This window comes from Micromonospora sp. CPM1 (assembly GCF_023896895.1).
GTDB lineage: Bacteria > Actinomycetota > Actinomycetes > Mycobacteriales > Micromonosporaceae > Micromonospora > Micromonospora tulbaghiae.
This window is the reverse complement of record NZ_JAMHIU010000022.1, coordinates 54,571-108,590: the sequence shown is the minus strand read 5'-3', so window position 1 is coordinate 108,590 and position 54,020 is coordinate 54,571. Positions and strand designations below refer to the sequence as shown.

Genomic DNA, 54,020 nt, shown 5'->3' with positions numbered 1-54,020 from the left:
GTGCCCGGCGCAGGGATCAAGCCTGACCGCCCGGAGCCGGGCACGGTCGCCCCCGGCCCTCAACAGCGACCACAGGCTAGGCAGAACGCCACGAGTGGGAGGAAAGAGCAGAAGCCTGCGGACCCATCAACAGCATCCCCCCGTCCACCGCCCACGACGCGCCCGTCACGTACGCCGCAGCCGGTGAGGCGAGCATCGCCACCACCGCCGCCACCTCGCGGGCGTCACCGGGCCGTCCCACCGGCACACCGGGACGCTCCTGCGTGAACGGGTCGACGTCCTCCTGCCCGGTCATCGGCGTGGCGATCTCACCCGGGGCGACCGCGTTGACGGTGATCCCGTCGGCGGCCAGTTCCTGCGCCATCACCTTGGTGAGCAGGCCGAGCCCGCCCTTGGCCGCGCAGTACGCCGACGAGCCGACCCGGGGCGCGTGCTCGTGCACGCTGGTGATGCTGATGATCCGGCCGCCCCGCCCGGCCGCGCGCATCCGCCGGGCGGCCCGCTGCGAGCACAGGAACGGCCCGTCCAGGTCCACCGCCAGCACCTCCCGCCACTTCTCCCAGCTCACGTCCACGAAGGGCTCGGACAGGCCGGTGCCGGCGTTGTTGACGAGCACGCCCAGGCCGCCGAGCCGGTCGGCCAGCGCGTCGACCACCGCCGCCGCTTCGGGGAGCCGGGTCAGGTCCAGCCCGGCGGTCTCGCAGCGGCGGCCGGTGGCACGTACCTCGGTGGCGGTGCGGTCGGCGCCCGCCGCGTCGCCGTACCAGGTGATGCCGATGTCGTAACCGGCTTCGGCGAGCGCCACCGCGCACGCCCTGCCGATGCCGGAGTCGGCGCCGGTGACGATCGCGACGCGGTCGTAGTCCTCGTATCGTTCGGGCATGTCCGCGCACTACCCGCGGGCGGTGACCTCAACCGGCCGGACGACCCCGGCTCGCCCGGCGGTGTCGTCGGACCCGCTCGCTAGGGTACGGGCGTGATCGCCGATGACTCCGATGCCGTGACATTCCGCTTCCTGCGCATGATGCGTGCCGAGATAGGCGCCGAACGGGTGGGGGAGGATTCGCTCGGCCGCACCGTCGACCTGGCCCGGCGCTGGTGGGGCACCGGCGACGCCGCCGACGCGCGACTCGCCGACGCCCTGCGGGAGCTGCACGGCGAGCCGGTCGACCTGGCCGATCCGCACGACGTGGCGGGTGCCGCGAGTGCTCTGACCGCCGACGCCGGCCTGCTCACCGAGCCGGACCCGCGCGGCGCGGCGATCGCCCGGTTCGCCGCCAACGCCCGCCGGCTGCGCATCGGCGAGATCACCCCGGCCGAGTTCGACGAGCTGATGGCGCGCGACCGCACCGACCCCGACGCCTGACCACGAGGCGGTCGGCTACCAGCGCCGTCGCCGTGCGCCCGAAACCTGCGCGTCGGCGACCACGCCGCGCGACCGGCAGCCACCACGCCGCCCGACCGGTCGTCATCACGCCGGCGGGGTCAGCCCGTCCGGACCGGCACGGCGAACTCCGGCGCCTCCGCGGTGAGCAGCGCCGTCCGGGACGGCACGCGCCACAGTTCGTCCAGCGCCGCCGCCAGTTCGTCCAGCATCCGGTGTACGGCCGGCGTCGCGCCCTCGTGCATCGCCTCGATCACCACGAGCACGTCGGAGGTGTCGTCTCGTACCGCCGACGCGCCGCTCTGCCGGTGGCACCAGCGCCGGGCGTGCGCGTGTCCACCCTGGTCGGCGAAGATCACCTCGCCGGGCGCGGGGTGTTCGCTCTCCCCGCCGAGCCCCAGGTAGTGCTCCGTGCCGTCGGCCGGGCGCACGGTCAGGTCGCCGTCGATCCGGGCCAGGTCGAGCACGGCGACCGGCACCGCGTACCGGGTGGACAGCGCGTTGCCGAGGTCCACGAGCGGATGTAGCCGGGGCAGGTCCGCGTCCCGCCGCAACCGGCGCAGCAGCGACTCGGCCGCGCAGCGGTAGCGGGTCGGCGGGCAGCCCATCCGGGTGAACGCGCGACGCCACGCCTGGATCTCCGGGAAGCCACCCTCCGGCCCGGCGGCGAGCCGGTCCCGGGCGGTACCCAGATACCCGGCCGGCCGCGGCGTCACGTCGACGTCGGGCGTGACGCCCGTGGCGTGCAGGACGCCGCAGGTCAGTTCGGGGAAGGCCGACCAGATCTCGGGGGAGTGACGGAAACGCACGGGAGGACTCCTTCTGAGCGGTGAGGGCGGGTCAGGCGGTGAACGCGAGGCCGAGGCCCAGGACGAGGAAGCTGCCGGCGAAGGCGTGCCGCAGCAGCTCGGTCAGCCGGGGCCGGGACAGCACGCGGCGGCGCAACGCGCCGGCCAGGAGCGCGTACCCGGCGAACACCAGCAGCGTGACGGCCATGAACACCAGGCCGCAGGCGAGCATGCGCGCTGTGGCGGCGGGCGCGTCCGGGGGCACGAACTGCGGCAGGAACGCCACGAAGAACACCGTCACCTTCGGGTTCAGCAGGTTCAGCAGGACCCCGTCCCGGAACACGGCCGCCGCCGGACGGGGAGGCCGGTCACCGTCGAGGGCGAACGTGCCCCGGTCGCGCAGCGCCGACCAGGCCATCCAGAGCAGGTACGCCACACCCAGCCAGGTCACCACGCGGAACGCCGGGGTGCCGGCACGCAGCAGGGCGGCCAGGCCGGTCACCGCGGCGATCACGTGCGGGACGAGGCTGAGCGTGCCGCCGGCGGCAGCGGCCAGGCCGGCCCGGCGTCCGCCGGTCACGGCGGTGGCGAGCGTGTGCATCACCCCGGTGCCCGGAGTGATCGCGAGGACGAGCGAGGTCAGCAGGAAGGCGACTGTCATGCGGTCCAGCCTGTGACCATAATGGTCCGATGGACAGGGCCAAAGTCGTTGTTCCCGAGGAGTCCAAAGCGGCGGGTGCGGACTTCCTCCAGCTCGACGTCGGCGAGGCGCCACCCGGTGGCCGCGCGGACTGGCTGGCCGCCCGGCTGCGGTCCGCGATCGCCGACGGCCGGGCGCCGGTGGGCACCCGCCTGCCGGCCAGCCGGGTGCTCGCCGCCGAGCTGGGCGTCTCCCGTGGCGTGGTGACCGAGGCGTACCAGCGGCTGGCCGAGGACGGGCAGGTGGCGGGACGCGGCCGGGCCGGAACGGTGGTGGTCGCCACGCCGGCCGCCGTGGTCACCCGGCCGCCCGAGCCGAGGCGGGCACCGGACGTGTTCGCCACCCGGCCCGGCTTCGACGCCTTCGACGAGTTGCGTGCCGTACCCGCGCAGGTGGACCTGACTCCCGGCGTACCCGATCTGGCGGCCTTTCCCCGCGCGGCCTGGTTGCGGGCCGAGCGGGCCGTGCTGCACCGGATGACGCCCGCCGCGCTCGGCTACGGCGACCCGACCGGCACGCCCGCGCTGCGACTGGCGGTCGCGAGCTGGCTGGCCCGCAACCGGGGCGTCCGCGCGGACCCGGCCGAGGTGGTGATCGTGGCCGGGGTGTCCCAGGCGCTCGGCCTGCTCGCGCGGGTGCTGCACGACCGGGGTACGCACACCGTGGCGGTGGAGGATCCCGGCTCCCTCGGCGTGCGGCAGCACCTGGTCTACTCCGGGCTGGCGACACCGCCGGTGCCGGTGGACGACCGGGGACTGTGCGTCGACGAGCTGGAGCGCTGCGGCGCGCCGGCCGTGCTGCTCACCCCGGCGCACCAGTTCCCGACCGGTGTGGTGCTCGACGGCGACCGGCGCCGGCGGCTGCTGCGGTGGGCACGCGACGGCGGCTTGGTGGTGGAGGACGACTACGACGCCGAGCACCGCTACGACCGTCCGCCGGTGCCGGCGCTGCGTGCCATGGCGCCGGATCGGGTCTGCTACGTCGGCAGCATCTCCAAGCTGCTCGCGCCGGCGCTGCGGATCGGGTGGATGCTGGTGCCGCCCGCGCTGCACGCCGACGTGGTGGCCGCGAAGCGGGCGGCCGACCTCGGCAACGCGGCGTTGCCGCAGCTCGTGCTGGCCGAGCTGATGGAGTCCGGCGCGCTGGAACGGCACCTGCGGCTGCTGCGCCACCGGCACGTACGCCGCCGGGACGCGATGATCCGGGGGGTCCGCGCGTACCTGCCGGGGGCTGTGGTGCACGGTGCGGCGGCCGGGCTGCACCTGATGGTCACGCTCCCCGGCGACGTCGACGACCGGGTGCTGGTGGCGGCGGCGCTGCGCCGGGGCGTCAAGGTCCATCCGCTGTCCTGGCACGGTCAGCGCCCGCAGCCATCCGGCCTGGTCCTCGGGTACGCGGCCACCCCACCGTCCGAGATCGACCGAGCCCTCGCGACGGTGGCCGACGCACACCGAGCCCTGCCCGGCTGATCAAGGAGTTCGTGTCCGAGTCGATCTCCGGCAAGGGCACAAACTCCTTGATCAACCGGGGAGAGGCGGGGTGGGCAGGGGCGGGAGCGGGGGTGGGGGGTAGAGGGCGGCCAGGGCGGTGGCGGTCTCGGCCAGGCGGGCGCGCAGCGGGGCGGGGGAGAGGACCTCCACCTCGGCGCCGAGCCGGAGCAGGTCGCCGTGGGCGTGGGTGAGCGACTCGATCGGGATGACCGCGTGCACCCAGCCGCCGGCGTCGGGCGGGCCGGCGCTCGCCTCGGCGGCGGCCACCACCACGTCGCTGCCGACCTCGCGCAGCCGGGCGAACCCGCGCGGCGACAGCCGGATGCGCGCCTCGTCGCGGTGCAGACCGGCCCGGAACTCCACCACGTGTGCGCGCCACCAGGCCGGCAGGTCGAACTCCGGCCGCTCGAACGGCTCGTCCAGCGGGGTCAGATCGAGGATCTGGTTGACCCGGTAGGTGGCCGGGTCGGCGCGGTCCGGCCGGGCGGCGACCAGGTACCAGCGTCCGCCCTTGAGCACCAGCCCGTACGGTTCGAGGACCCGGGTCGTCTCGCCCCGCCAGCCCCGGTAGCGCACCCGGACCCGGTGCTGCCGCCACACCGCCTCGGCGGCCTCGGCCAGGTGCGGCGACGGGTCGCCGTCGGAGTACCAGCCCGGCGTGTCCAGGTGGAACCGCTGCTCCAGCCGGGCCGCCCGGTCGGCCAGCGGCGCGGGCAGCGCGGCCCGCAGCTTGAGCTGTACGGCGGTGACGACCGACTGGTAGCCCAGCTCGGCGGCCGGTCCGGGGAGCCCGGCGAAGAGCAGCCGGTCGGCCTCCTCGGCGGTCAGCCCGGTCAGCCGGGTCCGCCAGCCCTCCACGAGCCGGTAGCCGCCGTCGTGTCCGGCCTCGCCGTACAGCGGGATGCCGGCGGCGTGCAGCGCTTCCACGTCCCGGTAGACGGTGCGCGCCGACACCTGGAGGCGGTCGGCCAGGTCGGCGGCGGTGAGCCGGCCGTGCGCCTGAAGGAGCAGCAGGATGGACAGGAGTCGACTGGCCCGCATTCCACTGACACTAGCTGTCAGGGAAGCGGTCCTAGCGTGCCCGCATGGCTTTTCACGACAAGGAGCTGACCGTGCCGGGGACCGTCGAGGCCGGCGGCCGGCACGTCAAGCGCTACCACATCGACCAGCCGGACCGCCGCCTCGAACCGCGGGTGGTCGACGCCGCGTACGCGTACCTTCCGAGGCTGCTGCCCGGCCCGGACGGCGCCACCCCGTCGGCGAGTTGGGTGGTGCTGCACCGGGGCGCGGACACCGGGGCGTACCTGCTGGCGTACAGCTGGTTCTTCGACAACGTGGTCGAGTGCCGTATCGCGATCGCCGGGCAGCCCGCGCTGGACTGCCCGGACGACGACCCGGCGCACTTCGTCGACCTGACCCGGCCCGGCGTCGGGTGCGTCTGGGAACTGGGCGTGCTGGAACACGAGCGCGCCGCCTGGATCCGGCACGTGCTCGCGCCGGACCGGCCGGACCTGGCCGGCTACCTGGCCGACACCCGGGCCGAAGGGCCGGTGGGGTTCTGATGGGCGACTTCGACTTCCTCGTCGGCACCTGGGACGTGACCAACCGGCGCCTGCGGCAGCGCCACGTCGGCGGCGACGACTGGGACGAGTTCGCCGGTGTCAGCGAGGCGCGCTCGTTCTTCGACGGCGCGGGCAGCTTCGACGAGATGCGCTGCCCGAGCCGGGGTTTCTCCGGCTCCTCGGTGCGCGTCCTGAACCCGGCGACCGGGCTGTGGTCGATCTACTGGATGCACAGCGCGCGGGGCGTGCTGGAGCAGCCGCCGGTGGTGGGCCGGTTCACCGACGGTGTCGGTGCGTTCTACGCCGACGACACCGACGAGGGGCGGCCGGTGCGCTGCCGGTTCCTCTGGTCGGCGATCACCCCGGTCTCCTGCCGGTGGGAACAGGCGTTCTCCACCGACGGCGAGCGCACCTGGGAGACCAACTGGGTCATGGAGTTCCGCCGGACGGCGTGACCGGCGGCGTGGTGGTCCGGTAGATCGCGGTCAGCCACACGTCGAGCAGCACGTCGACCACGTCCCGCTCGGCCACCGCCGGGCCGTCCCCGGCGAACGTGGCGTACCAGACGCGTTCGTTCATCGAGTTCAGCGCGATGGCGAGGTCCCGGGCGGGCAGCCCGTCCGGGGCCGCGCCGCGGGCGCGTTCGGCCTCGATCGCGGCCTGCACCGCGCGGACCCAGCGTTCCAGCACCTCGGCCCAGAGCCGCCGCACCTCGGCGTTGGTGCCGCGCACCTGGGCGCAGGCCAGCACCACGTCGCGGTGCCCGCCGAACGTGGCGTGGAACCGGGCGATCAGCTCCCGCCAGTGGGCGCGCGGATCCTCGGCGAGCCGCTCGAACACGCCCCCGGCGGCGGCGTCGGCCTCCTCGGTGACGCGGTCGAGCAGCGTGAGCAGCACCGCGTTCTTGGACGGGAAGTAGAAGTAGAACGTGGGCCGGGAGATCCCGGCGCCGCGGGCCAGGTCGTCGATGGAGATGTCGGCGAACGGGCGCTGGGTCAGCAACCGCTCGGCCGTGGCCAGGATCGCGGTCTCCCGCTCGTCGCCGGTGGACCGGCCGGCCCGCCGCCCGCGCGTCGGCGCGGCGCCGGTCGGCGTACGGGCGGTCGTCATGTCGGCTGATGCTACACCCGCTCGACACCGTGTCGGTTCGACTCGACACGGTGTTGACTGCGGTCGACGGCGATGGATAGTGTCCGGTCCACCGCCGGTGCGAACGGGAGAAGCGATGGCCGCAGACCACGTCGACGTCCTCATCGTCGGGGCCGGCCTGTCCGGCATCGGCGCCGCTGTCCACCTCGGACGCGAGTGCCCCGGCAAGACCTACGCGGTGCTGGAGGCCCGGGGCGCCATCGGCGGCACCTGGGACCTGTTCCGCTACCCGGGCATCCGCTCCGACTCCGACATGTACACCCTCGGCTACTCGTTCAAGCCGTGGACCGACCCGAAGGCGATCGCCGACGGCGACTCCATCCGGGCGTACGTGCGTCAGACCGCCCGCGAGTACGACGTGGAGCGGCACATCCGCTTCCACCACCGGGCGGTACGCGCCGAGTGGGACAGCGCCACCGCGCGGTGGACGGTGCACGCCCACCGCGACGACACCGGCGAGGACGTCACCCTCACCTGCGGGTTCCTGTTCACCAACTCCGGCTACTACCGCTACGACGAGGGCTACACGCCGCGGTTCCCCGGCGTCGAGAAGTACGCCGGCACGCTCGTGCACCCGCAGCACTGGCCCGAGCACCTGGACTACACCGGCAAGCGGGTCGTGGTGATCGGCAGCGGCGCGACAGCCGTAACCCTGGTCCCGGCCATGGCCGAGCGGGCCGCCCACGTCACCATGCTCCAGCGCTCACCCACGTACGTCATCGCGCTGCCCTCGCGCGACCCGTTCGCCGACGCCGCGCGGCGGTGGCTGCCCCCGAAGGCCGCGTACGCGGTGGCCCGGTGGAAGAACGTCACACTCGGCGTGGCCAACTTCCAGCTCAGCCGCCGCGCCCCCGGCGTGGTGAAGCGGTTCCTGCGCCGGGCCGCGAAGGGCCGGCTCCCGTCCGGGTACGACGTCGACAGGCACTTCTCGCCCCGCTACAACCCCTGGGACCAGCGGCTGTGCGTGGTGCCGGACGGGGACCTGTTCGCCGCGCTGAGCGCCGGCCGCGCGTCGGTGGTGACCGACACCATCGACACGTTCACCGAGCGGGGCATCCGGCTCGCCTCCGGCGAGGAGCTGCCCGCCGACGTCGTGGTCACCGCCACCGGCCTCAACCTGCTCGCGCTCGGCGGCATGACCCTGAGTGTCGACGGCGCCGAGGTCGACCTCGCCTCGACTGTGGCCTACAAGGGCACGATGCTCTCCGGCGTGCCGAACTTCGCCATGACCATCGGCTACACCAACGCCTCCTGGACGCTCAAGGCCGACCTCGTCGCCACGTACGTCTGCCGGCTGCTGCGCCACCTCGACGACACCGGCCGGCAGATCGTCACGCCGCTCGCCCCGGACACCGACGACCTGGTGCCGATCATCGACCTCCAGTCCGGGTACGTGCTGCGCGCCGTCGACCAGCTCCCCAAGCAGGGGCCGCAGGCGCCGTGGCGGCTGCACCAGAACTATCCCCGCGACGTACGCCTGATGCGGCACGGCCCGCTCACCGACGGCGTCCGGTTCACCCGCGCCGGCGCGCCCGCCACCGCCCCGGCCGCCACGACCAGCTCCGGAGGAACCGATGCGTGACCTCGTCTTCCCCGGCGGCACGGCGGTGCTCACCGGCGCCGCGAGCGGCATCGGCGCGGCGCTGGCCCACGGGCTGGCCCGGCGCGGCGCCGACCTGGTGCTGCTCGACCGGGACGCCGACGGCCTGGCCGCCACCGTCGCCGCGATCCGGGCCGCGTACCCGGACCGGCGGGTGGAGACCCACGTGGTGGACCTGGCCGACGCCGACGCCACCGACCGGGTCGCCGCCGAGATCCACCGCGCGCACCCCCGGATCCGGCTGCTGATCAACAACGCCGGCGTGGCGCTGGGCGGGCGCTTCGACCAGGTCACCCTGGAGGAGTTCCTCTGGGTCATCGAGATCAACTTCCGGGCGGTGGTCCGCCTGACCCACGCGCTGCTGCCCGCGCTCAAGGCCGAGCCCGGCGCCCACCTGGTGAACGTGTCCAGCCTGTTCGGGCTGATCGCGCCCGCCGGGCAGGCCGCGTACTCGGCGAGCAAGTTCGCCGTGCGCGGCTTCACCGAGGCGCTGCGCCACGAACTCGTCGACGACGGCATCGGCGTCACCTCGGTGCACCCGGGCGGCATCCGCACCCGGATCGCCGCCAGCGCCCGCGTCGGCAGCGGCGTGGCCCTCGACGAGTACGAGGCCGGGCTCAAGCAGTTCGAGAAGCTGCTCACCATCGACCCGGCGACCGCCGCCGAGATGATCCTGCGCGGCGTGCAGCGACGCCGCGGCCGGGTGCTGATCGGCTGGTCGGCGAAACTGCCCGACCTGCTCGCCCGCGTCGCCCCGGCCGGTTACGGCAGGGTGCTGGCCCTGGGCATGCGCCAGCCCCCGGCCCGGCCCGGCGCCGCGCCCACAGCTCCGCCCGCCGAGGCGCCCACCGTCGCGACCGACGCCACCGTGCCGGTTCCGTCTCCCCGGTCCGGCGAGGAGGCCGCGGCGGAACCCGGACGCCAGGCGTGACGCTCGCCCTGCCCCCGGCCGACGAGCGCACCGTCGACGGACGGCGTACCCGCTGCCGGATCAGCGGCGACGGGCCGCCCGTGGTGCTGCTGCACGGCATCGGCCGTACCCTCGACGACTTCACCGCCCTGCACACCGCGCTGGCCCGCGACCACCTGGTGCTCGCGGTGGACCTGCCCGGGCACGGCGGCTCCGCGCCGCTGGACGGGCCGCACACGCTCCCGGCCCTGGCCGCCGCGGTGGCCCGCTTCCTGGACGTGGCCGGGGTGACCGGCCCGGCGCACCTGGTCGGCAACTCCCTCGGCGGGGCGGTGGCCATGCGCCTGGCCGCCGACGCGCCGCGGCGCGTCGCCAGCCTGGCGCTGCTCAACAGCGCCGGCTTCGGCCGCGAGGTGACAGTGGCGCTGCGGCTGCTGGCGGTACGCCCGCTGGCCCGGCTGCTGCTGCGCCCGCACCCGAGGATCGCCCGGCGCACCGAGCGGGCGATCTTCTACGACCCGGCGTACGTCACCGACGAGCGGATCGCCACCGCGCTGGCCGCGGCCGGTCAGCCGCACGCCGCCCGGGTGATGCTGGAGCTGGTCCGCGACCTGGGCACCTGGCGCGGCGTACGCCCGCAGTGGCGCGCCGACCTGCTCGACGCCGTGGCCGCGCTCGACCTGCCCACGCTGCTCGTCTGGGGCGAGCGCGACCTGGTCCTGCCCGCCGCGCACCTGGCGTACGCCCGCACGCGGCTGCCGAACGCGCGCAGCCACCTGTTCCGCGACACAGGGCACATGCCGCAGATCGAGCGGACCGCCGAGGTGGAGGCGCTGCTGCGCAAGCTGTGGGCCTGACCGTGGCCTTCGCCACTGTCCCGGCCCGCGCCGGACCGTCCGGACGGCCCGGGGAGCAAGCTTAGATACATGACGCATCCCAGCCGGGTCGCGCCGTCCGCCGCCGAGCGGGCGTACCGGCACCTCAAGCAGGCCATCCTGGAACAGGTCTACCCGGGCGGCCAGCTCGTCAGCGAGGGCGAGATCGCCGAGGCGACGGGCATGTCCCGCACCCCGGTCCGGGAGGCGCTGCTGCGGCTGGAGACCGAAGGGCTGGTCAGGCTCTACCCGAAGCGCGGCGCGCTGATCCGGCCGGTGTCGGCCCGGGAGATCGCCGACGTCATCGAGGCCCGCCGCCTGGTCGAGCTGCACGCCGCCGACCGGGTCTGGCCGCGCCGCGCCGAGCTGCGCGCCGACCTGGCCCGCCGGCTGGACGAGATGCGCCGCGCGCACGCCGCCGGTGACCTCACCGCCTTGATGGCGGCCGACCGCTCGTTCCACGCCGCCGTGGTCGAGGCGGCCGGCAACGAGATCCTGGCCGAGCTGTACCACCGGCTGCGCGACCGGCAGCTGCGCATGGGCGAGGCGAGCTTCCGGCTCTCGCCCGGCTGGGCCGAGGTCGCCCTCACCGAGCACGCCGGGCAGCTCGCCGCGCTCGACGGCGACGACCCGCAGGCGTGGCACGACGCGGTCGCCGCGCACATCGACACCGCCGCGCGGATGCTCGGAACGCTGCGGTGAGCGCGGCTCGCCGGCCCGCCGCCCTGGTGTACGCGGTGGCGCTGACCGCGTACCTGACCGCCGTGTTCCACCGCAGCTCGCTCGGCGTCACTGGGGTCGACGCGGCGGACCGCTTCCACATCAACGCCGCCGCGCTCGCCACGTTCTCCGTCGCCCAGCTCGCCGTCTACGCCGTCATGCAGGTCCCGGTCGGGGTGCTGCTGGACCGCTACGGCTCGCGCCGGCTGCTGCTGGCCGGCGGCGCGCTGATGGTGGCCGGGCAGGTCATGTTCGCCGTCGCCGGGGACGTGCCGCTCGCGGTCGCCGCCCGGGTGCTCGTCGGCCTCGGTGACGCGATGACGTTCATCAGCGTGCTGCGCATCGTCGCGTTCTGGTTCCCCGGCCGGCGCAATCCGCTGCTGGTGCAGCTCACCGGCACCGTCGGCCAGCTCGGCGCGGTGCTCGGCGCCGTACCCCTGGTGCTGCTGCTGCACCGCGCGGGCTGGACTCCGGCGTTCCTGACCGCCGCGGCGCTCGGCGCGACAGTGGTGCTGCTGGTGCTCGTCGCGGTCCGTGACACCCCGCACGCCGAGCACGCCACCGCGCTCGCGCCCGACCTGGCCACCGTGCGCCGCCGGCTCGCCGAGGCGTGGGCCCAGCCGGGCACCCGGCTGGGCCTGTGGACGCACTTCGTCACCCAGTTCTCCGGCTCCGTGTTCGCGCTGCTGTGGGGCTACCCGTTCCTGGTGCAGGGACAGGGCTTCTCGCCCACCGCGGCGGCCGGGCTGCTCACCGTGATGACGATGGTGACGCTCGTGTGCGGGCCGGTGCTCGCGCACCTGTGCGCCCGCTACCCGTTCCACCGCTCGGTGCTGGTCTTCGCGATCACCGCCGCCACCGCCGGGATGTGGGCGGTGGTGCTCGCCTGGCCCGGCCGGGCTCCGCACGCGCTGCTGGTGGCGCTCGTGGTGGTGCTCGCGGTGAACGGTCCCGGGTCGATGATCGGGTTCGACTACGCCCGCTCGTTCAACCCGGTGCACCGCATCGGCAGCGCCACCGGCATCGTCAACGTCGGCGGCTTCGCCGCCTCGATCGTGCTGATCCTGGCCGTCGGCGTGGTGCTCGACCTGGCCACCCCCGCCGGGCACGACGCGCCGCCGCTGTCCGCGTTCCGGTGGGCGTTCGCCGTCCAGTTCCTGCTCTGGGCGCTCGGCGCGGCGCAGGTGCTGCGCTACCGCAACGCCGCGCGTCGCCGGCTCGCCGACGAGCGGGCCGCCGCGACGGTTGCGGCACCCGCCTGAGTACGCGGGCGGCCCGGCGATGTGCGGGCGGCCCGGCCCGGCTTCGGCTCGGGCGGCTCAGCGCCCGTGCCGGACCAGCGAGTCGAGCACCAGGGTCAGCCCCGCGCCGACCAGCCACACGTCCTTGGCCAGGCCGATGCCGGCCTGGCTCGGCCGCAGGCTGGTGCCCTCGCGCATGCCCGGCGTCTTCAGGTAGAGCTGCACCAGGCCCGCGCCGAACGCGGTGAGTGCGGCGCCGGCCAGCAGCGACGGGACGAACGGGGCGAGCAGCGCCGCGCCGAGCGCGACCTCGCCGCGCGACAGCAGCACGGCGAACCGGTCCGGCGGGATCTGCCGCAGCTGCGGCATCGCGCCGGCCGCCATGCCGTGCATGCCCGCGGCGGCCTCACCCTCCAGGCCCCGCTTGCCCAGCCCCGAGTTCAGGATGTACGCGCCGATGGCGACCCGCAGCGGCGCATGCGACAGCCTCATGATCACTCCCGTCCCACCTGGTAGAACCGGCACACCGGGTACCCGGTCATGACCAGGACAATCCGACGGGCTTCATTGGTTCGCGGGTCATGATCAGCGGTAGGTTCTGGGTGCAGACGCACGTAACGAAGGAGGCACCGTGAGCCAGGAAGTCCGGGGAGTCGTGTCGCGGCGCAAGGGCGCGCCCGTGGAGGTCACCACCATCGTGGTGCCGGACCCGGGGCCGGGCGAGGCGGTGGTCCGCATCCAGTCGTGCGGCGTCTGCCACACCGACCTGCACTACCGCGAGGGCGGCATCAACGACGACTACCCGTTCCTGCTCGGCCACGAGGCCGCCGGCATCGTGGAGCAGGTCGGCGACGGCGTCACCGACGTGGCGCCCGGCGACTTCGTGGTGCTCAACTGGCGCGCGGTCTGCGGGCAGTGCCGGGCCTGCCGGCGCGGCCGCCCCTGGTACTGCTTCGCCACCCACAACGCGACGCAGAAGATGACGCTCACCGACGGCACCGAGCTGACCCCGGCGCTCGGCATCGGCGCGTTCGCCGAGAAGACGCTCGTGCACGCCGGACAGTGCACGAAGGTGGACCCGTCGGCCCGGCCGGCAGCGGTCGGCCTCCTCGGCTGTGGCGTGATGGCCGGTCTCGGCGCGGCCATGAACACCGGCAACGTGACCCGGGGCGACTCGGTCGCGGTGATCGGCTGCGGCGGCGTCGGCGACGCGGCGGTGGCCGGCGCGGCCCTGGCCGGCGCGACCACGATCATCGCGGTGGACACCGACTCCCGCAAGCTCGACTGGGCGCGCAAGTTCGGCGCCACCCACACCGTCAACGCCTCCGAGGACGACGCGGTGGAGGCCATCCGCGCGGCCACCGGCGGCTTCGGCGCCGACGTGGTGATCGACGCGGTCGGGCGTCCGGAGACGTGGAAGCAGGCGTTCTACGCGCGCGACCTGGCCGGCACCGTCGTGCTGGTCGGCGTGCCGACCCCGGAGATGACCGTCGACCTGCCGCTGCTGGACGTCTTCGGCCGCGGCGGCGCGCTCAAGTCCAGCTGGTACGGCGACTGCCTGCCCAGCCGCGACTTCCCGATGCTGACCGAGCTGTACCGGCAGGGCCGGCTGGACCTGGACGCGTTCGTCACCGAGGAGATCGCCCTCGACCAGGTCGAGGAGGCGTTCGCCCGGATGCACCACGGCGACGTGCTGCGCTCGGTGGTGGTCTTCCCGTGACCGCCCGCGTCGACCACGCCGTCACCTCCGGCACGTTCTCGCTCGACGGCCAGACGTTCGACGTGGACAACAACGTCTGGGTGATCGGCGACGACGCCGAGTGCGTCGTCCTCGACGCGCCGCACGACGCGGCGGCCGTCCGCGAGGTGATCGGTGACCGGCGGGTGCTGGCGATCATCGCCACCCACGCCCACGACGACCACGTCCGGGTCGCGCCCGAACTGGCCCGGGCCACCGGCGCGCCGGTGCTGCTGCACCCGGCCGACCGGGTGCTGTGGGACATGGTGCACCCGGACACGCCGCCGGGCGGCGAGCTGACCGACGGGCAGACGTTCACCGTCGGCGGGACCACGCTGCGGGTGCTGCACACGCCCGGTCACAGCCCCGGCGCGTGCAGCCTCTACGCCCCCGACCTGGGCGCGGTCTTCACCGGCGACACGCTGTTCGCCGGTGGACCGGGCGCGACCGGGCGGTCGTACAGCGACTTCGGCACCATCGTCGAGTCGATCCGTACCCGGCTGCTCACGCTGCCGCCGGAGACGGTGGTGCACACCGGGCACGGCGACGACACCACCATCGGGGCCGAGGCGCCGCACCTGGACGAGTGGATCGCCCGGGGCCACTGAGGACGACACACCCGCGCGGGCCCGGCCGGAGCACCCCGGTCCGGGCCTGCGCGCGTCGGGGCCGGACTCGTCACCGGCGCGGAAACCGCGTGGCCGCGCGACGTCCGGTCCGGTGATACTCGGGCCCGTGCCCGTCGCCATCCTCACCGACGCCCAGTCCGCCGCGCTGCGCCACGTCCGCGACGTCGCGCTGCGCGACCGCTCCGCGGCGCTCGCCGTCATCGCCCGCCACCTCGCCGCCTCCGGCACGACCTACCGGTACGAGGAGGTCGTCGCCGCGATCACCGGGAACGGCCGGTTGACGCTCAACTTCCACCCCGACCGGGTGCTGCGCGACGGCCGCACCGTGGTCGAGGCGCTGGACGAGGAGGGCGTCTACCGCAGCCAGTTCGAGACCGGCGTCTCCAACGGCGGCCTGACCGCGTACCCGGGCGGCGACCGGGACGTCTGGGAGCAGGCGATGTTCGGCGGCGCGTACCAGCGTCCCGGCGTGCTCCCCGCGGAGCGCCCGAAGTACGGCGGCCTGAACCTGCTCGACCACGCCGACGGCGCGTGCCCCCGGTTCGGGTCCTGCCACATGCGGCTGCGCCCGGAGGCGCTGGCCCGGGCCACGTTCAGCTTCGGTGACAGCCACGTCGAGCCCACCGAGTTCGGCACCGTCGACGTCTTCGAGCCGGTGTTCGCGGCGCTGCTGACCGCCACCGCCGGGACCGGCGTGGCCCTGGGCGTGGCCGGCACGGACACCGGCACGCTGCTGCGGACGCTGCTGCGGCGGCGGGAACGGGAGTCCGGGCGGGTCGGCCGGGCGCTGGACGACTACATCGAGGCGCAGGTGCACGGCGAGATCAGCCTCGCCCGCGACGTGGAGGCGCTCGTGGTCGACCCGTCGTTCCGCGGCACCGACGTGGGGCGGCGCCTGGAGGGGATCGCCGGGCGGCACGGCCTGGCGCTGCGCTTCCATCCGGGCTTCGTGCTGCCGGTCGACGGCGTGGACGCCGAGTTCCGCGGCCCGGACATCCCGCCGCTCGCCGCGCGCGTGCACGCCGAGTTCGCCCGCCCGGGGGAGCCGCTGCACGCGGCGCTCGTCGGCCGCGCCGCCGCCTCGGTGGTACGCGAACCGCAGCGCTGGGCCGACCGGGGACCGGCCGAGGTGACGCTCCAGCACCTCAAGCAGCTCTGGCACGTGCTGGTCCGGTTCGGCGTTCCGGCCTGATCGTCCCGGTCTGCGGTGGCCGCGGCCCCGCTGCCCGGAATTCCGGGTGACCTGGACCGCAGCCTCCGCCCTGCCCGGCATTTCCGGAATGACCGACAGGGCGGCATCGTTGTGTCCCCCGTACCGCCGGAACCCAAACACCTACCCGGCGGTAGTCCCTCGAGGGGCGCTCACCCCGGAGCGCGTCGTAACGATCGAAAGGGCAACCATCGTGAAGCAGCACTTCACTCGATGGCTCCCCGCCATCGCGAAGACCGCCGTCGCGAAGACCGCCGCCGTCTCCCGTAACCGCCGTGCCGCGCTGAGCGTGGCGGGGGTGGCCGTACTGGGCGGACTGGCCGTCGGCCCCGTCGCCGTGGCCGCGCCGGTCACCAGCGGGCCGCACGCCGGCGCCAAGGCCGCCATCGACCTGGCCACCGGCAAGAAGACCTCCACCGAGTCGGTGAAGCCCGGCCAGACCACCGGCCTGGACAAGGTGCCGACCAGGGCCGACCGGCCGGCCAAGGAGAAGCTCGTGCCGCACGGCGTCGAGGGCGCGCAGTCGCGCATCCCGCTCGACGACGCGCAGCTCGACAACGCCAAGGCCATCGTCGAGGCGGCCAAGGAGACCGGCGTGGGGGAGCGGGGCGCCGTGATCGGCGTCGCGACCTCGCTCCAGGAGTCGAAGCTGTACAACCTGGGTCACCTCGGCGCGTACAACGACCACGACTCGGAGGGCCTGTTCCAGCAGCGCCCGTCGTCCGGTTGGGGCACGTCCGAGCAGATCACCGACCCGGAGTACTCCAGCAAGGCGTTCTTCAACGCGCTGAAGAACGTCGGCGGCTGGCACGAGCTGCCGCTGACCACGGCCGCGCAGACGGTCCAGGTGTCCGCCTACCCGTACGCGTACGCGCAGTGGGAGGAGCAGGCGGCGGACATCGTCCAGCAGGTCTGGTAACCCGACCCGTACAACGGCCGGCCCCCTTCCAGGGGTGCCGGCCGTTGTCGTCGATCTTGGAGCTGTGGCACCTCCCAGCCGTCGTGAAACGGACATCCCGGGCGCCAGAACTCCAAGATCGACGGGGGAGGGGCGCGGGGTGGGGGCGATGTCCGGTTGCGCTGTGGTGGGCGGCACCCCGTCGGCGGAATCGAGGGCGGGCGGGTGGCGTTGTAACCCGGTGCGCGACCGGAGCGGCGCCGCCGAGCGCCCCCGGCGGGAACAACCCCGGGCCGCCGGTCGTTGCAGATGCACCCGGCACGCCCCGCGCTGCCGGACCCCCGAGATCCCCTTGAGCGCCTGACGGTGCCCACGCATCCACCCCCGGATGCGTCGACCCCCGAACGGAGCCCATCATGAACACGATCCTGCGCAAGAGCATCCTCGGTATCGCCGGTCTCGCCTTCACCGGTGGCGTGTTCGCCGGTCCGGTCGCCGCCCACGCGGCGGAGACCACCACGCCGGCCGCCGTCGCGGTCCAGGGCGTGAGCCCGCAGGGCGCGCAGTCGCACGTGGACCTGAACGACGAGCAGCTCGCCAACGCCAAGGCGATCATCGCGGCCACCAAGAAGGCGGGCCTGCCCGAGCGCGCCGCGGTCATCTCGATCGCCACCGCGCTGCAGGAGTCGAAGCTGGAGAACCTGGGTCACCTGGGTGACCGCAACGACCACGACTCGCTGGGCCTGTTCCAGCAGCGGCCGTCCAGCGGCTGGGGCACGCCGGAGCAGATCACCGACCCCGAGTACTCGACGCTGGCGTTCCTCAAGGGCCTCAAGCAGGTCGACGGCTGGCAGGACATGCCGCTGACCGAGGCCGCGCAGACCGTGCAGGTCAGCGCCTACCCCGACGCGTACGCGCAGTGGGAGAAGCAGGCCGCCGAGATCGTCGCCGAGCACTGGAACAAGTAAGACCTGACGAGAGGCCGGCACCCGGATCGGGTGCCGGCCTTTCGCGTGCCCTCAGCCGCTGTGCGCGGCGAGCCACGACAGCACCGGCTCGACCACCGACGGGTCCAGCGGCTGCTTCGCCTCGTCCCGGTACGCCCGCAGCGACGGCGGCCCGGGTTGGCGGCGCAGCACGTGGGTGACGTCGGGCAGCACCCCTGTCTGCACCGGCCCGCCCGCGTGCGCGGCGATGACCGGCAGGTCGGCCGGGTCGGTCTGGAGGTCCTTGTCGCCGGTGAGCGCGAGGATCGGGGCGTCGACGCGGGCCAGGTCCGGCCGGGGGTCGTAGCGCAGGAACTCCCGGAACCAGCGGGCGTTGAGCCGCTGCCCGCCGACCCACGCCACGTCCTTGTCGGTGGCGAGGATCTTCTCGTGGTTGCGGGCCACCTTCGCCACCAGGTCGGTGCGGGTGAGCCGGAGCACGAGGCGTACCGGCGCGGGCAGGGTGGGCAGCAGTCGCCCGGCCTGCCAGCGCAGCACCTCGGCGCCGGTGCGCCCGGGCGCGGAGAGCAGGACCAGGCCGGCCAGCGGTACGCCGCGCGCGGCGAGCGCGACAGCGGTGAGTGCGCCTTCGCTGTGCCCGACCAGGAACATCCGCCCGCCGTCCACGGCCGGGTCGTCGCGCAGCGCGGCGAGGACGGCGGCCGCGTCGTCGACGTTGTCGTGGAAGCCGGTACGCAGGAACTCGCCGCTGCTCTCGCCGACGCCCCGCCGGTCGTACCGGGCCACCGCGATCCCGGCCCCGCTCAACGCGGCGGCCAGGTGCCGCTGGATGCCCAGGGGCAGGCGGCGGTGGTCGCCGTCGCGGTCGATCGGCCCGGAGCCGGGCAGCAGCAGCGCCACCGGATGCGGCCCGGCGCCGTCGGGCAGCGTGAGCGTGCCGGACAACCGCTGCCCGGCCGAGTCGACGGCGAGCGGACGGTCGATCGTCACCGCAGCACCGCCGCGGCCACCGCGTCGGCGTCGTCGGCGCCGATGAGCAGGGAGTCGTACGCCTGGCCGGTGAGGGTGATGCGGACGGCCGGCTGCCCGCCGCGGACGCTGACGAACTCCTTGCCGGCCTTGCCGCGCCAGGTGCCGACGTTGCGCGTGCGGGGGACGCCGAGTCCGGGCGCCCGGATGCCGCGGGTGGCGCGGGCACCGTCCGGTACGACGACGGCGCCGCTGACGGCGGAGCGGGGGAACGACAGGTCGCCGCGCAGGGCCCAGATCTTCTCGGCGGTGGTGAGCCGGACGTCGATGCGGTCGGCGGTGATGTCGATGGTGGCCATCGGCGAACTCCTCAGTTCTGTTATCGTCAGTGAGAACATTACCGGAGGCGATAACAAAAAGGGGAGCCCCTGTGGCACTCGACACCGTGGAGCTGCTGCTGCACCCGATCCGGCTGCGCATCGTCCAGGCGTTCCTGGGCGGCCGCACGCTCACCACCACCGACCTGCGCGCCGCGCTGAGCGACGTGCCACCGGCCACGCTCTACCGGCAGGTCGCCACGCTCGCCGACCACGGCGTGCTGCACACGGTGGGGGAGCGGCGGGCCCGCGGCGCCGTCGAGCGCAGCTACCGGCTTGTCGAGGGCGCCGCGTCGGTCGACCCGGACGAGGCCCGGGCCATGAGCCCGCAGCGGCACCGCCAGGCGTTCCTCACCTTCGTCGCGGGCCTGCTCGCCGACTTCGACGGCTACCTCGACGCCGGCGGCGGCGACCTGGCCCGCGACGTGGCCGGCTACCGGCAGAACGCGTTCCACGCCACCGACGCCGAGACCGCCGAGTTCGTCACCCGGTTCCGCGAGCTGTTCGCCGAGTACGCGGCGCTCGGCCCCGGCCCCGGCCGCATCCGGCGGCTGCTCACCACCGTCCTGCTGCCCGCCGCCGGTCAGGAGCGGCCCGCGGACCGCCGGTGACCGAGCACGATGTCCGCCACGGCGGCGCCGAGCGCCAGCACGATGATCCCGGCGGCGAGCAGCAGTGAGTGGCGGAACGCAGTACTCCAGTCGCCGCGGTCGGCGGCGAGCGTCGAGAAGAACAGCGCGCCCACCGCGGCGATGCCGGCGGCCGACCCGATGCGCTGCCCGGTCTGGAGCATCCCGGCGCCGCTGCCGGCCATCGGCACCGGCACCTCGGACAGCGTGAGCGTCTGGTTCGGCGCGATCACCAGGCCGCTGCCCAGCCCGGCGACGAGCAACGGCAGCGCGGTCCGCAGCGGCACGTTCTCGTGCGGCCCGCCGGCCAGCACCAGGTCGGTCGCGACCAGCCCGGCCACCACCGCCAGCAGCCCGATCGCGACGAGCGGACGGCCGTACCGGGTGACCACCCGGCCGCCCAGCGCGGAGGCGAGCGCCGAACCGAGCGCGAACGGGGTGATCGCCAGGCCGGCCACGAGCGCGCTGTAGCCGAGCCCCATCTGGAGATAGAGCGTGAAGATGAAGAAGATCGCGGTGAACCCGGCGAAGTAGATCAGGCCGATCAGCGCGCCGAGCGTGTACGAGCGGACCGTGAACAACCGCAGGTCGAACAACGGCTGGGCGCGCCGGGCGTACCGGTGCTCCCAGAGCGCGAACCCGGCGAGCAGCAGCAGGCCGACGGGGATCAGCAGCCACTTGCCCGGGCCCCGCCACTGCTCCCGCTGCACCAGCGGCAGCAGGATCACCGTCACCCCGGCGCCGAGCAGCAGCACGCCGAGCGGGTCGAGCCGGCCCCGCCCGGCGGGGTTTGTCGGCCGGGCCGGCATCAGCCGCCAGCCGAGCAGCATCGCCACGATCCCGACCGGGATGTTCACGAAGAACACCCACCGCCACCCGTGCTCGGCGCCGCCCAGTTCGATGAGCAACCCGCCGAGCAGCGGACCCACGGCGGTGGAGATGCCGATCGTCGCGCCCAGCAGCCCGAACGCCCGGCCCCGGTCCGCGCCCCGGAACAACTCCTGGATCATGCCGCTGACCTGAGGATTCACCACACCGGCGGCGGCGCCCTGGACGAGCCGGGCGACGACCAGCCACTCCGGGGAACGGGCCAGCCCGGCCAGCGCGCTGGTGAGCGTGAACAGGCCCACCCCGACCACGAACGCGGTACGCCGCCCGCGCGCGTCGCCGAACCGCCCGGCCGGCACGAGCACCAGGCCGAACGTCAGCGCGTACCCGGACAGCACCCACTGCAGGTCGCTCGGCGTGGCCTGCAACGCCCGGTCGATCGAGGGCACCGCGACGTTGACGATGCTGACGTCCAGCAGCGTCATGAACGCCGCGATCAGGCCGACGCTCAGCGCACGCCAGCGGCGCCGGCCGTCGTACCCGGTGTCCTGCACCGGCGTCGACGACCGGCCCTCGCTCATCGTGCCCCCCACTGACCGTCGATCACCCGACTCCGATCGCTACCCGGTGCCCGGTGGGGCAAACGACCCGATCACGCCATCTGGCGCGCGCACCACCGGGGTCCGAAGTCCAGGCCGGACATCGGGGAGTCCTCGCGGTGCAGCAGCCCTCGCTCGGTGAGCGAGTGCAGCGGCTCGCGCAGCTCCTCCTCGGTCATCCCGGTCTCCTGGGCGATCAGGTCCGGGTAGGGGACGTGCCCCTGCACCTCCAGCGCGGAAACCGCCTGGTAGACCCGTTCCTCGACCGCAGACAGCTGGACCTGAGGCATCGCTTCCCTCCTCGGCGTGGACCGCCCGACCCGCGGACGGCCGGCGACCGGCGGTTACCCGGACGGGCCGCGATGATGCTCACCCGTTCGACTGTCGTACCGGGCGGCGCGGCACGGCGGTGCCCTAGGCTGCACCCGTGATCATGGATCTCGTCGTGGTCGGCGGCGGGCCCGCCGGACTCTCCGCCGCGCACGCCGCGGCCCGGGCCGGCGTCCGCACGCTCGTGGTCGAACGGGCCACCCACCCCCGGTACAAGACGTGCGGCGGCGGCCTGATCGGCACGTCGCTGGCCGAGGTCGGCGACCGCGTCGAGGTTCCCGCCCACGACCGGGTCGGCCGGGTCACGTTCACCCGGGACGGGCGACGCGCGTTCACCCGCCGGCACCCGGCGCCGCTGGTCGCCATGATCCGCCGGGAGGAGTTCGACGACCGGCTGCGCGCCGCCGCCGTCGCCGCCGGGGCACAGGTCCGCGAGGGCGTCGCGGTCCGCGCGATCGAGCAGGACCCCGACGAGGTACGCCTGCGCCTGGCCGGCGGTGAGACGGTACGCGCCCGTACCGTCATCGGCGCGGACGGCTCGTCCGGCGTGACGGCACGCCACGTCGGGGTGCGCTTCCGCCAGGTCGACCTCGGGCTGGAACTGGAACTGCCGGTGGACGCCGCCGAACGGGACCGCTGGCGCGGCCGGGTGCTGCTCGACTGGGGGCCGCTGCCCGGCTCCTACGCGTGGGTCTTCCCCAAGGGCGACCGGCTGACAGTCGGTGTCATAGCCGCCCGGGGCGACGGCGACCGCACCCGCGCCTACCTGCGCGACTTCACCGACCGGCTCGGCCTGTCCGGGGTGACGCCGGAGCACGACTCCGGCCACCTGACCCGCTGCCGCACCGGGGACTCCCCGCTGCGGCACGGCCGGGTGCTGGTCGCCGGGGACGCCGCCGGGCTGCTGGAACCGTGGAGCCGCGAGGGGATCAGCTACGCGCTGCGCTCCGGCCGGCTGGCCGGGGAGGCGGTGGCCGCCGGCGACCTCGACGCGTACGCCCGGGAGGTCGACCGGCGGCTGACGCCGGAGATGCGCGCCGGGCACCGGCTGCTGGAGGTGTTCGAGCGGCGGCCCGACGTGTTCCACGCGATGCTGGCGAGCCCGCCCGGCTGGCGGATGTTCGTCCGGTTCTGCCAGGGCCGGACGAGCTTCGCCGAGGTGCTCGACCGGCGGCCGGTGCGGGCCGGGCTGGCGCTGCTGGACCGGCTGCCCCCGCTCAGGGGACGATGACCGCCCGCCCCCGCACCTCGCCCCGGCGCAGCGCCTCGTACGCCTGCGGCGCCTCCGCGAGGGGGAATGTGTGCACGTCGGCGTGCAGCCGGCCGGCGCGGGCCAGCGCGATCACCTCGTGCAGTTCCGCCCGGGTGCCCCAGAACGGCACCACCACACCGGTCTCCAGCGGCACCGGGGGCGGCTCGTCCGCGACCGGCCGCACCGGCAGCGTGCCGCCGGCCAGGCCCACCAGCAGGATCTGACCGCCGGTGGCGACCACCTGCCGGGCGGTGTCGATCGTGGGTTGCGCGCCGACGAAGTCGAGCACCACGTCCGCGCCGTCCGGCGCCGGCCCGACCAGCTCGCGGATCTTGTCCACCGCGTCCGGGCCGGCCTGCACCGTGTGGTGGGCGCCGAGGCGGCCGGCCAGGTCCAGCGCGGCGGTGTTCGTGTCCACCGCGATGATCCGTACCGCTGTGGTGGCCAGCAGGATCTGCAACCCCATGTGCCCCAGCCCGCCGATGCCGATCACCACGCAGGAGGTGCCGGGCCGCAGCCGGGGCCGCGCCAGCTCCACCGCGTGGTACGGGGTCAGCCCGGCGTCGGTCAGCGGCGCCGCCTGGGTCAGGTCCATGTCGCCCACCGGCAGCAGCCGGGACGCGGGCACCACCACGTAGTCGGCCAGCCCGCCGTCGCGGCTGAGCCCGATGCCGCCGACCGGGATGACCCGGCAGCGGTTCTCCTCGCCCCGCAGGCAGGCCCGGCACCGGCCGCAGCCGATGATGCCGTAGACCGCGGCCCGGTCGCCCGGCGACCAGCCGTCGACCCCGGCGCCGACCGTGTCGACGGTGCCGGCGATCTCGTGCCCGAGCGTCATCGGGATCGGGAACACGCCCGCCGGCGCGTCGAGGATGTGCAGGTCGGAGTGACAGGCGCCGACCGCGCCGACGCGCAGCAGCACCTCACCGGGGCCGGCCTGCGGCGTGGGCACCTCCGTGTGCTCCAGCACACCGGGTGCGGTCATCCGTACTGCGCGCATGTCTCCTCCACCTCGTCGCCGACGGTCGACGCGGCGGCATACCCGTGCCGAGGCGGTTGATGCGGAGACGGGACGGGCAGGCGCACAATGCGGTCATGAGCGAATCCGCCGAGTCGTTCACCGACGAGCAGTACGCGTTCCTGCGGCACGTCCGCTTCGGCGAACTGCCGGCCCGGGTACGCCCGGAGGAGCGGATCGAGGCCGCCGAGACCGAGTTCCCGCCGGACCGCCCGGATCCGGTCGGCGGGGAGTCGGAGTGGCACCTGCGCGCGGGCGGCTGACGGGGCCCGGACAGGCGCCCGGACCCCGTCGCCCCACTGTCAGAAGACCGGCACGCCCTCGCGGACCAGCTTCCAGTTGGGCACGAAGAAGTCGGCCGGGTCGATGACGCCCTTGGCCTGCGCCCAGTCGATGAGCAGCTGGCGGATCTCCTGCTGGGCGTTGTAGACCTGGGTCTTCACGATGCCCGGGAAGTTGCCGCCGCCGCTGCGCCGGTAGTTGTTCACCGCCACCACGAACCGGGCGTCCGCCGCGACCGGGGTGTCGGTGCCGGCCAGCACCAGGCGGGTGATCCGCTCGCCGACCGGCTTGGCGATGTCGATGTCGTAGTCGACGCCGGAGAACACGTCGTAGTTGTAGTCCGGCACCGCCGGGTCGCTGATCGTCTCCGGGTTCACCGGCGCGCCCGCCGGCAGCGTCACGAAGTACTTCGCCGAGTACTCCAGGTACGCCTTCACCTCGGCGCCGGTCAGCACGACCGCCTCCAGCGTGTTGTCGTACACGTAGAGGCCCGCCACGTCGCGGATCCGCACGTCGCCCTGCGGGAACACCGCGGTACGGCTGAACGGCGCGGCGATGGACAGCACCGGCAGGCCCGCGTACTCGCCGCCGGCGAGCGCCTCGGTGACCACCTCGGTCTGGACGTGGTTGATGAAGTCGAGGATCGGCGTGTCCTTGTACCGCGACTCGGCGGCGGACAGCTCCACGCTCGACTGCGCGACGACCCGGTTGACGTACTCGACGGTCGTGGCGTGCTGGCCGCGCACGGCCGCGAGCACCGCCGGGTCCTCGACCACGGTGTTGGTGTTCAGCGTGGTGGCCGACTTGGCGGTCACCGTCCAGCGGCCCTTCTCCCGGGTCAGCGTGAAGTCCATCCGGGTCAGCCGCTGGCCCCACTTCGACGGCTCAGAGGTGAGCACCCGCTCGCCGGTGGTGAGGTTCGTGACGAACTTCTCCGGCACCTCGTTGTGCGCGTGGCCGAACAGGATCGCGTCGATGCCGGGCACCTGCTCGGCGATCAGCGCGGTCGGGTTCTCGTTCGGCAGCTCCGGGCCGTAGCTGGAGGTGCCGCTGTCCCCGCCGTGGGCGGAGACGACGACCAGGTCGGCGCCGCGGCGGCGCATCTCCGGCACCCACTTCGCGGCGGTGGCCACCATGTCGGCGAAGACGAGGCGGCCCTCGACGTTGCCCTTGTCCCAGATGGCCACGCCGGGGTTGGTCAGGCCGAGGATGCCCACGCGCAGCTTCGGCGCGCCGTGCCCGCCGAGCTTGACCTCCTTGATCACGTACGGGAGGAACGCCGGCTTGCCGGTCTTCGCGTTGAGCGCGTTCGCGGCGAGCGCCGGGAAGCCGAGCTGCTCGATCCAGGTCGCCAGCAGCGGCAGGCCGTAGTTGAACTCGTGGTTGCCGAGCGTCACGGCGTCGTACCTGAGGACGTTCATCGCGCGGGCCATCGGGTGCGTCTCACCGGTGCTGGTGATCGGCTCCTGCTTGGCGTAGTAGGTGGCCAGCGGCGTGCCCTGGATGGTGTCACCGGCGTCCAGGACCAGCGTGGCCCGGCCCTTGCGCTCGGCGCGGATCTGGTTGACCAGGGTGGCGAGCTTCGCGACGCCGACGTCGTTGTGCTTGCTGTCGTCGAACTCGGCGTCCTTGTAGTAGTCCCAGTTGTAGACGTTGCCGTGGGTGTCCGACGTGCCGAGGATCGTCAGGTCCCAGGTCTTCGGCTTCGGCTTCGCCTCGGCGGGCGCGCCGGCCAGCAGGGGAGCGGTCGCGGCGGCGGCCGCGACGGCCAGCACCTGGCGCCGGGAGGCGCCGGAGGAGGAGGTCATGAGGTGCCTTTCCGAATGGGGGTACGCGCCTCGTGGGCGCCGTTGCGCACCATAACCACCACATGTCACGTGCGCCACACCGGCCCGAATTGTTTCCCTTCCGGTCACACGCTGCTGTTTTCGCGCCGGTCACCGGGGTAGGGGCGGATCCATGAGCGAGGACCAGTTCACCCAGCAGCACCCGGCCGAGCAGTACGGACAGAGCGAGGGACAGCCGGCGCAGCAGCAGACGCCGCCCGGCAGCGAACAGGAGATGGGGCCGAAGCCCGACCACGGCGAGGAGTCGTACCGGGGCAGCGACCGGCTCACCGGCAAGCGGGCGGTCATCACCGGCGGCGACTCCGGCATCGGCCGGGCCGTCGCGATCGCCTTCGCCCGCGAGGGCGCCGACGTGCTCGTCACCTACCTCGGCGACGAGGAGGAGAAGGACGCCCGGGAGACCGTCAGCCAGATCGAGCAGGCCGGGCGCAAGGGCGTCGCCGTCCAGTGCGACCTGCGCGAGGAGGCCAACTGCCGCGCGCTCGTCGACCAGGCGGTACGCGACCTCGGCGGCGTCGACATCCTGGTCAACAACGCGGCCTTCCAGATGTCGCAGGACAACGGCCTGCTCGACATCACCACCGAGCAGTTCGACCGCGTCTTCAAGACCAATGTGTACGCCATGTTCTGGCTCTGCAAGTTCGCGGTGCCGCACATGAAGGAAGGCTCGACGATCATCAACACGTCGTCGATCCAGGCGTTCGACCCGTCGCCGCAACTGCTCGACTACGCCACCACCAAGGCCGCCATCGCCAACTTCACCAAGGCGCTCGCGCAGAACCTGGCCGAGCGCGGCATCCGGGTCAACGCGGTCGCGCCCGGCCCGATCTGGACGCCGCTGATCCCGGCCACCATGCCGGAGGAGAAGGTCAAGCAGTTCGGCACCGACACGCCGCTGGGCCGTCCCGGTCAGCCGGCCGAGCTGGCCCCCGCGTACGTCTACTTCGCCTCGCAGGAGTCCAGCTACGTCACCGGCGAGATCCTCGGCGTCACGGGTGGCCGCCCGACGAAGTGACGGCCCGTCCGGTCCCTGCTGGTCCCTTCCCGTCCGGCCGCCGTCCGTCTGGTCCCCGCCGCCTGCCGGGGTCGTTCCGACTCGTGGCCGACCCCGGTCGGCGTGGCCGGGTTCCTCCGACTCTCGGGCGCACCCCGTCAGCGGGGCCAGGCGGCCATCCGGCGGCGGACCTCGGCGATCCGCGGCGCGTCCAGGCCGTACCGGGTGAACCGGCGGTCGGCCAGCCCGTCGAGGTAACGGCCCGCCGCGCGCACGTCCTCGTCGTCCAGTGCCGGGTCGACCTGCCGGGCCAGCTCCAGCAGCTCCGCGACCGCGTACCGGTCCAGCGCGGCGGACACGTCGATGTAGTCGCGTACCTCCCGCCGGTTCACCAGCGCGGCGGTCTTGTTGGCGATCAGGTCGCGGACGTCCATGACCGGGCCGAGGTCCATCACCACCGGGCTGCGGTGCCGGTCCAGGCGGGCCAGGCTGAGCCGGATCTGCCGGCCGTCCCGGCTCACCACGAAGTCGCGCAGGTCCCGGTCGAAGCCGTCGAACACCTCACCCAGCCCGCCCGGGTCCACCTCGGCCACCCGGTAACCGGCCCGCTCCAGCGCCGCGCGTACCCCGTCGGCCGCCGCCGCGGCGGCGCCCTCCACGTCGGCGAACAGGTCGACGTCCTCGGTGGGGCGGGTGACCAGGCCGTGCACGGCCCACGCCACCCCGCCGCCGAGCACGAACCGGTGCGGGCCGGCGGCGGCCAGCGCCACCCGGGCCACCTGGCGGTAGAAGTCGTGCGGGTGGGTCACGCCGGGCGCAGGCTCCGGTGCCGGCCCTCCCAGGCCAGGCGTACGCCCCGGGGTAGGTTGAGCAGCGGCCACAACCGGCGCAGCGTGCCCGCGTGGATCAGCGCGCGCAGATCCTCCACCCGGGTCGTCTCACGCAGCACGTTCTCGTACATCCAGAGCAACTCGTCCGCGTCGCCCAGGTCGAAGGCGCGTTCGCTGCTCCACATCAGGCGTACCGGCAGCTCGACGATGCCGGTGGTGGGACCGGTCAGCTCGTCCAGGGTGCGCGCCACCACGGCGGGTCGCCCGGGGCGGGCGAGGTACGCGTGCGCGGTGACCGACATGGCATCAGGGTAACCCCAACCCGGCCCCTTTCCCCCCATCCGTCCCGCGCAGCGCCCCCACAGCACCCGCCCCGTCCCGTCCTGCCGCGCCGCGCCCCGCCCCGCCGCGCCCCGTCGATCATGAGGTTGGGCCGGACAAACCGGTCAGCTCGTGCCGCCAACTTCATGATCGCCCGTCGCGATTGCTCGGCTTGTTCACCTCGCGCGGCACCCCACCGGAGATCTTGGAGGATTTCGGCCTCTATGAGGGCCGTTTCCTTCCAAGATCTCCGGTGGCCGGTGCGCCGGACCTGGTGAGGTTCGCTCGCGCCGGCGTCCGCCCTGCGGTGATGCCCTCCGCCGACGGATGGAGATCTTGGTACGTGCCCGCCCTTCTTTACCAAGATCTCCCGCGCGGCCCTCCACCGAGACCGGCGACATCCGCTCGGGGCCTGCTTCGCGGGCGGGTCTGCCGTCGGCGGCCCCGACCTCCCCGTTGATCATGAGGTTGACGGGGACAAACCGGGCATCATCTGCCGTCAACCTCATGATCGACGCGGCGAGGGCGGCCCGGGCGGGAGTGGGGGAGCGGGGCGGGTCGGGGGTGGTGTCCGGGGGTGCGTCGGGTGTCCGGTTTCGGGGTGGTCGGGGACACCCGTGCGGCGGAATCGCCGACGGGGTCGGGGCGTTATACCTGGTGAACGACCGCAGCAGCGCGCCCCGCACCCTCGAGAACGCGGGCGGCGGCGTCCGGGAATGATCCCGGGCCGGCGGTCGTTGGACATGTCTCCGGCGCGACCAGTGCGCCCCGCACGCCACCCCCGGCGTCCGCGGGCCGCGAGAGTAGACGCCGGATCCCCCCGAACACTTCCCTGAGCGCCTGACGGTGCCCACGCACCCCACCCCCGGGTGTGCGTCGACCCCCGAACGGAGCCCACCATGAACAGCATCCTGCGTAAGAGCATCCTCGGTATCGCCGGTCTGACCGTCGCCGGTGGCCTGGCCGCCGGCCCCCTCAACCACGACACCGGCACCCCTGCGGTGCGGGACACGGCCGTCACGACCACCCAGGCCGCGAAGCTCGACAGCAACACCCTGATCCCGCACGGTGTGCAGGGCCCCCAGTCCCGTGTCGACCTGGACGACGAGCAGACCGCCAATGTCAAGGCGATCATCGCGGCGACGAAGAAGGCCGGCATGGACGAGCGCGCCGCGGTCGTCTCCATCGCCACGGCGTTGCAGGAGTCGAAGCTGGAGAACCTCGGCCACCTCGGTGACCGTAACGACCACGACTCGCAGGGCCTGTTCCAGCAGCGCCCCTCCAGCGGGTGGGGCACGGTGGAGCAGATCACCGACCCCGAATACTCCACCACCGCATTCCTGAAGGGCCTGAAGCAGGTCGACGGCTGGCAGGACATGCCGCTGACCAAGGCCGCCCAGACCGTCCAGGTGTCCGCCTACCCGGACCACTACGCCCAGTGGGAGCAGCAGGCCGCCGACCTGGTGGCCGAGCACTGGAACAGCTGACCCGGCGGTGACCGGGGTCACGACGAACGAGCGGAAGAACCGTGACCCCGGTACCGTTGTGCAGAGCGTCGGTGTGTCCAGTGTCCCCGGGCCTCACCTAAATTGCCTTCGCGGAATACCGTTCGGCTGGAGCCGCGTCGCGCCACTCGCCGAGAGGCGACATGCACACCGACGCCCAGAGCCGCCCCGGCCATCCGGCCGGGGCGGCTCTGTCTGTGGGCTCGAGTCGCACGCCCCGGGCCGCTGGCCTAGGGTTACAGGCAGAGGTGAGCCGTTCTCGACGGAGAGGGGGTGTGCCCGGATGGGTTTCAAGACGTTCATCCAGGGGTGGCCGGTCTACCGGCAACTCACCGGCACCGACCCGCTCGGTCGCGGCGCCGCCGCCCAGTCGGCGCGCTCCGCCGGGCTGGCCCCCCGCACCGGGTCCGCCGACGGCATGGCCCGCTCGGTCTGCCCCTACTGCGCGGTCGGCTGCGGGCAGCGCGTCTTCCACTCCGGCGGCAAGGTTACGCAGATCGAGGGCGACCCGGACAGCCCGATCTCGCGCGGCCGGCTCTGCCCGAAGGGCTCGGCCAGCAAGAGCCTGGTGACCAGCCCGCTGCGCCAGACCAAGGTCCGCTACCGCCGGCCGTACGCGACCGAGTGGGAAGACCTGGACCTCGACGTCGCGCTCGACATGATCGCCGACCGGATCCTCGCCGCCCGCGCGGAGACCTGGGAGGACGTCGACGACGACGGCCGCCCGCTGAACCGGACGCTCGGCATCTCCAGCCTCGGCGGCGCGACGCTGGACAATGAGGAGAACTACCTCATCAAGAAGCTGTTCACCGCGATGGGGGCACTCCAGATCGAGAACCAGGCCCGTATTTGACACTCCGCCACCGTCCCCGGTCTGGGGACCAGCTTCGGTCGCGGCGGCGCCACGGACTTCCAGCAGGACCTCGCCAACGCTGACGTCATCGTCATCCAGGGCTCGAACATGGCCGAGGCCCACCCGGTGGGCTTCCAGTGGGTGATGGAGGCGAAGAAGCGCGGCGCGAAGGTCTTCCACGTCGACCCGCGGTTCACGCGTACCAGCGCGCTCGCCGACACGTACCTGCCGATCCGGGCGGGCACCGACATCGCGCTGCTCGGCGGCGTGGTGCGCTACATCCTGGAGAACGAGCTCGACTTCCGGGAGTACGTGCTGGCGTACACCAACGCGGCCAACATCGTCAGCGAGCAGTTCGCCGACACCGAGGACCTGGACGGCCTGTTCTCCGGCTACAACCCGGACACCGGCTCGTACGACCACACGAGCTGGCAGTACGAGGGCCAGGAGGACAACGCCAAGATCCGGGGCACCGGCAAGGAACGTGACTCGGCCTCCGGGCTGGAGCACGAGTCGCACGGCGAGCCGGTGCCGGCGCAGGCGCCCCGGGACGAGACGTTGCAGCACCCGCGCTGCGTCTACCAGATCCTGAAGCGGCACTTCTCCCGCTACACCCCGGAGATGGTGGCCCGCGTGTGCGGCATCCCGGAGGAGAAGTTCCTCGAACTGGCGCGCGCCTGGACGGAGAACTCGGGCCGCGAGCGCACCGGCGCGCTCGTGTACTCGGTCGGCTGGACGCAGCACAGCGTCGGCGTGCAGTACATCCGCACCGGCTCGATCATCCAGACGCTGCTGGGCAACATGGGCCGGCCGGGCGGCGGCATCCTGGCGCTGCGCGGGCACGCCAGCATCCAGGGCTCCACCGACATCCCGACGTTGTTCAACCTGCTGCCCGGCTACCTGCCGATGCCGCACCACGCCGACCATCCGACGTTCGACGAGTGGGTCGACAGCATCCGGCACCCGGGCCAGAAGGGCTTCTGGGGCAACTCGCGGGCCTTCGCGGCGAGCCTGCTCAAGGCGTACTGGGGTGACGCGGCGACGCCGGAGAACGACTTCTGCTACGGGTACATGCCCCGGATGACCGGTGACCACGGCACGTACCAGCAGGTCCTGAACATGATCGACGGCAGGGTGAAGGGCTACTTCCTGCTCGGCCAGAACCCGGCGGTCGGCTCGGCGCACGGCCGGGCCCAGCGCCTGGGCATGGCCAACCTGGACTGGCTCGTGGTCCGCGACCTGTTCATGATCGAGAGTGCCACGTTCTGGAAGAACAGCCCGGAGGTCGCCACCGGCGAGATCGTGCCGGAGGAGTGCCGCACCGAGGTGTTCTTCCTGCCGGCGGCCTCGCACGTGGAGAAGGAGGGCACGTTCACCCAGACCCAGCGGCTGCTGCAGTGGCGGGAGAAGGCCGTCGACCCGCCGGGCGACGCCCGCTCCGAGCTGTGGTTCTTCTACCACCTCGGCCGGGTGCTGCGGGAGAAGCTGGCCCGCTCCAGCGAGCGCCGCGACCGCGCGCTGCTGGACCTGGCCTGGGACTACCCCACGCACGGTCCGCACGCCGAGCCGAGCGCCGAGGCGGTGCTCAAGGAGATCAACGGGTACGAGGTGGCCACCGGCCGCCCGCTCAACGCCTTCGGTGAGGCCCGCGACGACGGCTCCACGGCGATCGGCTGCTGGATCTACTCCGGCGTCTACGCCGACGGGGTGAACCAGGCGGCCCGCCGCCGGTCCCGGCACGAGCAGGACTGGGTGGCGGCCGAGTGGGGCTGGGCGTGGCCGGCGAACCGGCGCACGCTCTACAACCGCGCCTCCGCCGACCCCGACGGCCGGCCGTGGAGCGAGCGCAAGAAGTACGTCTGGTGGGATCCGGACGCCGGCGAGTGGACCGGGTACGACGTGCCGGACTTCGAGAAGACGAAGCCGCCGTCGTACCGGCCGCCCGAGGGCGCCTCCGGCCCGGCTGCGCTCGCCGGTGACGACCCGTTCGTCATGCAGGGCGACGGCAAGGCGTGGCTGTACGCGCCGAGCGGCGTGCTCGACGGCCCGCTGCCGGCCCACTACGAGCCGGCCGAGTCGCCGATGCGCAACCCGCTCTACGGTCAGCAGGCCAACCCGACCCGCAAGATCTACGAGCACCCGATCAACCGGATGAACCCGAGTCCGCCGGAGCCGCACAGCCAGGTCTTCCCGTACGTGTTCACGGTCAGCCGCCTCACCGAGCACCACACCGCCGGTGGGATGAGCCGTACCGTGCCGCGCCTGGCGGAGCTGCAACCGGAGATGTTCGTCGAGGTGTCCCCGGAGCTGGCCGGCGAGATCGGGCTGGCGCACCTGGGCTGGGCGCACCTGATCAGCGGCCGTGCGGTGATCGAGGCGCGGGTGCTGGTCACCGACCGGCTCACCCCGCTGCGGGTGGACGGTCGGATCATCCACCAGGTCTGGCTGCCGTACCACTTCGGCACCGAGGGCCTGGTCACCGGCGACTCGGCGAACGACCTGTTCGGCATCACGCTGGACCCGAACGTCCTCATCCAGGAGAGCAAGGTCGGCACCTGCGACATCCGGCCCGGGCGGCGGCCCACCGGCCCGCCGCTGCTCGACCTGGTCGGCGACTACCAGCGGCGGGCCGGCATGACACCGGACCGCAAGGTGCCCCTGGTGACCACCGACGCGGCCGGCGGGGACGACGCCGCCGGCAGCACCGACGAGCAGTCGGCCGCCGCGCACCAGGACGGGGATCGGGATGCCTGACGCCAACAGCCTGTACGGCCCGCTCGACCCGGCCCCGGACGCGGGCTGGGTCGACGCGCCGCCCCGGATGGGCTTCTTCACCGACACCAGCGTCTGCATCGGCTGCAAGGCGTGCGAGGTGGCCTGCAAGGAGTGGAACGGCGTCCCCGACTCGGGTTTCGACCTGCTCGGCATGTCGTACGACAACACCGGCGCGCTCACCGCGAACTCGTGGCGGCACGTCGCGTTCATCGAGCAGCCCCGCCCGGCCGGGCACGGCACGCCGCCGTTCGCCGGTGACCCGACCGGCCCGGCGATCAGCCCGGAGTCCGCGGCGGTCGGCGCGGTCACCGCACCCGACACGGGTACGAACCCTGGCCTGCCGCCGGGGCGGCCGGAGGCGGCGGCGCGGATGGCCGCCGGTCCGGAGTTCCTCGGCATGCCCGGCGCCCAGCCGCCCGGGCGGGTCACCGGCGTGGAGTCCCGTACCGACTTCCGCTGGTTGATGATGTCCGACGTGTGCAAGCACTGCACGCACGCGGCCTGTCTGGACGTGTGCCCGACCGGTTCGCTGTTCCGCACCGAGTTCGGCACCGTGGTGGTGCAGGAGGACATCTGCAACGGCTGCGGCTACTGCATCTCCGCCTGCCCGTACGGCGTGATCGACCAGCGTAAGGGCGACGGCCGGGCGTGGAAGTGCACGCTGTGCTACGACCGGATGGGCGCGGGCATGACGCCCGCCTGCGCGCAGGCGTGCCCGACCGAGTCGATCCAGTACGGCCCGCTCGACGAGCTGCGGGAACGGGCCGCCCGGCGGGTCACCGCGCTGCACGAGCACGGCGTGCCGGAGGCGCGGCTGTACGGCCACGACCCGACCGACGGTGTCGGCGGCGACGGCGCGTTCTTCCTGCTGCAGGACGAGCCGGAGGTGTACGGGCTGCCGCCGGACCCGGTGGTCACCACCCGGGACCTGCCGAAGATGTGGAAGCGGGCCGGGTTCGCCGCGCTGGCCATGGCGGCGGCTGCCGTCGCCGCGTTCGTCGGAGGATCGTCGTGAGCCCGGACCGCCCGGTCGGTGACCTGTTCCGCCGCTTCCGCGAGCGCCTGTCCGCGGAACGGGAGAACGGCACCGCCGCCGAACGCGAGAACGGCAGCCGGGCCACCGCGGCCGGTCCCGGCGTGGGACGGACCGACGCGGGCTCCCGCGACGCCGGGCTGGCCCCGCACCCGCCCCGCGACGCGTCCCCGCGCCGGCGCAGGGGCGGCAAGGGCGGCGGGGAGCAGCTCAACGTGCCGCCGGCGGAGTTCACCTCCTACTACGGCCGGCCCGTCCTCAAGCCGCCGGTGTGGCGGTGGGACATCGCCGCGTACCTGTTCACCGGCGGCCTCGCCGCCGGTTCGTCGCTGCTGGCCGCGGGCGGGCAGCTCACCGGCCGCCCGGCGCTGCGCCGCGCCGGGCGGATCGCCGCGCTGGCCGGGGTCGGCGCGAGCACCTACTTTCTGATCAACGACCTGGGCCGGCCGTCGCGCTTCCACCACATGCTGCGGGTGGCGAAGGTGACCTCGCCGATGTCGGTGGGCACCTGGATCCTCAGCGTGTTCGGCCCGGCCGCCGGGGTCGCCGCGGTCGCCGAGGCGGCCCCGCTGCTGCCCGAGCGCGGCGTGCTGGGGCTCGGGCGCCGGCTGCTGCCCCCGGCCGGGCACGCCGCCGGTGTGGTCGCCGCCGTCACCGCGCCGGCGCTGGCCACGTACACCGGGGTGCTGCTGGCGGACACGGCGGTGCCGTCGTGGCACGAGGCGTACCCGGAACTGCCGGCCGTCTTCGCGGGCAGCGCCCTGGCCAGCGGCGCCGGTGTCGGGCTGGTGGCCGCGCCCTGCGCCCAGGCCGGTCCGGCGCGGCGCCTCGCGGTCGCGGGCGCGGCGATGGAGCTGTGGGGTTCGCACCGGGTGGAGAACCGGCTGGGACTGCTCAGCGAGCCCTACACGCAGGGCACGCCGGGGAAGCTGCTGCGCGCGGGCCGGGCGCTGACCGCCGCCGGTGTGGTCGGCGCGCTGGTCGGCCGGCGCAGCCGGGTGCTGTCCGCGCTCTCCGGCGGCGCGCTGATCGCCGCGTCGGTGTGCACCCGGTTCGGCATCTTCCACGGCGGGGTCGCCTCGGCGCGCGATCCGCGGTACACGGTCGTGCCGCAGCGCGAACGCGCCGACCGGCGGGCCGCCGACCAGGTCTGACACCTCCCCGGGCGGCCTTCCGTCCGCTGTGGTTGACTGCTGCGTGGAGGCGTTCAGGCGGCTGGTGCCCCTCCCGGTCTTCAAAACCGGTGTGGTCCGGGACCCGGGCCAGGCGGGTTCGATTCCCGTCCGTCTCCGCCAAACCGTTCCCGGGAGTGCGCGATGCGTGAGGTCGATCCGCGACGGCGGGTGCCGCGCACCGACGCGCTGCTCGCCGATCCCGCGCTGGCCGCCGCCGCCGGCACGCTGGGCCGCGACCGGGTCAAGGCCGCGATCGTCCGCGCCCAGGACCGCGCCCGCCGCGGCGAGCTGACCCCCGATCAGGTACGCGACGCGGCGCTGGCGGACCTGCCCGGCCGGACGCCACGGGCGGTGCTCAACGCCACCGGTGTCGTGCTGCACACCAACCTGGGCCGCGCCCCGCTCGCCCCGTCCGCCGTGGACGCGCTCGTCGCCGCCGCCGGGCACACCGACGTGGAACTGGACGTGCGGACCGGGCGGCGGGCCCGGCGCGGCCGGGAGGCGCTCGACGCACTCGCCGCGGCCGTGCCCGACGCCGGGGCGGTGCACGTGGTGAACAACGGCGCCGCCGCGCTGGTGCTGGCCGCGACCGCGCTGGCCGCCGGCCGGGAGATCGTGGTGAGCCGCGGCGAGCTGGTCGAGATCGGCGACGGGTTCCGCCTGCCCGACCTGCTGGCCAGCACCGGCGCGCGGCTGCGCGAGGTGGGCACCACCAACCGCACCACCCGCGCCGACTACGAAGCCGCGATCGGCGAGCAGACCGGGTTCGTGCTGAAGGTGCACCCGTCGAACTTCGTGGTCACCGGCTTCACCTCGGCGGTGCCGGTGGCCGAGCTGGCCACGCTGGGCGTACCGGTGGTGGCCGACATCGGGTCGGGGCTGCTCGCGCCGGATCCGCTGCTGCCGGCCGAACCGGACGCGGCCACCACGCTGCGCGCGGGCGCGCACCTGGTCACCGCCAGCGGCGACAAGCTGCTCGGCGGCCCGCAGGCCGGGCTGCTGCTCGGCGACGCCGACCTGGTGCAGCGGCTGCGCCGGCACCCGCTGGCGCGGGCGCTGCGGGTCGACAAGCTCACCCTCGCCGCGCTCGCCGCCACCCTGTACGCGCCGACCACGCCCACCCGCGACGCGCTGCACGCCGACCCGGCCCGGCTGCGGGAGCGGCTGGAACGGCTGCGGGACCGGCTCGGCGAGGACGGCTGCAAGGCCGAGGTGGTGCCGTCGGCTGCGGTCGTCGGTGGCGGCGGGGCGCCCGGCGTGGAGCTGGACTCGTGGGCGCTGAGCCTGCCCGAGCGGTACGCCGAGCCGCTGCGCACCGGCGACCCGGCGGTCCTCGGCCGGGTGCTGCACGGCCGGCTCCTGCTGGACCTGCGCGCCGTGCCGGAGGACGCCGACGACCGGGTCCGCGCGGCCGTGCTGAGCGTGGGGGACTGACCGGCATGTGGGTGGTGGCGACCGCCGGGCACGTGGACCACGGCAAGTCCACGCTGGTGCGGGCGCTGACCGGGATGGAACCGGACCGGTGGGCGGAGGAACGCCGCCGCGGCATGACCATCGACCTCGGCTTCGTCTGGACCGCACTGCCGTCGGGCGGCACTGTCGCCTTCGTCGACGTACCCGGGCACGAGCGGTTCGTGCCGAACATGCTCGCCGGTGTCGGCCCGGTCCCGGCCGCGCTGATCGTCGTGGCCGCCGACGAGGGCTGGATGCCGCAGTCCGCCGAGCACCTGGCCGCGCTGGACGCGCTGGGTGTGTCGTACGGGCTGCTGGCGGTGACCCGCGCGGACCTGGCCGATCCCGGGCCGGCGACGGCGCGCGCCCGCGCGGAGATCGCCGCGACGTCGCTGGGTGAGGTGGAGGCGGTGCCGGTCTCCGCGGTCACCGGCGCCGGACTGCCCGAGCTGCGCGCCGCCCTGGACCGGCTGACCGCCCGGCTGCCCGACCCGGCCGCTGACGCGCCGGTGCGGCTCTGGGCGGACCGCGCGTTCACCGTGCGCGGCAGCGGCACCGTGGTCACCGGCACGCTCGGCGGCGGCCGGCTGCGCGTCGGCGACGAGCTGGAGCTGGCCGCCACCGGTGAGGCGGTGCGGGTACGCGGACTGCACTCCCTCGGTGTCGCGCGTGCCGAGGTCGAGGCGGTGGCCCGGGTCGCGGTGAACCTGCGCGGGCTGTCCCGGGACCGGGTCGGGCGCGGCGACGCGCTGCTCACACCCGGCCGGTTCGGGCGTACCGACCTGCTCGACGTGCGGCTGGCCGGCGACCCGGCCGCCGACCTGCCGGCCACGCTCACGCTGCACGTGGGCTCGGCGGCGGTGCCCGCCCGGGTCCGGCCGCTGGGCCCGGACACGGTACGGCTGCGCCTGGCCCGCCCGCTGCCGCTGCTGATCGGGGACCGGGCGCTGCTGCGCGACCCCGGCCGGCACCACGTCGCGGGCGGCGTGACGGTGCTGGACGTGGACCCGCCGCCGCTGCGCCGCCGGGGCGCGGCGGCCGCCCGAGCGGCGGTGCTGGCCGGACTGGACGGGCGGCCGGACCTGGCCGGCGAACTGCGCCGGCGACGGCTGGTCCGGGCCGGTGACCTGACCCGGATGGGCGTGCCGCCGACCGCGACGCCGGTGGCCGGGCAGTGGCTGGCCGACCCGGAGCACTGGCGGGACCTGGGCCGTCGCCTCACCGACGAGGTGGCCCGGTACGCCGCCGAACATCCGCTCGCCGCGGGCGTACCCGTCGACGTGCTGCGCCACCGGCTCGACCTGCCCGACCGTGCCCTGGTCACGGCGCTGCTGCGCCCGCCGCTGCGGCTGCGCGACGGCCTGGTCACCGCCGCCGGGCAGGGGACACTGCCGGACCCGGTGGCCCGGGCGGTGGACCGGGTCCGGGCCGAGTACGGCGACCGCCCCTTCCAGGCCCCGGAGGCGCACCACCTGGCCGACCTCGGGCTCGGCCCCCGCGAGATCGGCGCCGCGGTCCGGGCCGGCGCGCTGCTGAAGCTGGCCGAGAACGTGGTGCTGCTGCCCGGCGCCCCGGACGACGCGGTGCGCGTGCTCGCCGGGCTGCCGCAGCCGTTCACGCTCAGCGCCGCCCGGCAGGCGCTCGGCACCACCCGCCGGGTGGCGGTGCCGCTGCTGGAGCTGCTGGACCGGCGCGGCGCCACCCGCCGGCTGCCCGACGACGCCCGCGAGGTGGTCCGCCCGCCGGGCTGAGCCAACCGGCGCCACCGGCCCGAGCCGGTCACCTACCGTGACGCCATGGACCCTTCCGCGGTCTGGCGGGACAAGAACCACAAGTGGCGGATCGAGGCGTACCGGGCGCCGGACCTGCGCTTCGCCATCTACGCCACGAACGGCCCCACCGAGTCGGCGCCGCTGTGGCTGTTCGGGATGGCCGCGCTCGCCCGCTGGCTGATGACCCACGCGATCTCACTGGACGACCTGGAGACCGACTGATGGGCGTGCAGGTCGCGCTGGTGCTGGTGCTGATCCTGGTCAACGCCGCCCTGTCCGGCAGCGAGATGGCGCTGGTGAGCCTGCGGGAGGGACAGCTGCGGCGGCTGGCGCGCTCCGGGCGGGCCGGGGCGCGGCTGAGCCGCCTCACCCGCGAACCGAACCGCTACCTGGCCACCATCCAGCTCGGCATCACGCTCGCCGGGTTCCTCGCCTCGGCCGCCGCCGCGGTGACGCTCGCCGAGCCGCTGGTCGGCCCGCTGGGCTTCCTCGGCGGGGCCGCCCGCCCGGTGGCGGTGTTCCTGGTGACGCTGCTGCTGACGTTCCTCACGCTCGTGGTGGGGGAGCTGGCGCCCAAGCGGCTGGCCATGCAGACGGCGGAGCGGTGGGCGCTGATCAGCGCCGGGCCGCTGGACCTGCTGGCCCGGCTGTCCCGGCCGGCGGTGTGGCTGCTGGGCCGCTCCACCGACCTGCTGGTCCGGCTCGCCGGCGGCGACCCGCGCGCCAGCCGGCAGGAGGTGACCGAGGAGGAGCTGCGGGAGATGCTGGTCAGCCAGCGCGGCCTGTCCGCCCAGCAGCGGGAGATCCTCGCCGGGGCGTTCGACATCGCCGGCCGTACGCTGCGGGAGATCATCGTCGCGCGCCGCGACGTGACCACGCTGCCCTCCGACCTGCCCGCGGCCGAGGCGATGCGCCGGCTCGCGGCCACCGGCCGGTCCCGGGCGCCGGTGATCGGCCCCGGCGGGCTCGACGACGTGTGCGGCACCGTGCACATCCGCGACCTGGTGGACGCCGACGGCGCGCGCGTCGGCGACCGCGCCCGACCGCCGGTGCTGCTGCCGGGCACGCTGCCGGTGGCCGACGCGATGCGGCAGCTGCGCCAGCGGCACGAGCAGCTCGCCCTGGTGGTCGACGAGTACGGCGGCGTGGACGGCCTGGTCACCATGGAGGACCTGCTCGAGGAGGTGGTCGGCGAGCTGTACGACGAGACCGACCGGGACGTGCGCCGCGCCGTCCGGGAACCCGACGGGGCGCTGCTGCTGCCCGGTGACTTCCCGCTGCACGACCTGCCCGACGTGGGCGTGCGCGTGACGTTCCCGCTGTCGCGCGAGTACACCACTGTGGCCGGGCTGGTGCTGGCCGGCCTGGGCCGGCTGCCCGAGGGCCCGGGGGAGCGGGTCCGGCTGCCCGGCCTCACCGTCGAGGTGGTCGAGGTGGCGGGACGGGCGATCCGCCGGGTCCGGCTGCGCGGTCCCGCTGTGGGCCGCACGTCGGACTGACACCCGGACGGGGGACAGCCGCCCGATCCCCGCCCCGGCCCGCGCCGCCGGTCGTACGGTGCGGGCGTGAAGGACCGAGGGATGCGTACGTTCGTCACCGTGCTGGCCGGGCTGGCCGTGATCTACTTCGGCTTCACCGGAAGCCGCGACAGCGGCGGGGAGGGCGGCGTCTCCGGCGGCGTGGTGCTGCTGGCGCTGCTCGCCTCGCTGCTGGCCTGGAACCTGACCAAGCCCGGCCCGGCGAAGTAGCCGTCCGGCTCAGTGTGCCGTCGCGGCGCTGCGGCTCACCTCGCCCGCCGACTCCTCGCCCAGGGCCACCCGCACCAGCGCCGACGCCAGCCGGCCGAAGTCGGCCTCGCCGACCAGCCCGACCAGCGCGCCCGGGCTCGCCGGCAGGCCCAGCCGCCGCGCCCCGGCGAGCGTGCGCCGGTCGGCGTACGGGCGCACGTCCGGCCACACCGACTGTGCCTCCCGCAGGAAGATGTCCGCACCGGTGGGGCCGATGCCGGGGAACTCGGTGAGCAGCCGGCGCAGCACGGCCGGTTCGGAGCCGGCCTCCTTGTGCAGCCGGCGCAGGTCGCCGTGCCAGCGGTCCAGGCAGAGCCGGGCGCCGGTGCCGAGCATGGTGGCGGTCCGCTCGTCGTAGCGCCGGTAGTGGCCCCGGCCCAGCGCGTCGACCCGGTCCTGCCAGCTCGCCGCCTCCATCGCCTGCGGGGTGCGGTAGCCGGCCGCGAACAGCTCCCGGGCGGCGGCCACCGCCACCGAGGCCCGGATCCGGGTGCTCAGCAGCGTGGTGAGCACCAGCAACTGGTAGAGCGGGCCGGGCCGGTCCGCGAGGGCGATGCCGGCCTCCTCCGCGTACGTGCGGGACTGCCGGTCCAGCAGGGCACGCGCGACGTTGCGATCGTCTGGCATCCACCCGGCTTACCCGCCCCGGCCCCGGCCAGACCCCCGGGCCGATCCGGAATGCGCCGGGCGGCGACGGGTACGCCGGTCGGGTGCGCGGTCGACGGCCGTGCGCTCCACCGGGAAGGAGAGACCCGTGGTCAAGCCGCAGCAGGAGGAACTGCGCCGGAACGATCTCGGCGCCACCAGCCAGGACAGCCGCAAGACGGCCACCCAGGCGGGCAGCCGTTCGCGGGGCGGGGGCACGTCGAACGCCGACGCGGGACGGCCCGTCCCGAAGGGGCAGGTGTCGCCGTACGGCCCGGCCGGTGAGCCGGTGGCCGACGACGAGAGCGACAGCTAACCGCGAGCCGACGTCGGCCGCAGTCGCCGCCAGGTGGCTGCGGCCGACAGCCCGTACGCCAGGTGCGGGATCAGGTCGGAGACCCAGTCGCTGCGGCGCCAGGTACGCGGGTCGGTCACGCCGAGCGCCGTCATCGAGCCGTCGGAGGTGGCCATCACGCCGCCGCCGAGCAGCACCGTGGCCAGCGGCATCGGAATCCGCCGGCGCGCGGCGAGCACGCCGAACCCGGCCCCGGCGGCGATGCCCATGGCGTACCCCAGGAACGGCCCCAGACCGGAGCGGCGGTTCGCCGCCTCGTCGCCGGGGCCCAGGTCGACGTGCGTCACGTCGGCCAGCCGTCCGGCGACCGATTCCGGGGTGCTGCTGGCCGGACGGGCCCGCAACGCCATGTCCAGGTACGAGACCGCGTTGAGGACGGCGCTGCCGACGGCGCCCGCGATGGCGCCGTCGACAACCGCTGCCGTCCTCACTTCGGGTCACCCGGTTCCCGGTTGCCCTTGGGGCCGTAGGTCCGTTCGCCCCGGACCACACCCCGTTGCCCCCGGTCGTCCTGGAGGATCCGGTTGGCGACCTGGTTCGCCTCCTTGTCGGCCGCCCGTCCGGACTGCTCGACGAGGTCGCGAAGGCGTGCCCGCTGCTTGTCGTACGCGTTGCTGCCCGGCCGTGGTCCTGGCATCTCTGCCTCCTCCGGATCGCTGTCGGCTGACGTAGGCGTCTACCCGCCCGGGCCGGGACCAACCGTTGCCGGGGCGATCCCCGCCGCGCCGGGCGCCCGGCCCGGCGCTCAGTCCGGGGCCCGGACCACGGCTACCGGGCAGGCGGAGCGGTGCAGGATTCCCTGGCTCACCGAGCCGAGCAGCAGCCCGCCCAGCTCGCCCCGGCCCTGCCGGCCCACCACGACGAGCTGGGCCCCGGCCGACGCCGTGGTCAGCGCCGCGACCGGTTTGGCGCGTACCGCCTCGGCGTGCACCGTGAGGTCCGGCCACCGTTCGCCGATCCCGGCCAGCGCCTCGGTGAGCACCCGCTCGTCCTCCTCGGCCCGGTCGTCCCGCCCGCGCGGGGCCGGGCGGGCGTGCACCACGTGCAGCGGGGCGCCGCGCGCGGACGCGGTCTCGGCGGCGAACTCGACGGCGGCGCGCGACAGCGTGGAGCCGTCCACCCCGACCACGACCGGGCCGTCCGCGCGGGCGGTGCCGCGCGCGATCAGCACTGGGCAGTCGGCGTACGAGGCGACCTGCACCGCCACCGACCCGACCACGAGCGCGGCGAACCCGCCCAGTCCCCGGTCGCCGAGCACGATCACGGCGGCGGTGGGGGACTCGCCGAGCAGCACCGCTGCTGCCTCCCCGTCGATGATCTCGCCGGTGATGCGCAGCCCGGGTGCCTCCGCCTCGGCCACCGCGACCGCGTCGGTGACCAGTTGCTCGGCCTGGTTGCGCAGCCCGGCGCCGGGCGGTGACCCGGCCGGCGCGGAGACCGGTACGCGCAGCAGCGGCCAGATGAAACCGTGTACGACCCGCAGCGGGCGGTTGCGCCGCCGCGCCTCCCGGGCCGCCAGGCGCACCGCCCACGTCGCGGGTTCGGAGCCGTCCACCCCGACCACCACCGCGGCCCCGTTCGCCGAGTTCACCAGTACCTCCTCGTGGCCGGCGCTCCCGCGGCCAGTATCGCGGCCCGGGCGGGCGGCCCGGGGCGATACCGCCGGTGTCGCCCGGTGGGTACGCTGGCGTGCAGCACCCAGGGGAGGAGCCCCGTCGATGGATCAGCCGGACGGACCGAGCACCGCCCGCATGATCGACTACTGGCTCGGCGGCCGGCACCACCGCCCGGTGGACGTCGCCGCGGCCGCCGCGTTCGAGGCGGCGTACGGGCCCTGCGCGGCGATCTTCCGGTCGCTGCGCGCTTTTCTCGGCCGCACCGTGCGGGCCATGGCCGCCGACGGGATCGACGGGTTCCTGGTCTTCGGCGCGGGCGTGCCCACCTGCGGGAACGTGCACGAGGTCGCGCCGGAGGCGACGGTGCTCTACACCGACGTGGACCCGGAGACGGTCCGGCTGGGCCGCAGCCTGCTGGCCGGCAGCGACCGGGCCGGGTACGGCTACGGCGACGCCACCGACATCGGGACCGTCGACCGGGCGCAGTTGCACCGGTTCGTGCCGGGCTGGGGGAGACGGCCGGTGGGTGTGGTCTTCCTCGGGCTGGCGGCGTTCCTGGACGACGACACGCTCGCCCGTACGCTCGACGAGCTGTACCAGGCGGCGGCGCCCGGCAGCCGGCTGGCGATCGACTTCGACACCGAGGAGCTGGCCGGGCACCCCGAGGCGCTGGCCATGATGGGCCCGGCGTTCCGGATGCGGGCGCCCGAGCGGTTCGCGCCGCTGCTGGGCCGTTGGCAGCCGACCGACGACGGCATCGTGCCGGTGGCGCGGTGGCGGCCGGCGGGTGAGCCCGAGCCGGTGCCGGACGCGTTCCACGGCGCGCTGGCGCTCCGACCGGCCGCCTGAGCCGGTCCCGTCACGCCCGGCCGAGGCGGGGCGTTCGCCGTCGGGCGGCCTTCGTATGATGTTTGCCCTGTAGCAATAGTCGTCATCGGAGGATGAGCATGCCGGAGGCGTCCGGATCGGTGTCACGTGCCCTGCGCACGGCGCCACCCGACCAGCTGGCGGAGACCGCGGACGCGGTGCTGCGCCAGACGCTCGGGGCCGCGCGGGCGGAGGTGTTCGTCGCCGACTACCGCGCCAGCGGACTCTGGCCGGTGCTCGACCCGGACGTGCACGACGGCGGCCCGCTGCTGGCCCACACCGTCGCGCAGCGCTGTTTCAGCAGCCAGGAGCCGGTGCTGGACGTCGTCGAGGACGGCCGCTGCCGCGCCTACCTGCCACTGTCGGTGTGGGGGGAGCGGCTCGGTGTGCTGATGGTGGAGCTGCCCGGCGACCCGGATGCGGCCACTGTGGAGGCCGCCCGGGACGCCGCCGGGGAACTGGCCGTCGCGATCCGGGCGGCCGACCGGGAGACCGACCGGTACCGGCGTGCCCGGCGGCGCGAGCGGCTGAGCATGGCCGCCGAGATGCAGTGGGACCTGCTGCCGGGGCGCAGCGTACGGCTCGGTGACGCGCTGCTCGCCGGTCAGCTCGAACCGGCGTACACGGTGGGCGGTGACCACTTCGACTGGTCGGTGGACGGGGACCGGCTCACCCTCACCGTGCTCAACGGCACCGGCAGCGGGCTGGCCGCGTCGATGCTCACGGCGATGACGGTGAACGCCATGCGCAACGCCCGGCGTTCCGGCGGCAGCCTGGTGGAGCAGGCGGAGCTGGCCTCGGACACCATCTACTACCAGCACCGGGGCAGCCGGCACGTGGCCACGCTGCTGCTGGAGCTGGACAGCCGCCGGGGCGTGATGCGGGCGGTGGACGCCGGCTCACCGCAACTGCTGCGGCTGCGCGGGGGCCGGGTCACGCCGATCGCGCTGGAGCAGCAACTGCCGCTGGGCATGTTCGCCGAGACGCGCTACGACGTGCAGGAGTTCACTCTGGAGCCGGGCGATCGCCTCTTCGTCGTCAGCGACGGGGTGTACGCGGCGGAGCCCGACGAGCAGGAGCCGTACGGCGTCCGGGCGATGGCGCGCGCGATGCGGTCGACTCGGCTGCAGCCGGCGACCGAGGCAGTTGGTACGGTGATGCGCGAACTGCATGCGTACCATGCCGACGCGGATCTCCGTGACGACGCGGTCGTCGTCTGCCTTGACTGGCGCGGCTCCAGCCGGTCCGACGACGTGACGGGGCAGTGACGGGGGCGGCGGAGCGGACACGAGCGGGACGATCGCAGGGGACAGCGAGTGGAGCGACCTCCGAATCTTGCCGCGGCCATCGAATCGGCTGCGGAGGCGCTCATCGGTGTGCTCGACTCCGCGACGTCCCGGCACACCGTCAGCGTCTCGCCCACGCAGCTGCGGGTGCTGTCGCTGATCGTGTCGCATCCGGACACCAACGTGAACCGGCTGGCCGAGCTGCTGGACGTGGTCCCGTCGTCGGCGAGCCGGCTGTGCGACCGCCTGGAGGCGGTCGGCCTGCTGCGCCGGGTGGCGGACCCGCGCGACCGGCGGGAGGTGCGGCTGATCCCCACCGCGGCGGCGGAGACGCTGCTGCGCGACCTGCAGGACAGGCGGCACCGGGCGGTGCAGGCCGTGCTCGACCGGATGCCCAACCGGGTGCAGCACGAGTTGCTGCTGGCGCTGGTGGCGTTCAGCCAGGCCGCGACGGCGACCGCCCCGCAGGCCGGCTCGGATTCGACCGCCCGTACCGCCTGACGCCGCACACCCATGTCCGTCTGGCCGTCGACGCTCGACTAGTGTCCTAGGATGCCTTAGCGGTTGTGACGGTCGCCACCGTGACACCACTGAGCAACGACGCAGCGGGCACCCGGAGAAGAACGGCGAGCCCGATATAGTGGCAGCGCAACTGGGCGGCCCGTGATCACTGGCCGCGTCGGGGAGGTCCCAGCCCGGGATCACAGAGGGCGCCGGCGTCTGACCGGCCGGCAACGCGCACGTCCCTCCAGCAGCCGTTCATCCGGCTGCCGGACCGTGCTGCGAAGGGAGGGTTCGGTGTCGCGTCGGCCGGCTCCAGCGGAGCAACCGGATTCCGGGACCGCCACGGTCGTGGGAGACCGCGTCCTCACGCTGCCCAACCTGATCAGCTTCGTCCGGCTCGTCGGCGTGCCGATCTTCCTCTACCTGTTCCTCGTGGTCCGGGCCGACGTCGCCGCCATCGCGGTGCTCGCCGTCGGCGGCACCAGCGACTGGGTGGACGGCTGGATCGCCCGCCGCCTGGGCCAGGTGAGCCGGCTCGGGGAGTTGCTCGACCCGCTGGCCGACCGCCTCTACATCCTCGCCACGCTGCTGGCGTTCACCGCCCGCGAGGTGGTGCCCTGGCAGTTCACCGGCGCGCTGCTGGCCCGGGAAGTGCTGCTGCTGGTGTCCCTCGGGGTGCTGCGCCGCTACGGCTACGGCCCGCCGCCGGTGCACTACGTGGGCAAGACCGCGACGTTCCTGCTGCTGGCGGCGTTCCCGATCCTGCTGCTCGCCGACGCGGTGCCGGACATCGGCACCGCCGCCGGCGCGATCGGCTGGGGGCTGGCCTGGTGGGGCCTGGTCCTCTACTGGGTGGCCGGCGCGATGTACGTGGTGCAGGCGAGCCGCCTCGTGCGGGCCATGCGGGCGCGGCGTACCGAGGCGGCGGCATGACCACGCCGCCTCGGGACGGGGAGAAGGAGCGCGACCCGTCGAACCGGGTGTACGCGCCGGACTTCCTGACCGAGCTGTTCCGCAATCCGCTGGATCCGGGGTACGGGGACGCGGCGGCGCGCCGGGCGACGGGCTCGATGTCGCGGGTACGGCAGGTGCTGGGCCGGCCGGTGAGCCTGGTGGTGCTGGCGCTGATCGGTTTCCTGTTCGCGGTGGCGTACCGGGAGACGATGGCGGAGGAGCCGAGCCGCGCGACGGCGCGGGCGGGCCTGGTCGCCGAGATCAAGGGGCGGGAGGCGGAGACCGACCGGTTGACCGAGCGCGCCGAGCAGTTGCGTGAGGAGGTCGGCCGGCAGCGGGACGCGACGTTGAGCGGTTCGCAGGCGTCCCGGTTGCGCACGCTGGAGGCGGGGACCGGCCTGGCCCGGGTGCGCGGGGACGGCGTGGTGGTGCGGCTGGCCGACGCGGCGGCGGACCAGGACGGGGTGACCGGCGGGGACGCGGGCCCGTCCCGGGTGCTGTATTCGGATCTGCAGAAGGTCGCGAACGCGTTGTGGGCGGCGGGCGCCGAGGCGGTGGCGGTGAACGGCCAGCGGTTGACGGCGACGTCGACGATCCGTTCGGCGGGTGAGGCGATCCTGGTGGACTACCGGCCGGTGACGGGTCCGTACGAGGTGCAGGCGATCGGGCCGCGGTCGATGCGGGACCGGTTCGACGAGAGCCGGGCGGCGGCGTTGATGCGTGAGGTGGCGCGGACGACGGGTCTGTCGTTCGGGGTGAAGCGGGTCGAGGACCTCACGTTGCCGGCGGCGCCGCAGCCGCGGCTACGCTACGCCGAGCCTTCGGTGAGTCCGAGTGCGCGCCCGTCGGGTTCGGGTGGCGCGGGTTCGTCGAGTCCCGGGTCGTCCGGCCCGGGTGGTTCTTCCAGCCCCTCGGGAGGTGGCCGATGATCGCGGTGCTGGCGTTGCTCGCCGGTGTGGTGCTCGGGGTGTATCTGGACCCCACGGTGCCGGCGGCGTTGCAGCCGTATCTGCCGATCGCGGTGGTGGCCGCGTTGGACGCGGTGTTCGGTGGGGTGCGGGCGAAGCTGGACCGGATCTTCGACGACAAGCAGTTCGTGGTGTCGTTCATCTCGAACGTGCTGGTGGCGGCTCTGATCGTGTACCTGGGTGACCAGTTGGGCGTGGGCGGTCAGTTGTCCACCGGTGTGGTGGTCGTGCTCGGGGTGCGCATCTTCGGAAATGTGGCGGCGATCCGCCGGCACCTGTTCCGGGCGTAGGTTTGTGGCGATGAGCGAGGAACACAGGGAGACGGGTACCGGGTGGCCGCGGCCGGGGGAGCCGGCGCGGCCGTCGGGTCCGGCGGGTGAGCCGGATCCGCGCCCGGACGCGCCCGATCCGGACGAGTTGAGCCCGTTGGCGCCGGTGGAGCCGGTGCCGGACGAGGCGGAGCCCGCGGAGCGGGAGGCGGTGCCGGAGTCCGAGCCGGAGCCGGGTGCGGTGGCCGGTGCGGGGGCGCCGTCGGCGGCGCGGCGGTTCTCGTCGGCGGGCGCGATGATCGCGGTGTTGCTGGCGTTGCTGGGTTTCACGCTGGTGGTGCAGTTCAAGACGACGTCGACGGATCCGACGCTCGCGGCGACGCGGGAGGAGGACCTGGTGCGGATCTCGTCGGATCTGGATTCGCGGGAGCGGCGGCTGCGCCAGGAGATCGAGTTGCTGGAGGAGAGCCAGCGGCAGCTGCGCTCGGGTGAGCAGGGCCGGCAGGCGGCGCTGGATGAGGCGACGCGGCGGGCGGACGAGCTGGGCATCCTGGCGGGTACGTTGCCGGCTGCGGGTCCGGGTCTTGAGGTGCGGTTCTCGGGGCCGGCGAAGGCGGTGTCGTCGACGCGGATCCTGGACGCGGTGCAGGAGCTGCGGGGTGCGGGCGCGGAGGCGATGCAGATCCAGGGCACGGACGGTACGGCGGCGCGGATCATCGCGTCGACGTATTTCGTGGACGGGCCGGACGGTGCGCTGGTGGTGGACGGGCGGCGGTTGACGGGTCCGTTCACGATCATGGTGATCGGTGATCCGGCGACGATGCGTACGGCGTTGAACATTCCCGGCGGGGTGGTCGCATCGGTGCGGGACGGCGGCGGTAACGTGACCTCCGAGGATCGTGAGGTTGTGGAGGTTTCGCAGCTGCACGCGCCGATCAAGCTGGACCACGCCCGGCCGGTCTCGTGACCGGTCGCGGCCGCGCCGGTTTCTCCGGTGCACCGATGACGAAGGACGCAGTTGGTGATTCCTGAGGATCTGCGGTACACCGCCGAGCACGAGTGGGTGGTCGGTGGTGACGGTGGTGTCGTCCGCGTCGGTATCACGCACTTCGCGCAGGACGCCCTGGGTGACATCGTGTTCGTGCAGCTGCCGGAGCCCGGTGCGGTGGTGGCGGCGGGCGAGTCGCTGGGCGAGATCGAGTCGACGAAGAGCGTGTCGGAGATCTACGCGCCGTTGAGCGGTACGGTGGCGGCGCGCAACGAGGCGTTGGCCGACACCCCTGAGGTGATCAACACGGATCCGTACGGTGCGGGGTGGTTGGTGGAGATCACTCCGGACGATCCGGCGGCGGTCGAGGGTCTGCTGACCGCCGATGCGTACCGCGAGCTCACCGAGAGCTGAGTTCGTGCTGTTCCGGGCGGCGGCGAGGTTCCGCGCGTCCGGTTGCCCTGCATTTCGGCGCTGGCTAGGCTCGCCCAGTCGACCGAGAACCAATAGTTTGAGCGTTGCGGAATGCGCCTTCCCGGGCACGGGGAGCCAGCCGCCGGGTGTGGTGTTGCCCGGCGGCCAGACCCGCCATTCCCTGACGCCGACCGAACAGATCCGTGAGGTGGTCCCATGACGCGCCCAGACGACGAGTTCCCCCCGCTCGACGTCACTTCGACGCTCAATCTCGGTTCGCTCGACGAAGTGCTGGAGGGGCCGGACACCGATGTGGTGCCGAGCCGCATGTCCGGCTCGTTGCCGCCGGGTATGGCGTTGCTGGTGGTTCGCCGGGGTCCGAATGCGGGTGCCCGGTTCCTGTTGGACCACGATGTGACGACGAGTGGGCGGCACCCGGACAGTGACATCTTCCTGGACGACGTGACTGTGTCGCGTCGGCACGCGGAGTTCCACCGTGACGGTGGGACGTTCACGGTGCGGGATGTGGGCAGCCTGAACGGCACGTACGTGAATCGTGAGCGGGTCGAGGCGGCGACGCTGAGCAACGGTGACGAGGTGCAGATCGGCAAGTTCCGGGTGGTGTTCATCGCCGGTCCGCGCCCGGAGGAGGAGGCCGGCCGGGGGTGAACGAGCCTGCGGCTTCGACGCCGTCCGGGGCGGCGCGGGCGCCTGCGCTGATGAGTATCGGCGAGGTGCTGGCGCAGTTGCGGCCGGAGTTTCCGGACGTCACGATCTCGAAGTTGCGGTTCCTGGAGGCCGAGGGCCTGGTGGAGCCGCAGCGGACGCCGGCGGGTTATCGGAAGTACGGCTGGGACGATGTGGCGCGGTTGCGGTTCGTGTTGACCGCGCAGCGGGATCAGTACCTGCCGTTGCGGGTGATCCGGGAGCAGTTGGCCCAGTGGGACGGGTCTGGTCCGTCGCCGGGGCGGGGGCGGCCGAATCTGGTGGCTGTGGGTCCGGGTGGTGAGGTTCCGGGCCGGGAGCCGGTGGAGTCGGTCGAGTCGTCGGAGGTGCGGCTGGACCGGGCGGGTCTGATCGCTCGTAGTGGTGTGGACGAGTCGACGCTCGCGGAGTTGGAGCGGCTGGGTGTGCTGGTGTCGGATCCGCCGGGGTGGTACGACGCGGACGCGTTGATCATCGCGAGTGCGGTGGCGGGTCTGGCGGCGTACGGGCTGGAGCCCCGGCATCTGCGGGCGTACCGGTTGTCGGCGGATCGTGAGGTCGGGTTGTTCGCGCAGTTGGTGGCGCCGTTGGCGCGGCAGAGCGATCCGCGGGCGCGGGCGCGGGCGGCGGAGACGGCGCGGGAGTTGGTGGCGTTGTCGCAGCGGTTGCACGCGGCGTTGGTGCGGGTGGGGCTGCGGTCGACGTTGGGCCGGTGAGCTCGTCGGAGGGGCCGGGTGCGGTGTGCGCCCGGCCCTTCTGCGTGGGTGGGCGCGGAAAGATCTGGTCGGTGGAGCGTGTCGTAGGCTTGCCGGGGTATGCCCGTCCGGCGAGGCGTGGTGCACGTAGCGCGTGGGACTCCCGTGTCCTGGTCCGTGTACCGTGCAGGGAAGGGCGCGGTGCAAGGTGACGACGACACGGAGGCGGCGGTGCGCGAGCTGAGCGTGGTCGGAGTTCGGGTGGAGTTGCCCAGCAACCAGCCGATCGTCCTGCTGCGGGAGGTCGAGGGGGACCGCTATCTGCCGATCTGGATCGGCGCGGTCGAGGCGACGGCGATCGCTTACGAGCAGCAGGGGGTCAAGCCGGCCCGGCCGTTGACGCACGATCTTCTCCGGGATGTGCTGGCGGCGTTGCAGGCGCCGTTGCGGGCGGTGGAGATCACCGAGTTGAAGGAGAACGTGTTCTACGCGGATCTTCTCCTCGGTGACGGTGTGCGGGTGTCGGCGCGGCCGAGTGACTCCATCGCGTTGGCGTTGCGGGTGGGTGCTCCGATTCGTTGTGCGGAGCAGGTCCTCAGCGAGGCGGGGATCGTGATCCCGGACGAGCAGGAGGACGAGGTGGAGAAGTTCCGGGAGTTCCTGGAGCAGGTGCGTCCGGAGGACTTCGCGGGTTGAGGTGTCCCGGCCGGGTGGCCGGGGTCGGCGTGGTGGTGGCCGGCGCGGCGTGTCGCGGTGTCTCCTGCGGGTGAAGTCCGGGGGGCGGCGTTAGGGTTGCCGTGTCGAGGGGTGCGCGTACGGGGAGTCGGCGCGGCACCGCCACGGGCGCGGGGAGGTTGGTCCGGATGCACGAGCCGCGGGATCCTGGTCCGGGTGCGGAACAGCAGGCGGGTGTGGGGGCCGATCCGGCCGGTGACGGCGAGGTCGGTTACCGGGGTGTGACCGCGTGTTCGGCGGTGGGGATCAGTTACCGGCAGTTGGACTACTGGGCGCGTACGGCGCTGGTGGTGCCGAGTGTGCGTGACGCGTCGGGTTCGGGGACGTCGCGGTTGTACTCGTTCCGCGACCTGGTGGTGTTGAAGGTCGTGAAGCGGCTGCTGGACGCCGGGGTGTCGTTGCAGAACATCCGTAAGGCGATCGAGGCGTTGCGGTCGCGTGGGGTGGACGATCTGGCGGGCATCACGTTGATCTCCGACGGGACGACCGTGTACGAGTGCCGGTCGCCGGAGGAGGTGGTCGACCTGTTGCAGGGCGGCCAGGGGGTGTTCGGCATCGCGATCGGTGGTGCGTTCAAGGAGATCCAGGGTTCGTTGTCGCATCTGCCGGCGGAGCCGGTGGGTGGGCAGGAGCCGGCCGTGCCGGCGGTGGAGCCGGAGGCGGAGTCGGTGGGTGACGAGCTGGCGGCGCGCCGGGCCCGGCGCCGGGCGGGGTGACCTGCGTCGCGTCTCGTTGACGGGATCGCGCCGCGCCCAAAAAAGGGTGCGGCGCGATTCGTGTTTTGGTGACGGGGTGTGGTCTCCGCCTGGTGGTTGAGGCGGGTGGCCGGTGTGGACCGGGCCGGGTGAGAGTCGTCGCAGGTCACGGCATGTGTGCGCGTGATGTCCGAAAAGGACGGTACGTCGGGCGGCTTGACGCCTTGTGTGCGACCGGTTGCGGTGCGTCCACCTTCTCCGGCCGGGTTGCTGACTGTCCGTGATCGACAGTTCTCGGGATCCGGACAGGGGCGGCGTGAAGTGTCGTGGCGGGCGCGCTATGGTCCGTTCCGGTCGTCGGCGTGTCGACGTCACGGCGGAACGCTGTGTGACGCCGCGCCGGACGGCGAGCCCCTGCCGCGGCGCTGCCCGCGGACCCCTGCTGGAAGGACCCGAGCATGACGGTGACGAGCGAGACCACCCCGATCTCCCACTACGAACGCATCGGCGGCGCGGCCGCGGTGAAGGCCGCGGTGGAGCTGTTCTACGACAAGGTCCTGGCCGATCCGGATCTGGCCGGCTACTTCGCCGACGTGGACATGGTGGAGCAGCGGCGGCACCTGGCGCTGATGCTGGCGGTGGTGCTCGGTGGCCCGAACGAGTACGCGGGTCGTGGGCTGGCCGAGGCGCATCAGCCGCTGAACATCACCGGTGGGCACTACGCGAAGGTCGGTGAGCACCTGACGGCGACGCTCGTCGAGCTGGGTGTGCCGGCGGACGTGATCGCCGACGTGCAGGTCGTGCTCGGGCAGGTGCGGGAGCAGGTCGTGTCGGCGGGGGACGCCTGAGCGTGGACGTCGCACGGCTCAAGCAGAGCTGGTCCCTGGTCGCCGGGCACGGCGACCAGGTGCCGCTCTACTTCTATTCGACGCTGTTCCTGGCGCATCCGGAGACCCGGCAGATGTTCCCCACGAACATGGCCGGGCAGCGGGACCGTCTGGTGGCGGCGCTGGGGCATGTGGTGTCCCACGTGGACCAGGTGGACCGGCTGGTCGGGTTCCTGCGGGATCTCGGCGCGGACCACCGGAAGTTCGCGGTGCGCGCCGAGCACTACCCGGCGGTCGGTGAGGCGCTGCTGGCGACGTTGCGGCACTTCTGCGGTGAGGCGTGGACCGAGGAGCTGGCCGCGGACTGGGCCGCGGCGTACGGGCTCGTCGCGCAGGTGATGACGGAGGGCGCGCAGGCCGCGGAGGCGCAGTCGCCGCCGTGGTGGGTGGCGGAGGTGCTGACGCACGAGCAGCGCACGTTCGACGTGGCGGTGCTGACGGTACGCCCGCAGTATCTGTTGCCGTTCGCGCCCGGCCAGTCGATCGGGGTGTCGCATCCGGCGGTGCGGTCGTGGCGGTACTACTCGCCGGCGAACGCGCCGCGTCCGGACGGCACGGTGGAGCTGCACGTGCGGGCCGCGCCGGGTGGTGTGGTGTCGTCCCGTCTGGTGTACGGGTGCGCGGCCGGTGACCAGATCCATCTGGCGTCGCCGGTGGGTGACCGGTTGACGTTGTGGCAGGCCGGGTCGTCGGATCTGCTGCTGCTCGCCGGTGGGACCGGCTGGGCGCCGGTGAAGGCGCTCGTGGAGCAGGTCGCGGCGGAGGGTTCGGGCCGGCGGGTGGACCTGTACGTGGGGGCCCGTTCGCGGACGGAGTTCTACGACAGCGAGGCGATCGACAAGTTGGCGGCGACGCATCCGTGGCTGCGGGTGTCGTACGTGGCCGGTGCGGATCCGGCCCGGCCGGGCGAGTCGGTGCGCATCGCCGACCGGGTGCTGGCCGACGGGGACTGGCGGTCGCGGCACGTG

The 54,020-nt window shown here is 73.9% G+C and carries 60 protein-coding genes and 1 tRNA gene (1 of these 61 running past the window's edge); 43 read left to right on the top strand and 18 right to left on the bottom strand.

Annotated features, from left to right (window positions below):
* Window positions 1-76: 76 nt before the first annotated feature.
* Window positions 77-883, bottom strand: coding sequence for an SDR family oxidoreductase (locus M8C11_RS24390; protein ID WP_252453429.1), 807 nt, complete (start codon window positions 881-883; stop codon window positions 77-79).
* A gap of 93 nt (window positions 884-976) precedes the next feature.
* Between M8C11_RS24390 and M8C11_RS24385 the strand changes: the two genes are divergently transcribed.
* The gene (locus M8C11_RS24385; protein ID WP_120569812.1) at window positions 977-1,366 is read left to right on the top strand and encodes a hypothetical protein; all 390 of its coding nucleotides are present in this window, start codon (window positions 977-979) and stop codon (window positions 1,364-1,366) included.
* A 119-nt stretch (window positions 1,367-1,485) separates the two neighbouring features.
* On the opposite strand, the gene M8C11_RS24380 is transcribed toward M8C11_RS24385, so the two are convergent.
* Together M8C11_RS24380 and M8C11_RS24375 are read right to left on the bottom strand one after the other, a co-directional pair.
* Entirely contained in the window at window positions 1,486-2,193 is a 708-nt protein-coding gene (locus tag M8C11_RS24380; protein WP_252453427.1) for a B3/4 domain-containing protein, read from the bottom strand.
* Window positions 2,194-2,224: 31 nt separating this feature from the next.
* Complete coding sequence (locus M8C11_RS24375) at window positions 2,225-2,833, bottom strand: LysE family translocator (protein WP_252453425.1); 609 nt, start codon at window positions 2,831-2,833, stop codon at window positions 2,225-2,227.
* A gap of 29 nt (window positions 2,834-2,862) precedes the next feature.
* Here M8C11_RS24375 and M8C11_RS24370 point away from each other — a divergent pair, with 29 nt between their 5' ends.
* Window positions 2,863-4,341, top strand: coding sequence for a PLP-dependent aminotransferase family protein (locus M8C11_RS24370; protein ID WP_252453423.1), 1,479 nt, complete (start codon window positions 2,863-2,865; stop codon window positions 4,339-4,341).
* Between the two features lie 51 nt (window positions 4,342-4,392).
* On the opposite strand, the gene M8C11_RS24365 is transcribed toward M8C11_RS24370, so the two are convergent.
* Entirely contained in the window at window positions 4,393-5,403 is a 1,011-nt protein-coding gene (locus M8C11_RS24365) for a YafY family protein (RefSeq protein ID WP_252453421.1), read from the bottom strand.
* Between the two features lie 44 nt (window positions 5,404-5,447).
* Between M8C11_RS24365 and M8C11_RS24360 the strand changes: the two genes are divergently transcribed.
* Both M8C11_RS24360 and M8C11_RS24355 read left to right on the top strand, forming a co-directional pair.
* Window positions 5,448-5,924: a hypothetical protein gene (locus M8C11_RS24360; protein ID WP_252453418.1), complete on the top strand. Its 477-nt coding sequence runs from the start codon at window positions 5,448-5,450 to the stop codon at window positions 5,922-5,924.
* On the top strand, window positions 5,924-6,379 hold the full coding sequence (locus M8C11_RS24355) for a hypothetical protein (RefSeq protein ID WP_252453415.1): 456 nt from the start codon (window positions 5,924-5,926) through the stop codon (window positions 6,377-6,379). The genes M8C11_RS24360 and M8C11_RS24355 overlap by 1 nt, the downstream gene beginning before the upstream one ends.
* On the opposite strand, the gene M8C11_RS24350 is transcribed toward M8C11_RS24355, so the two are convergent.
* Complete coding sequence (locus tag M8C11_RS24350) at window positions 6,354-7,034, bottom strand: TetR/AcrR family transcriptional regulator (protein ID WP_151500884.1); 681 nt, start codon at window positions 7,032-7,034, stop codon at window positions 6,354-6,356. The two genes, M8C11_RS24355 and M8C11_RS24350, sit on opposite strands and share 26 nt — an antisense overlap.
* 115 nt (window positions 7,035-7,149) lie before the next feature.
* On the opposite strand from M8C11_RS24350, the gene M8C11_RS24345 reads away from it, so the two are divergent.
* The 5 genes from M8C11_RS24345 to M8C11_RS24325 all read left to right on the top strand — a co-directional run bounded on the left by M8C11_RS24345 (window position 7,150) and on the right by M8C11_RS24325 (window position 12,440).
* On the top strand, window positions 7,150-8,655 hold the full coding sequence (locus M8C11_RS24345) for an NAD(P)/FAD-dependent oxidoreductase (RefSeq protein ID WP_252453412.1): 1,506 nt from the start codon (window positions 7,150-7,152) through the stop codon (window positions 8,653-8,655).
* A complete protein-coding gene (locus M8C11_RS24340) occupies window positions 8,648-9,604 on the top strand; it encodes an SDR family oxidoreductase (protein WP_121686236.1) in 957 nt (318 codons plus the stop codon). Before M8C11_RS24345 ends, M8C11_RS24340 begins: the two co-directional genes overlap by 8 nt.
* Window positions 9,601-10,440 (top strand): alpha/beta fold hydrolase, encoded by an 840-nt coding sequence (locus tag M8C11_RS24335; protein ID WP_252453409.1) that lies wholly within the window; start codon window positions 9,601-9,603, stop codon window positions 10,438-10,440. Before M8C11_RS24340 ends, M8C11_RS24335 begins: the two co-directional genes overlap by 4 nt.
* Before the next feature lie 69 nt (window positions 10,441-10,509).
* A complete protein-coding gene (locus M8C11_RS24330; protein WP_252453406.1) occupies window positions 10,510-11,160 on the top strand; it encodes a GntR family transcriptional regulator in 651 nt (216 codons plus the stop codon).
* The gene (locus M8C11_RS24325) at window positions 11,157-12,440 is read left to right on the top strand and encodes a nitrate/nitrite transporter (RefSeq protein ID WP_252453403.1); all 1,284 of its coding nucleotides are present in this window, start codon (window positions 11,157-11,159) and stop codon (window positions 12,438-12,440) included. Before M8C11_RS24330 ends, M8C11_RS24325 begins: the two co-directional genes overlap by 4 nt.
* A 57-nt stretch (window positions 12,441-12,497) precedes the next feature.
* Here the strand turns inward: M8C11_RS24325 and M8C11_RS24320 are convergent, their stop codons facing one another.
* Window positions 12,498-12,911 carry a hypothetical protein gene (locus tag M8C11_RS24320; protein ID WP_121686242.1) on the bottom strand — a complete coding sequence of 138 codons (414 nt, stop codon included), beginning with the start codon at window positions 12,909-12,911 and terminating at the stop codon, window positions 12,498-12,500.
* A 139-nt stretch (window positions 12,912-13,050) separates the two neighbouring features.
* Between M8C11_RS24320 and M8C11_RS24315 the strand changes: the two genes are divergently transcribed.
* The 5 genes from M8C11_RS24315 to M8C11_RS24295 all read left to right on the top strand — a co-directional run bounded on the left by M8C11_RS24315 (window position 13,051) and on the right by M8C11_RS24295 (window position 17,862).
* On the top strand, window positions 13,051-14,139 hold the full coding sequence (locus M8C11_RS24315; protein WP_013286410.1) for an S-(hydroxymethyl)mycothiol dehydrogenase: 1,089 nt from the start codon (window positions 13,051-13,053) through the stop codon (window positions 14,137-14,139).
* The gene (locus tag M8C11_RS24310) at window positions 14,136-14,765 is read left to right on the top strand and encodes an MBL fold metallo-hydrolase (protein WP_252453400.1); all 630 of its coding nucleotides are present in this window, start codon (window positions 14,136-14,138) and stop codon (window positions 14,763-14,765) included. The genes M8C11_RS24315 and M8C11_RS24310 overlap by 4 nt, the downstream gene beginning before the upstream one ends.
* Window positions 14,766-14,877: 112 nt before the next feature.
* The gene (locus M8C11_RS24305) at window positions 14,878-15,978 is read left to right on the top strand and encodes a DUF3626 domain-containing protein (RefSeq protein WP_308212783.1); all 1,101 of its coding nucleotides are present in this window, start codon (window positions 14,878-14,880) and stop codon (window positions 15,976-15,978) included.
* A gap of 211 nt (window positions 15,979-16,189) precedes the next feature.
* The gene (locus M8C11_RS24300) at window positions 16,190-16,915 is read left to right on the top strand and encodes a hypothetical protein (protein ID WP_120569828.1); all 726 of its coding nucleotides are present in this window, start codon (window positions 16,190-16,192) and stop codon (window positions 16,913-16,915) included.
* A gap of 395 nt (window positions 16,916-17,310) precedes the next feature.
* On the top strand, window positions 17,311-17,862 hold the full coding sequence (locus M8C11_RS24295) for a hypothetical protein (RefSeq protein ID WP_121686419.1): 552 nt from the start codon (window positions 17,311-17,313) through the stop codon (window positions 17,860-17,862).
* 51 nt (window positions 17,863-17,913) lie between these two features.
* Here M8C11_RS24295 and M8C11_RS24290 read toward each other — a convergent pair whose 3' ends face one another.
* Both M8C11_RS24290 and M8C11_RS24285 read right to left on the bottom strand, forming a co-directional pair.
* Window positions 17,914-18,831 carry a S9 family peptidase gene (locus M8C11_RS24290; protein WP_252453394.1) on the bottom strand — a complete coding sequence of 306 codons (918 nt, stop codon included), beginning with the start codon at window positions 18,829-18,831 and terminating at the stop codon, window positions 17,914-17,916.
* A complete protein-coding gene (locus tag M8C11_RS24285) occupies window positions 18,828-19,169 on the bottom strand; it encodes a hypothetical protein (RefSeq protein ID WP_135240228.1) in 342 nt (113 codons plus the stop codon). The genes M8C11_RS24290 and M8C11_RS24285 overlap by 4 nt, the downstream gene beginning before the upstream one ends.
* A gap of 71 nt (window positions 19,170-19,240) precedes the next feature.
* On the opposite strand from M8C11_RS24285, the gene M8C11_RS24280 reads away from it, so the two are divergent.
* A complete protein-coding gene (locus M8C11_RS24280) occupies window positions 19,241-19,798 on the top strand; it encodes a helix-turn-helix domain-containing protein (RefSeq protein WP_252453391.1) in 558 nt (185 codons plus the stop codon).
* Here M8C11_RS24280 and M8C11_RS24275 read toward each other — a convergent pair.
* Entirely contained in the window at window positions 19,771-21,225 is a 1,455-nt protein-coding gene (locus M8C11_RS24275) for an MFS transporter (RefSeq protein WP_121686423.1), read from the bottom strand. The two genes, M8C11_RS24280 and M8C11_RS24275, sit on opposite strands and share 28 nt — an antisense overlap.
* Before the next feature lie 71 nt (window positions 21,226-21,296).
* Window positions 21,297-21,533, bottom strand: a complete 237-nt coding sequence (locus M8C11_RS24270) for a hypothetical protein (protein WP_013286401.1) — start codon at window positions 21,531-21,533, stop codon at window positions 21,297-21,299.
* Window positions 21,534-21,676: 143 nt separating this feature from the next.
* On the opposite strand from M8C11_RS24270, the gene M8C11_RS24265 reads away from it, so the two are divergent.
* Complete coding sequence (locus M8C11_RS24265) at window positions 21,677-22,804, top strand: geranylgeranyl reductase family protein (protein ID WP_252453437.1); 1,128 nt, start codon at window positions 21,677-21,679, stop codon at window positions 22,802-22,804.
* Here the strand turns inward: M8C11_RS24265 and M8C11_RS24260 are convergent.
* Window positions 22,791-23,825 carry an NAD(P)-dependent alcohol dehydrogenase gene (locus M8C11_RS24260; RefSeq protein ID WP_120569833.1) on the bottom strand — a complete coding sequence of 345 codons (1,035 nt, stop codon included), beginning with the start codon at window positions 23,823-23,825 and terminating at the stop codon, window positions 22,791-22,793. The genes M8C11_RS24265 and M8C11_RS24260 overlap by 14 nt on opposite strands.
* Window positions 23,826-23,920: 95 nt before the next feature.
* Here M8C11_RS24260 and M8C11_RS24255 point away from each other — a divergent pair, with 95 nt between their 5' ends.
* Complete coding sequence (locus M8C11_RS24255) at window positions 23,921-24,106, top strand: hypothetical protein (protein WP_244933343.1); 186 nt, start codon at window positions 23,921-23,923, stop codon at window positions 24,104-24,106.
* A gap of 39 nt (window positions 24,107-24,145) precedes the next feature.
* On the opposite strand, the gene M8C11_RS24250 is transcribed toward M8C11_RS24255, so the two are convergent.
* Window positions 24,146-25,933 (bottom strand): bifunctional UDP-sugar hydrolase/5'-nucleotidase, encoded by a 1,788-nt coding sequence (locus M8C11_RS24250; protein WP_252453389.1) that lies wholly within the window; start codon window positions 25,931-25,933, stop codon window positions 24,146-24,148.
* 151 nt (window positions 25,934-26,084) lie between these two features.
* Between M8C11_RS24250 and M8C11_RS24245 the strand changes: the two genes are divergently transcribed.
* Window positions 26,085-26,987 (top strand): SDR family oxidoreductase, encoded by a 903-nt coding sequence (locus M8C11_RS24245; protein ID WP_252453387.1) that lies wholly within the window; start codon window positions 26,085-26,087, stop codon window positions 26,985-26,987.
* A 137-nt stretch (window positions 26,988-27,124) separates the two neighbouring features.
* On the opposite strand, the gene M8C11_RS24240 is transcribed toward M8C11_RS24245, so the two are convergent.
* Together M8C11_RS24240 and M8C11_RS24235 are read right to left on the bottom strand one after the other, a co-directional pair.
* A complete protein-coding gene (locus M8C11_RS24240; RefSeq protein WP_091327688.1) occupies window positions 27,125-27,775 on the bottom strand; it encodes a nucleotidyl transferase AbiEii/AbiGii toxin family protein in 651 nt (216 codons plus the stop codon).
* A complete protein-coding gene (locus M8C11_RS24235) occupies window positions 27,772-28,098 on the bottom strand; it encodes a hypothetical protein (RefSeq protein WP_252453385.1) in 327 nt (108 codons plus the stop codon). The genes M8C11_RS24240 and M8C11_RS24235 overlap by 4 nt, the downstream gene beginning before the upstream one ends.
* A 918-nt stretch (window positions 28,099-29,016) precedes the next feature.
* On the opposite strand from M8C11_RS24235, the gene M8C11_RS24230 reads away from it, so the two are divergent.
* The 10 genes from M8C11_RS24230 (at window position 29,017) to M8C11_RS24185 (ending at window position 40,430) form a co-directional block, all read left to right on the top strand.
* Window positions 29,017-29,604: a hypothetical protein gene (locus M8C11_RS24230; protein WP_252453383.1), complete on the top strand. Its 588-nt coding sequence runs from the start codon at window positions 29,017-29,019 to the stop codon at window positions 29,602-29,604.
* Between the two features lie 301 nt (window positions 29,605-29,905).
* Window positions 29,906-33,229 carry a formate dehydrogenase gene (fdh, locus tag M8C11_RS24225; protein WP_252453380.1) on the top strand — a complete coding sequence of 1,108 codons (3,324 nt, stop codon included), beginning with the start codon at window positions 29,906-29,908 and terminating at the stop codon, window positions 33,227-33,229.
* Window positions 33,222-34,265, top strand: a complete 1,044-nt coding sequence (locus M8C11_RS24220) for a 4Fe-4S dicluster domain-containing protein (RefSeq protein ID WP_252453377.1) — start codon at window positions 33,222-33,224, stop codon at window positions 34,263-34,265. Before fdh ends, M8C11_RS24220 begins: the two co-directional genes overlap by 8 nt.
* Window positions 34,262-35,437, top strand: coding sequence for an NrfD/PsrC family molybdoenzyme membrane anchor subunit (gene nrfD, locus M8C11_RS24215; protein WP_252453375.1), 1,176 nt, complete (start codon window positions 34,262-34,264; stop codon window positions 35,435-35,437). Before M8C11_RS24220 ends, nrfD begins: the two co-directional genes overlap by 4 nt.
* A gap of 45 nt (window positions 35,438-35,482) precedes the next feature.
* Window positions 35,483-35,578: transfer RNA gene (locus M8C11_RS24210), tRNA-Sec, on the top strand.
* A gap of 21 nt (window positions 35,579-35,599) precedes the next feature.
* Complete coding sequence (gene selA, locus M8C11_RS24205) at window positions 35,600-36,892, top strand: L-seryl-tRNA(Sec) selenium transferase (protein WP_252453373.1); 1,293 nt, start codon at window positions 35,600-35,602, stop codon at window positions 36,890-36,892.
* 5 nt (window positions 36,893-36,897) lie between these two features.
* On the top strand, window positions 36,898-38,661 hold the full coding sequence (gene selB, locus M8C11_RS24200) for a selenocysteine-specific translation elongation factor (protein ID WP_252453371.1): 1,764 nt from the start codon (window positions 36,898-36,900) through the stop codon (window positions 38,659-38,661).
* A gap of 45 nt (window positions 38,662-38,706) precedes the next feature.
* Window positions 38,707-38,904, top strand: a complete 198-nt coding sequence (locus M8C11_RS24195) for a hypothetical protein (RefSeq protein ID WP_030503909.1) — start codon at window positions 38,707-38,709, stop codon at window positions 38,902-38,904.
* Entirely contained in the window at window positions 38,904-40,181 is a 1,278-nt protein-coding gene (locus M8C11_RS24190) for a hemolysin family protein (RefSeq protein WP_252453369.1), read from the top strand. The genes M8C11_RS24195 and M8C11_RS24190 overlap by 1 nt, the downstream gene beginning before the upstream one ends.
* Window positions 40,182-40,262: 81 nt before the next feature.
* Window positions 40,263-40,430: a hypothetical protein gene (locus M8C11_RS24185; protein WP_252453367.1), complete on the top strand. Its 168-nt coding sequence runs from the start codon at window positions 40,263-40,265 to the stop codon at window positions 40,428-40,430.
* Between the two features lie 9 nt (window positions 40,431-40,439).
* Here M8C11_RS24185 and M8C11_RS24180 read toward each other — a convergent pair whose 3' ends face one another.
* Window positions 40,440-41,096, bottom strand: coding sequence for a hypothetical protein (locus M8C11_RS24180; protein WP_120569851.1), 657 nt, complete (start codon window positions 41,094-41,096; stop codon window positions 40,440-40,442).
* 127 nt (window positions 41,097-41,223) lie between these two features.
* Between M8C11_RS24180 and M8C11_RS24175 the strand changes: the two genes are divergently transcribed.
* Window positions 41,224-41,430: a hypothetical protein gene (locus M8C11_RS24175; RefSeq protein ID WP_091426872.1), complete on the top strand. Its 207-nt coding sequence runs from the start codon at window positions 41,224-41,226 to the stop codon at window positions 41,428-41,430.
* On the opposite strand, the gene M8C11_RS24170 is transcribed toward M8C11_RS24175, so the two are convergent.
* The 3 genes from M8C11_RS24170 to M8C11_RS24160 form a co-directional block, all read right to left on the bottom strand.
* Window positions 41,427-41,900, bottom strand: a complete 474-nt coding sequence (locus tag M8C11_RS24170; RefSeq protein ID WP_120569852.1) for a hypothetical protein — start codon at window positions 41,898-41,900, stop codon at window positions 41,427-41,429. The genes M8C11_RS24175 and M8C11_RS24170 overlap by 4 nt on opposite strands.
* Window positions 41,897-42,106 carry a phosphatidylethanolamine-binding protein gene (locus tag M8C11_RS24165; protein ID WP_120569853.1) on the bottom strand — a complete coding sequence of 70 codons (210 nt, stop codon included), beginning with the start codon at window positions 42,104-42,106 and terminating at the stop codon, window positions 41,897-41,899. Before M8C11_RS24165 ends, M8C11_RS24170 begins: the two co-directional genes overlap by 4 nt.
* Before the next feature lie 108 nt (window positions 42,107-42,214).
* Window positions 42,215-43,060, bottom strand: coding sequence for a universal stress protein (locus M8C11_RS24160; protein WP_252453365.1), 846 nt, complete (start codon window positions 43,058-43,060; stop codon window positions 42,215-42,217).
* A 127-nt stretch (window positions 43,061-43,187) separates the two neighbouring features.
* Between M8C11_RS24160 and M8C11_RS24155 the strand changes: the two genes are divergently transcribed.
* The 14 genes from M8C11_RS24155 to M8C11_RS24090 all read left to right on the top strand — a co-directional run.
* The gene (locus M8C11_RS24155; RefSeq protein WP_120569855.1) at window positions 43,188-43,934 is read left to right on the top strand and encodes an SAM-dependent methyltransferase; all 747 of its coding nucleotides are present in this window, start codon (window positions 43,188-43,190) and stop codon (window positions 43,932-43,934) included.
* Between the two features lie 98 nt (window positions 43,935-44,032).
* Window positions 44,033-45,220: a PP2C family protein-serine/threonine phosphatase gene (locus tag M8C11_RS24150; protein WP_120569856.1), complete on the top strand. Its 1,188-nt coding sequence runs from the start codon at window positions 44,033-44,035 to the stop codon at window positions 45,218-45,220.
* Window positions 45,221-45,268: 48 nt separating this feature from the next.
* Window positions 45,269-45,739 (top strand): MarR family transcriptional regulator, encoded by a 471-nt coding sequence (locus M8C11_RS24145; RefSeq protein WP_121684237.1) that lies wholly within the window; start codon window positions 45,269-45,271, stop codon window positions 45,737-45,739.
* A 297-nt stretch (window positions 45,740-46,036) separates the two neighbouring features.
* The gene (locus tag M8C11_RS24140) at window positions 46,037-46,675 is read left to right on the top strand and encodes a CDP-alcohol phosphatidyltransferase family protein (protein WP_120569858.1); all 639 of its coding nucleotides are present in this window, start codon (window positions 46,037-46,039) and stop codon (window positions 46,673-46,675) included.
* Window positions 46,672-47,625, top strand: coding sequence for a DUF881 domain-containing protein (locus M8C11_RS24135; protein ID WP_252453363.1), 954 nt, complete (start codon window positions 46,672-46,674; stop codon window positions 47,623-47,625). Before M8C11_RS24140 ends, M8C11_RS24135 begins: the two co-directional genes overlap by 4 nt.
* Entirely contained in the window at window positions 47,622-47,954 is a 333-nt protein-coding gene (locus tag M8C11_RS24130) for a small basic family protein (protein WP_091426880.1), read from the top strand. The genes M8C11_RS24135 and M8C11_RS24130 overlap by 4 nt, the downstream gene beginning before the upstream one ends.
* A gap of 10 nt (window positions 47,955-47,964) precedes the next feature.
* Window positions 47,965-48,900, top strand: coding sequence for a DUF881 domain-containing protein (locus M8C11_RS24125; RefSeq protein ID WP_252453435.1), 936 nt, complete (start codon window positions 47,965-47,967; stop codon window positions 48,898-48,900).
* Window positions 48,901-48,954: 54 nt separating this feature from the next.
* A complete protein-coding gene (gene gcvH / locus M8C11_RS24120) occupies window positions 48,955-49,335 on the top strand; it encodes a glycine cleavage system protein GcvH (RefSeq protein WP_013286373.1) in 381 nt (126 codons plus the stop codon).
* Between the two features lie 216 nt (window positions 49,336-49,551).
* On the top strand, window positions 49,552-50,004 hold the full coding sequence (locus tag M8C11_RS24115; protein ID WP_007071101.1) for an FHA domain-containing protein: 453 nt from the start codon (window positions 49,552-49,554) through the stop codon (window positions 50,002-50,004).
* A gap of 50 nt (window positions 50,005-50,054) precedes the next feature.
* Window positions 50,055-50,756 (top strand): MerR family transcriptional regulator, encoded by a 702-nt coding sequence (locus tag M8C11_RS24110; RefSeq protein WP_252453361.1) that lies wholly within the window; start codon window positions 50,055-50,057, stop codon window positions 50,754-50,756.
* 210 nt (window positions 50,757-50,966) lie between these two features.
* Window positions 50,967-51,431, top strand: a complete 465-nt coding sequence (locus tag M8C11_RS24105) for a bifunctional nuclease family protein (RefSeq protein WP_088647333.1) — start codon at window positions 50,967-50,969, stop codon at window positions 51,429-51,431.
* A gap of 167 nt (window positions 51,432-51,598) precedes the next feature.
* On the top strand, window positions 51,599-52,186 hold the full coding sequence (locus tag M8C11_RS24100) for a MerR family transcriptional regulator (RefSeq protein ID WP_233585654.1): 588 nt from the start codon (window positions 51,599-51,601) through the stop codon (window positions 52,184-52,186).
* 437 nt (window positions 52,187-52,623) lie between these two features.
* Window positions 52,624-53,013: a group 1 truncated hemoglobin gene (locus M8C11_RS24095; RefSeq protein ID WP_120569863.1), complete on the top strand. Its 390-nt coding sequence runs from the start codon at window positions 52,624-52,626 to the stop codon at window positions 53,011-53,013.
* Between the two features lie 2 nt (window positions 53,014-53,015).
* Window positions 53,016-54,020 carry the 5' portion of a globin domain-containing protein gene (locus M8C11_RS24090; protein WP_252453359.1) on the top strand. 171 nt of this gene lie beyond the right edge of the window, so only the first 1,005 of its 1,176 coding nucleotides appear in the window; it begins with the start codon at window positions 53,016-53,018; its stop codon lies beyond the right edge, outside the window.

Excerpts from the sequence above, each read along its gene's own strand:
- M8C11_RS24360 (WP_252453418.1), top strand. The coding sequence starts at position 5,448 with ATGGCTTTTCACGACAAGGAGCTGACCGTGCCGGGGACCGTCGAGGCC.
- M8C11_RS24390 (WP_252453429.1), bottom strand. The coding sequence starts at position 883 with ATGCCCGAACGATACGAGGACTACGACCGCGTCGCGATCGTCACCGGC.
- M8C11_RS24125 (WP_252453435.1), top strand. The coding sequence starts at position 47,965 with ATGAGCGAGGAACACAGGGAGACGGGTACCGGGTGGCCGCGGCCGGGG.
- M8C11_RS24340 (WP_121686236.1), top strand. The coding sequence starts at position 8,648 with ATGCGTGACCTCGTCTTCCCCGGCGGCACGGCGGTGCTCACCGGCGCC.
- M8C11_RS24165 (WP_120569853.1), bottom strand. The coding sequence starts at position 42,106 with ATGCCAGGACCACGGCCGGGCAGCAACGCGTACGACAAGCAGCGGGCA.
- M8C11_RS24285 (WP_135240228.1), bottom strand. The coding sequence starts at position 19,169 with ATGGCCACCATCGACATCACCGCCGACCGCATCGACGTCCGGCTCACC.
- M8C11_RS24265 (WP_252453437.1), top strand. The coding sequence starts at position 21,677 with ATGGATCTCGTCGTGGTCGGCGGCGGGCCCGCCGGACTCTCCGCCGCG.
- M8C11_RS24260 (WP_120569833.1), bottom strand. The coding sequence starts at position 23,825 with ATGCGCGCAGTACGGATGACCGCACCCGGTGTGCTGGAGCACACGGAG.
- M8C11_RS24115 (WP_007071101.1), top strand. The coding sequence starts at position 49,552 with ATGACGCGCCCAGACGACGAGTTCCCCCCGCTCGACGTCACTTCGACG.
- M8C11_RS24275 (WP_121686423.1), bottom strand. The coding sequence starts at position 21,225 with ATGAGCGAGGGCCGGTCGTCGACGCCGGTGCAGGACACCGGGTACGAC.
- M8C11_RS24095 (WP_120569863.1), top strand. The coding sequence starts at position 52,624 with ATGACGGTGACGAGCGAGACCACCCCGATCTCCCACTACGAACGCATC.
- M8C11_RS24365 (WP_252453421.1), bottom strand. The coding sequence starts at position 5,403 with ATGCGGGCCAGTCGACTCCTGTCCATCCTGCTGCTCCTTCAGGCGCAC.
- M8C11_RS24295 (WP_121686419.1), top strand. The coding sequence starts at position 17,311 with ATGAACACGATCCTGCGCAAGAGCATCCTCGGTATCGCCGGTCTCGCC.
- M8C11_RS24355 (WP_252453415.1), top strand. The coding sequence starts at position 5,924 with ATGGGCGACTTCGACTTCCTCGTCGGCACCTGGGACGTGACCAACCGG.
- M8C11_RS24155 (WP_120569855.1), top strand. The coding sequence starts at position 43,188 with ATGGATCAGCCGGACGGACCGAGCACCGCCCGCATGATCGACTACTGG.
- M8C11_RS24130 (WP_091426880.1), top strand. The coding sequence starts at position 47,622 with ATGATCGCGGTGCTGGCGTTGCTCGCCGGTGTGGTGCTCGGGGTGTAT.
- M8C11_RS24235 (WP_252453385.1), bottom strand. The coding sequence starts at position 28,098 with ATGTCGGTCACCGCGCACGCGTACCTCGCCCGCCCCGGGCGACCCGCC.
- M8C11_RS24245 (WP_252453387.1), top strand. The coding sequence starts at position 26,085 with ATGAGCGAGGACCAGTTCACCCAGCAGCACCCGGCCGAGCAGTACGGA.
- M8C11_RS24250 (WP_252453389.1), bottom strand. The coding sequence starts at position 25,933 with ATGACCTCCTCCTCCGGCGCCTCCCGGCGCCAGGTGCTGGCCGTCGCG.
- M8C11_RS24195 (WP_030503909.1), top strand. The coding sequence starts at position 38,707 with ATGGACCCTTCCGCGGTCTGGCGGGACAAGAACCACAAGTGGCGGATC.
- M8C11_RS24370 (WP_252453423.1), top strand. The coding sequence starts at position 2,863 with ATGGACAGGGCCAAAGTCGTTGTTCCCGAGGAGTCCAAAGCGGCGGGT.
- M8C11_RS24230 (WP_252453383.1), top strand. The coding sequence starts at position 29,017 with ATGAACAGCATCCTGCGTAAGAGCATCCTCGGTATCGCCGGTCTGACC.
- M8C11_RS24330 (WP_252453406.1), top strand. The coding sequence starts at position 10,510 with ATGACGCATCCCAGCCGGGTCGCGCCGTCCGCCGCCGAGCGGGCGTAC.
- M8C11_RS24190 (WP_252453369.1), top strand. The coding sequence starts at position 38,904 with ATGGGCGTGCAGGTCGCGCTGGTGCTGGTGCTGATCCTGGTCAACGCC.
- selA (WP_252453373.1), top strand. The coding sequence starts at position 35,600 with ATGCGTGAGGTCGATCCGCGACGGCGGGTGCCGCGCACCGACGCGCTG.
- M8C11_RS24110 (WP_252453361.1), top strand. The coding sequence starts at position 50,055 with ATGAGTATCGGCGAGGTGCTGGCGCAGTTGCGGCCGGAGTTTCCGGAC.
- M8C11_RS24345 (WP_252453412.1), top strand. The coding sequence starts at position 7,150 with ATGGCCGCAGACCACGTCGACGTCCTCATCGTCGGGGCCGGCCTGTCC.
- M8C11_RS24255 (WP_244933343.1), top strand. The coding sequence starts at position 23,921 with ATGAGCGAATCCGCCGAGTCGTTCACCGACGAGCAGTACGCGTTCCTG.
- M8C11_RS24350 (WP_151500884.1), bottom strand. The coding sequence starts at position 7,034 with ATGACGACCGCCCGTACGCCGACCGGCGCCGCGCCGACGCGCGGGCGG.
- M8C11_RS24320 (WP_121686242.1), bottom strand. The coding sequence starts at position 12,911 with ATGAGGCTGTCGCATGCGCCGCTGCGGGTCGCCATCGGCGCGTACATC.
- M8C11_RS24375 (WP_252453425.1), bottom strand. The coding sequence starts at position 2,833 with ATGACAGTCGCCTTCCTGCTGACCTCGCTCGTCCTCGCGATCACTCCG.
- M8C11_RS24185 (WP_252453367.1), top strand. The coding sequence starts at position 40,263 with ATGCGTACGTTCGTCACCGTGCTGGCCGGGCTGGCCGTGATCTACTTC.
- M8C11_RS24150 (WP_120569856.1), top strand. The coding sequence starts at position 44,033 with ATGCCGGAGGCGTCCGGATCGGTGTCACGTGCCCTGCGCACGGCGCCA.
- M8C11_RS24220 (WP_252453377.1), top strand. The coding sequence starts at position 33,222 with ATGCCTGACGCCAACAGCCTGTACGGCCCGCTCGACCCGGCCCCGGAC.
- selB (WP_252453371.1), top strand. The coding sequence starts at position 36,898 with ATGTGGGTGGTGGCGACCGCCGGGCACGTGGACCACGGCAAGTCCACG.
- M8C11_RS24135 (WP_252453363.1), top strand. The coding sequence starts at position 46,672 with ATGACCACGCCGCCTCGGGACGGGGAGAAGGAGCGCGACCCGTCGAAC.
- M8C11_RS24180 (WP_120569851.1), bottom strand. The coding sequence starts at position 41,096 with ATGCCAGACGATCGCAACGTCGCGCGTGCCCTGCTGGACCGGCAGTCC.
- M8C11_RS24270 (WP_013286401.1), bottom strand. The coding sequence starts at position 21,533 with ATGCCTCAGGTCCAGCTGTCTGCGGTCGAGGAACGGGTCTACCAGGCG.
- M8C11_RS24100 (WP_233585654.1), top strand. The coding sequence starts at position 51,599 with ATGCACGAGCCGCGGGATCCTGGTCCGGGTGCGGAACAGCAGGCGGGT.